Below are 55888 nucleotides of genomic sequence, written 5' to 3'. Positions count from 1 at the left end.
GATCGGGGTCACCGCGTCGCGGTAGCGGTCCAGGCTCGACTGCTCGGGCGAGGTCGGCCGGAAGAGCGGCCGGTAGCGGTAGGCCAGCCACGCGTTGAGCGCCACGACCAGCGCCATCAGGGCACCGAAGACCAGGAAGAGCCCGGTCCGGGTCCAGAAGAGCGTGGTGAAGACGGAGCCGAAGCCGACGCCGCGGTACCAGAGGCGGTCGGTGTAGAAGGCCGCGAACGTCGTGAGACCGAAGAAGGCCACGACGAGCACGACCGCGGTGATGACCAGCGCACGCGAACGGCGCGGCACCTCCCGCTCGGGCGGCGCGGTGTCCCGCGGGTCGTCGTCGAACAGGTCGCTCACGCGTGTTCCTCCGTCATGCCGTCCTCACCGCCGGGTCCGGCGGTGGTCTCCTCCAGCGTGGCCTGCAGCAGCCTCAGCAGACCGGGCACCAGGTCGGCGCCCCCGACGACCGACTGGTCGTCGTCGTGCGCGCGCAGCCGCAGCGCGCAGTACGTCGAGCCGTCCCGCGTGACGCCCGCGACGATGCGGACCTCCTGGCGGTCGGGGTGGTTCGAGGCGAACTGCTCGGCCTCGGCGGGGTCCTCGGGGACCTGGCCGTCCACGTCCGGCGGGAGCACCAGCCGCTCGACGACCGCGACGCAGCCCGTGACGCCGTGCGGCCACACGATGGTCTCGAGCACCTGCTCCAGCGGCACGTCGGGCGGGAGCTGGTCCTGCTCGACCGCGGTCAGCGACCCCTCCTCCGAGGAGGCGTCGAGCCCCATCTGCGCGGCCAGGACCGGCTCCTGGCGCACCAGCGCACCGGTGTCGACCAGCGCGTAGAGCCGGGCCGGCTGGTCCCAGCCGTCGCCGGCGAGGTGGGCCTCGACCTCGAGCACCGCCGTCGCCAGCGCGGGGTCGACGTCCAGGTCGTCGAGGAGCCCCTCGGGGGTGGGGGGCTCGTGGGGCACCTCGGTCACGCGACCTCCTCGCAGCTCGGCAGCTCGGCGCCCTCGGGGTCGTCGACCCAGGCCTCGATGGCCTCGACGGCGTCGTGCATGGTGTCGGCGCGGGCCAGCCGCATGTCGCCGTTCGGGGCGCCGAGGGCGTCGGCGCAGTTCTCCTGGGGCACCAGGAAGAGCCCGGCGCCGTCGTCGCGGGCCCCGACGATCTTCTGCTGGATGCCGCCGATCGGCCCGACGTTCCCCTCGACGTCGATGGTGCCCGTGCCGGCGACCGTGCCGCCACCGGTCAGCGAGCCCTCGGTCAGCGTGTCGTAGATGGCCAGGGAGAACATCAGCCCGGCGCTGGGGCCGCCGATCGAGTCGTCGATGTCCACCGAGACCTCGAACGGGAAGGTGTAGCCGGTGCCCAGCCGGATGCCGATCTGCGGCCCGCCGTCGACCTGCTCCGGCTCCACCTGCACCGTCCGGCGCTCACCGCCCCGGCGGACCGTGAACTCGACCGGCTCGCCGACCCCGGCCGCCTTGACCGCGTCGACCACGTCCTGCGCGCGCTCGACCGGCTCACCGCCCGCCTCCAGCAGCAGGTCGCGGGGCTCGAGCCGGCCGTCCGCCGGCGTCCCCTCGGTCACGAAGAGCACCTCGATGGCCGGCTCCACGTCGTAGCCGAGCTCGGTGAGGGCCACCGCGGTGGCGGCGTCCTGGGAGGAGACCATGTCGATGGCCCCCCTGGTCGCGCTCTCCTCGTTGGTGGTGCCGCGGTCGTAGACGGCGTCGTAGGGGTAGACCGCGTCCTCGTCGCTGATCCAGTCGGCCATGACCTCGAAGAGGTTGACCTCGGCCTTGGGGCGGGAGACGAAGACGGTCGTCATCCGCAGCTCGCCGCCGTCGCGGTAGGTCTGCTCGCCGTCGACCTGGACGATCTCCTGGCCACCGGTCTCACCGAGCACGTCGACCGTGAGACCGGGCTCGTAGGTGACGTACGGCAGCGGCGCCCGGGCGGCGGCCACGAGCAGGGCGACCACCAGCGGGAGCGCCACGAGGGCCGCGATCGTGCGCTGCGTCATGGCGCAACTGTCTCACCCGGCCACAAGGCGCGTGTGCGGGTGCCGTACCCGCTGGCGGCCTGCCCCAAAACACCGCACACACCACCGCGACACCCGGCGACACCGCCGGGCCGGTCGGCCGCCACGGAGGCCGGCTCAGGACGCGCGTCGCGAGGGGCGTACGGCGACGCCGGTGCTGCGGTCCTCCCGAGCGTCGCGGGCCGGCTTCGGCGGCCGGGGGACGACACCTCCCCGCGGCTCGCGCTCCAGCGCGGCGGCCAGACGCTGCACGGCGACGTCCCGGTCGACCTCTCCGCGCCGCTCGCGACCCGCCCAGCTGACCCAGCCCATCGCTGCGACCGTCACGACGGCCGGCGGCACGAGCCACAGCAGGATCTCCACGGAGCCAGGCTAGGACCGGCGAGCCGCCCTCGAGCGGAGCCACGCGGGCCGGCTGTCCGGTCAGGGCGATCCCACCCACTCCTCGGTGCCGTCGCCGAAGCGCTGGTGCTTCCAGATCGGCACCTCCGCCTTGAGGGTGTCGATGAGGTCGCGGGAGGCCTCGAACGCCGTTCCCCGGTGGGCGGAGGCGGTGGCCACCACCACGGCCGCGTCGCCGATCGCGAGGCTGCCGACCCGGTGCACCGCGGCCACGCCGTGCACGTCGTGCGCCTCGGCCACCCGCTCGCACACCGCCGTCAGCCGCTCCAGCGCCGTGGGGTGGGCGGAGTAGTCGAGGCCGGTCACGCCCTTGCCGCCGTCGTGGTCGCGCACCCGGCCGACGAAGAGGACCAGGCCGCCGGCGGCGTCGTCGTCCAGGGAGGCGAGCACCTCCTCGACGTCGAGAGGTACGTCGCGGAGTCCGACGAGCCTGACGGCGGGATGGGCCATGGAGCGACCCTAGACCGCAGCCGACCGGGCCGCCCACCAGCCCGCCCACCAGGCCGCCCACCGGCCCACAGGGGCTGGGGCGGCGGCGTACCGTGGGGGCCATGAGCGACGACCCGGCGGACCGCCCCGACGACGGCCAGAACCCGTTCCGCGGCACACCCTTCGAGGCGTTCTTCTCCGGGGGCGCCGGAGGCTTCCCGGCCGGGGTCCCCGGCATGCCCGACCTGAGCCAGCTGTTCGGCCAGATCCAGGCGATGATGCAGCCCTACGACGGCCCGCTCAACTGGGACCTGGCCCTCGACAACGCCCGCAAGGCCGTGGCGCAGCCCGACCCGAGCCCGACGCAGAAGCAGAAGGACGCCGTCGCCGACGCCCTCCGCCTCGCCGACCACTGGCTCGACGCCACCACCTCCTTCCCCTCCGGGGTCACCTCGACGACGGCGTGGAGTCGCGCCGAGTGGCTCGTCGGCACCGTCGACGTCTGGAAGGTGCTCGTCGAGCCGGTCGCGCTGCAGTCGACGCAGGGCATCGCCCAGGCGCTGCCGCCCGAGGCGCGGGCCCAGGCGGGGCCGATCATCGGCATGCTCGGCAAGGCCGTGGGCGCGATGCTCGGGACCCAGGTGGGCTCGGCGCTCGGCGCGCTCGCCGGCGAGGTGCTCAGCGTCTCCGACGTCGGTGTCCCGCTCGCCACGCCCGGACGGGCGGCACTGGTGCCCGCCAACATCGCCGGCTTCGCCGAGGGCCTCGACGTCACCGAGGACGACGTGCTGCTCTACCTCGCGCTGCGCGAGGCCGCGCACCAGCGCCTCTTCGCCCACGTCCCGTGGCTCCGCGAGCACGTGATCGGCGCGGTGACCGACTACGCGCGCGGCGTGGAGATCAACGCCGAGGGCATCCAGGCCCGCATCGAGGAGCAGATGCGCGGCGTCGACCCGACCAACCCCGAGTCGATGCAGCAGCTGCTCGAGGGCGGCCTCTTCGACATGCCGCGCTCGCCGCAGCAGGAGGCGGCGCTGCAGCGGCTCGAGACCGTGCTGGCGCTCGTCGAGGGCTGGGTCGACGAGGTCGTCGGCCAGGCCACGGCGGAGCGGATGCCGGCCGCCGCGAAGATGCAGGAGGCGGTCCGCCGCCGCCGCGCCGCGGGCGGACCCGCCGAGCAGACCTTCGCCTCGCTCGTCGGCCTCGAGCTGCGGCCCCGGCGCCTGCGGGACGCCTCCACCCTCTGGGGCTCGCTGCGCACGCGGCAGGGCGTCGAGGCCCGCGACGGCGTGTGGATGCACCCCGACCTGCTCCCCACGGCCGCCGACCTCGACGACCCGCTGGGCTTCCGCGAGGACGCCGCGGCACCCGAGGCGCTCACCGACGAGGACTTCGACGCCGAGCTGCGCAAGCTCCTCGACCCCGACGAGTGACGCTCCACGCGGACGCGACCGGCACGCTCGGTCGCTGGGTGGCCCCGACGCCGGACCAGGAGGCCCTTCGCGAGCGGTACGTCGCCCACCTGCGCGCCCACCCCGACGGCCTCGACCGGTCGTGCCGGCCCGACCACGTCACGGCCAGCACCCTGGTCGTCGACGCCAGCGCGGAGCACGTGCTGCTCACCCTGCACGGCAAGGCGCAGCGGTGGTTCCAACTCGGCGGCCACTGCGAGCCCGGTGACACCACGCTCGCCGGCGCGGCGCTGCGGGAGGCCACCGAGGAGTCCGGCATCGAGGGGCTCGTGGTCGACGACGCACCAGTCCACCTCTCCGAGCACGCCGTGCCGTTCTGCGGGACCACGGACGACGCAGACCGTCCCGTCCACCACCTCGACGTCCGGTTCCTGGCCGTGGCCCCCGCCGGCGCGGTGCACCAGGTGAGCGAGGAGTCGATCGACCTGCGGTGGTGGCCGGTGACCGGCCTGCCGGACCCGGAGCTCGCCGACCTGGTCGAGCTGGCCCTGGTCCGGCTCGCCGAGGGAGCCCTGGTCGCCGGGTCGCGGTCGGATCAGCCGGCGTCCGCGCTCGACGGCGGGTCCACCCGCGCCGCCGCGGACCAGCCCTCCAGGTAGCCCTTCGCCCGCTCGGTCTGCGGGTAACGCTCCACCCAGGCCCAGAACCGGGCGTCATGGCCGGCCTCGATGAGGTGCGCGAGCTCGTGGACGATCACGTAGTCGATCACCCACGCCGGCATGCCCTGCAGCCGCGCCGAGAGCCGGATCGCCCGGTCCCCCGGGCTGCAGGAGCCCCAGCGGGTGTGCTGGTTGGCGACCCAGCGCACCGACTCGGGCACCGCGATGCCGCCCAGGTAGCGGTCGTTGAGGACCAGGGCCCGGGCCATCAGCTCGTCGTCGGACGGGCGCAGCCGGCGCTCGGAGCGCTCGAGGCGGGCGACCATCTTCTCCACCCAGTCCTCCTCCTCCCGGCGGGAGAGGCTGGCAGGGACCAGGACGACGATCCGCTCCCCCTCGCGGTACGCCGAGACGGTCCGGCGCCGCCGCTTGGAGCGGCGCACCTCGACCGCCGCGTGATCCGCCATGTGAGGAAAACTACTTCCTCGCCCACTCCAGCAGGCGCTCCTTCGACCACGTGTTGACGATCCGGTCGGGTTCGATGCCGGCCTCGGCCGCCCGCTCCGCGCCGTACCAGAGGAAGTCCAGCTGGCCCGGCGCGTGCGCGTCGCTGTCGATGGAGAAGACGCACCCGAGGTCGCGGGCCAGCTCCAGCAGCTCGGTGGGCGGGTCGCGCCGCTCCGGGCGGGAGTTGATCTCCACCGCGACGTCGTGCTCGGCGCACGACTCGAAGACCGCGCGGGCGTCGAACTGCGACGGAGGCCGGGTGCCGCGGCCGCCGGTCACCAGGCGGCCGGTGCAGTGGCCCAGCACGTTCATGTGCCGGTTCCGGGTGGCGGCGACCATCCGCCGGGTCATCGCGGACGCCTCCATCCGCAGCTTGGAGTGCACGCTCGCCACCCGCACGTCGAGCCGGTCGAGCATCTCCTCGGTCTGGTCGAGCCCGCCGTCGTCGAGGATGTCCACCTCGATGCCCTTGAGCAGCGTGAAGGCCGCTCGGCCTGAGCCTGTCGAAGGGCCGAGGTGCTCGTTCACGGCGTCGACCACGCCGAGCTGCCGGGTCAGCCGCTCGGCGCTCAGCCCCCGGGCGACCTTGAGCCGTGGGGAGTGGTCGGTGAGCACGAGGTACTCGTGGCCGAGCTCCATCGCGGTCATCGCCATCTCCTCGATCGGCGAACCGCCGTCGGACCAGTCGGAGTGGGAGTGGAGGTCGCCGCGGAGGGCGGCACGGAGGTCGTGGCCGCTGTCGGTGAGCGGCCCGGCGTGCGCCGCCTCGAGCTCCGCGAGCCGTCGAGGCGTCTCGCCGCGCACCGCCTCCGCGATCACCCGGCCCGACGACGTGCCGACCCCGGGCAGGTCGGTCAGCGTGCCCTCCTCGACCATCCGCGTGACGTCCGCGGCCGGCAGGGGCAGGATCGCCGCGGCGGCCCCTCGGTAGGCCTTGACCTTGTAGGTGTCCTCCCGGGCCCGCTCGAGGAGGAAGGCGATGCGTCGGAGCGCGGCCACGGGTCCGGCGGTGTAGGGCTCCCCCGACGTCGGTGGCTCACCCACGGCGGCTCCTCCTCGCGATCGGATCTGGGCAATTGTTGTCCACAGGCGGTGGACAGACATCCCGGCTGGTCAGCGGCGACCTGCGGTGGTTCGACGACCGCTCCTCCACAGGCCCCTCCCCTCCGGGGGCCGGTCCATCCACCGTCCAGCGGCACTGTCCCCAGCGTCATCCACAGGGCCATCCACAGGCGTGGACCGCGTGCCGTTGACCGGTGTCCGTCCCGAACCTAGCGTGGGGGTCCGACGAGGCCCCCGGGCCGGCGCTCGACACACGCAAGGGGAAGGCGGGTGTCACCAGCGCCGGCCGGGGGCCTCGCCATCTGGCCGTCGTGCGGACGGCCCGGCGTCACTCGCCGACGAAGACCGGGCGCCGCTTCTCCTTGCTGGCGCGGATGCCCTCCTGCAGGTCGGCGGTGGCGAGGGTGATCGGCTGCGCCATCGCCTCCCACTGGACGCAGGACTCGAAGTCGCGGTGCCCGCCGTCCATCAGGGCGAGCTTCGTCAGCCGGCTCGCGATGGGCGCGGTGGCGGCGACCTCGCGGGCGGTCGCGAGCACCTCGTCGTGGAAGGCGTCCGGCTCGATCACGCGGGAGACCATGCCCATCGCCAGCGCCTCGTCGGCCTCGACGACGCGGCCGGTCAGCAGCAGGTCGCGGGCGTGCGCCTCGCCGACCACGTTGGGCAGCAGGTAGGTGCCGGCCATACCGGCGTGCATGCCGAGCTTGACGAACGGTGCCCCGAGCTTGGCGCCCCGCGCGGCGTAGCGGAGGTCGCAGGCCAGCGCCAGGCACAGGCCGGCACCGATGGCGGCGCCGTTGACGGCGGCGATGGTCGGGACCTCCAGCCTGCGGATGGAGAGCCAGGCGCGGTAGAAGGCCATCATCCGCGTCCGCAGGTAGTCCACCGAGGCCTCGGGCTCGCTGGCGATCCAGCCGGTGTTGCCACCGGAGCAGAACGCCGACCCCTCCCCCGTCACGACGACCACGCGCACCGATCGGTCGGCCGCGAGCTCGTCGATCGCCGCCGTCCAGGAGGCGGTCATCTCGTCCGACATCGCGTTGCGCATGTCGGGGTTGTCCAGGGTCAGCACGGCCACGCCGTCGTCGGTGCGGTCGAGGCGGAGGTGGGTGAGGTCAGCCATGGGCGCAGAGTACTGAGCCGCCGCCCGGCCCCGGCACGCCTCCCACGGCCGCGGCGCGCGGTGACGTAGTGTCGGAGCGGCCCGGTGGCGACCGCCCCCGGGCTCCGACGGGCCATCCGACGATCCCCGTCGCGACGACCGAAGTGAGAAGAAGCGAGGAGGCCGTCATGGCGGAGACCTGGAGCGGCGAGTTCTACTGCGTCAAGTGCAAGGAGAAGCGCGAGGCCGAGGGCGAGGTCAAGGTCAACGACAAGGGCACCCGCATGGCCAAGGCGACCTGCCCCGTCTGCAGCACCAACCTCAACCGGATCCTGGGCAAGGCCTGAGCTGACGCTCGAGTCGGCCCTCGAGTCGGCCTCGGATCACGCAGTCCCCGACTGACCGGCGGCGCCCCCTGAGGGGGCGCCGCCGGAGTCGTCTCCCAGGTCGTCGTGCGCGTCCGATGGCCCTGTGGAGAGCCCCGGCGGCTGGGGCCTCCTCGTGTGAGGCTGCGGGCATGCCCCGCTCGCTCCGCCCCGGCCTCGCCGTCGTACGACGCGACGACGGCCACCTGCAGGTCGGCATCGATCCACCGCTCCGCGTGGTGCTGGCCGACCACCCCGACGTACGCCGCGTGCTCGATGCCCTGAGCCGCGGCGAGGAGCCCGCTGCCGGCCCGGCGACGTCGCGGGTGATCCAAGCGCTGGCGGCCGCCGGCGCGCTCGTCGATCGCGGGAGGGCGGCCCCGCCGGCCGCGCCCGTCGCCACCGTCGAGGCGGCGTGGGCCGGCCACGGGGACGACGCTCCCCGTCGCTTGGCCGCCCGAGCAGCGGCCCGGGTCTCCTGGGACGCGCCGGCCGGTGTCGACGACCCGCTCCGCACGCTGCTGCGCGACGCCGGGCTCGGCACCGCCTCCACGGGCACGGGCGACGTCCACCTCGTGGTCGCCCACGGGGAGGTGGCCCGCGCTCGGGTCGACGCCTGCATGCGCGACGGCATGCCGCACCTGGTGGTCTCCGGACGAGGTGGCGGACGTGTCGTCGGGCCGTTCGTCGCGCCGGGCGCCTCGCCCTGCCTGCGGTGCGACGACGCGCACCTGGGCGAGCGCGACCCGCGACGGGCGCTCGTGGTCGAGCAGGCGGCGCGCGCCGCCGCGCCACCGCCGGACCCGGTCACGCTCACCCTGGCCCTGGCGTGGGCCGTCCGTGACCTGGTGGCCTGGGTCGACGGCGACCGACCCACGACGTGGGGCGCCTGCTTCGCCATCGGACCGACGGGCGTCCCCGAGCCGCGGTCGATCGCGCGTCACCCGCACTGCGGGTGCGGGTGGGCCGACTTCCTGCGCCAGGCGACCGGCTGAGCCGTCACCGGCGCTGCGGCCGGCCTCCCCGGCGGGTGCTCACCAGGAGTCGCTGTCCAGCTTCCCCTCCATCGCGCGCAGGTGCTCACGCGAGCAGGTGTCGCAGAAGGTCCGGGGTCGGTCGCGTTCGACCGCCGTCGTCCAGCTGAGGCTGCGGACGAGGTCGCTCTCCTGTCGCCCGCACCAGTCGCAGGTGCGGGGTCGCTGCTCCGGCTCGCTCATCCCCCCGACGGTAGCGCCGGTCCGGCCGGTCTCGGCGCAGGCACGGCGGAGCCCGGCGCGACGTCGGGTCGCGCCGGGCTCCGTACGGACCGGGCCAGCCGCTCAGCCCGGGACGGGCACCGGTGGCCGGTGCTGGCCCCGGCTCACAGCGCCCTGGCCAACGCGAGGCGCGCCTGGTGGGCGGCCTGCTCCGCACGACGCCCCAGGCGCGCGGGCCAGGTCCGCTCGGTGCTCGGACGGGACGGGTGCGCCTCTCCCAGGCGCCCGGGCATTTGTGCACGGGCCAGGGCTTCGTGGAGAGAACAGGTCTCGGTGCTCGGGTGGGTCAGGTCGGTGGGGGTCATCGAGGTGGTCATCTCTTCGGCTCCTTCGGGTGTCGGGTCGGTGGCCGGTCGGCCGCGGTGCTCAGAGCGTGCGCGCGATGGCGGTCCGGGCCTGCTGCGCGGCGGTCTCCGCCTTGCGGTGCAGTCGGACGGCCCGGGCCAGCTGCCGGGAGCGGCCGGCGCGCTGTGCGTCGCCCACCCGGGCGGTCATGTCCGCGCGGGCGAGCTCGGCATGGAGGTGGATCATGGCGAGTCCTTCGGGTGTCGTCGTGGTTGGTCGGTGGTGCGGGTGGGGCCGGTGGTGCGGGGGTGCTGGTGGTGCGGGTCGGTCAGGCGGCGTCGGTCTTGCGCGGCCGGCCCCGGGGGCGCTTGCGCGGGATCACCACGCCTTGCAGGAAGAGCTGTCCGCCCCAGACACCCCACGGCTCGCGCCGCTCCAGGGCGCCGTCCAGGCAGAGGGAGCGGACGGGGCAGCCCTGGCACAGGGCCTTGGCCTGCTCCACGTCGCTGGGCGACTCGGCGAACCAGAGCTCGGGGTTGTTCGCCCGGCAGGGCAGGAGCTCCTGGTCGACCTCGGCGGCCCGGTCGTGCAGCCGGCCGAGGCTCGGCTCGTCACCCGGCTCCTCGGCACTCGCCCCGTCGGCACGGGGTCGGTCGAGAACGCTGGCAGTCATGTGTTCACCTCCTTCCAGTCCTTCGTCGCGGGTGGTGCGGGTCGGTGGGTTCGTCCGCGGCCGGGGAAACGAAAAGGCCGCGGATCCCGGTTCTCGGGTTCCGCGGCCTGGAGGCTGCCGATGCTGCTGGTGGTCAGCAGATCGGTGGTCTCCAGGCACTGGTCCCCCGGATGCGCGCCGGAACGAGGCGCAGATCGCCCTTGGTCCACGCAGCAGCGGTCGCGGCGGCGGACAGCGAGCCCGTGACGGCCACCGTCACGACGGCCGAGGAGGCGGCCGTCGCGGAGGCGTGGCCGCGCGCGGGCAGGGCAAAGCCAGACGGGCACAGAGCCATCTGGTTCGTCGTCATGCTGTTCACGGGTCCACCTCCTCCGGTGTGCGGGCGCCGGTCGTGTCAGGACCGTGGTGCGCGTTGGGCTGGTGAAGGGAAGTTATCGCCCCGCGTCCGCGGGCGGCAAATGAATTACCGGGCATTTCCGAGAATTTTTTGCACCGGCTGCGGAGGCAACCGGGTGCCGCCTCCCCGCGTGGGGCGAGAAGCCGGTGCTGACCTGCAGGAACGGCTCAGCCGACCAGCGCCAGGACGTCCTCGCCGTACCGCTCGACCTTCGACCTGCCTATACCGCTGATCCGCAGGAGGGCCTCCGGCGTGCGGGGCTTCTGCTCGGCGATGAGCTGGAGCGTGGCGTCGGTGAAGACCACGAACGCCGGCACCGACTCGCTGTCGGCGCGCTCCTTGCGCCAGCCCCGGAGCCGCTCGTAGAGCTCCTCGTCGTACGACGCCGGGCAGTCGTGGCACCGGCCCCGCTTCTTCTCGACCGCGCTGGTCAGCGGCGCACCGCACTCCCGGCAGGTGGCGAGCTTGCGCCGCCGCGGCTGGTCCTGCGTCCGCGCGTCGTCGGGGAGCAGCGGCGTCAGGAACCGCGACGGCTTCCGCGCCGCCCGACCGCCCGGCTGGCGGGCCATCGCCCAGGAGAGGGCGAGGTCGACCCGCGCCCGGGTCATGCCGACGTAGAGCAGTCGGCGCTCCTCCTCCACCGCGGCCGGGGTGTCGGCGTAGGTGATGGGCAACGTGCCGTCCTGGAGCCCGCAGAGGAAGACCGAGTCCCACTCGAGGCCCTTGGCCGCGTGGAAGGTGGCCAGCGTGACGCCGTCCGCCACGGGGGCGTGCTGCTCGGCGGCCCGGCGGTCGAGATCGGCGACGAACGCCTCGAGCGTCCCCCCGCCGGCCTCGAACTCACCGGCCTGGTCGACCAGCGCCTGCCAGGACTCCCAGCGGTCGCGGGTCTGCCCACGGGCCGAGGGCGCCTCGGCGGTCCAGCCCATCCCGCCGAGGACACCGGTCACCGTGTCGACGACGCCCACGCCCTCGCCGGAGCGGGCGGCCCCACGGATGCGGGTGACGGCCTCGCGCACCTCGGCCCGGTCGAAGAAGCGGGCCGCGCCCCGGACGACGTACGGGATGCGGCGGGCGGCCAGCGCCTCCTCGAACGCCTCGGACTGGGCGTTGATGCGGAAGAGGATCGCGATCTCGCCCAACGGGCGGCCGGCCGACCGCAGGGCGAGGACGCGGGCGGCGACGTCCTCCGCCTCGGCCACCTCGTCGGGCCGCGCGGAGTAGGTGACCTGCGGCCCGGCGGGACGCTGCGCCCGCAGGTCGACCCCTTGGCTCGAGGTGCCGGCCAGCAAGGTGTTGGCCGCCTCCACGACCTGCGGCGTGGACCGGTAGTTGCGCACCAGCTCGACGGAGGTGGTGCCGGGGTGCTGGGCGGGGAACTCGCGGAGGTAGGCGGCGTCGGCCCCGGCGAAGGAGTAGATCGTCTGCGCGGGGTCGCCCACGACGCAGATCTCGTGGCGCCCGCCGAGCCACAGGTCGAGCAGCGCGGACTGGAGGGGCGAGACGTCCTGGAACTCGTCGACGACGAACCACTTGTACTGCCGGCGCACCTGCGCGGCGACCCGTTCGTCCTCGGCCAGCAGCCCGGCGTTGAGCAGCAGGACGTCCTCCATGTCCATCCGGCCGGCCTCGCGCTTGACGTCCTCGTAGCTGCCGAAGAGCCGGCCCACGGTCTCGGCGTCGAGGTTCGTGACGGTGCGGCCCCGCGCGGCCGCCACCCGGGCGTAGTCGTCGGGCTGGACGTTGCTCACCTTCGCCCACTCGACCTCCGAGGCGAGGTCGCGCAGCAGCGCCTGGTCGGCCTGGACCCGACGGCGCCGTGCCGCCGTCGCCAGCAGCCCGATCTTCGACTCCACCAGGGACGGGAGCTCGGTCCCGTGGACCTGCGGCCAGAAGTACCGCAGCTGGCGCAGGGCGGCCGAGTGGAACGTCCGCGCCTGCACCCCGCCGGCGCCGAGCGCCCGCAGCCGGCCGCGCATCTCGCCGGCGGCGCGGGTGGTGAAGGTGACCGCCAGGACCTCCGTGGGGGCGTAGACGCCGGTCGCCACGCCGTAGGCGATCCGGTGCGTGATCGCCCGGGTCTTCCCCGTGCCGGCACCGGCCAGCACCCGGACCGGTCCGCGCAGCGCCTCGGCGACCCGACGCTGCTCGGGGTCGAGGGCGGCGAGCAGGTCGTCGGCGCGGGTCATCGAGGAACAACTCCTGGGAACCGGTGGTTGGAGCGGACGGTTCCAGACCCTAGATGCCGGAGGCGACAGTCCAGATGAGCGGCCAGTTCACGATGTACACGACCCCGTGGTGCGGCTACTGCCACCGGCTCAAGAGCCAGCTCGACCGGGAGGGGATCTCCTTCGACATCGTCGACATCGAGCAGCAGCCCGACGCCGCGGCGATCGTCGAGTCGGCGAACAACGGCAACCAGACGGTGCCCACGCTGGTCTACTCCGACGGCAGCGCGATGACCAACCCGTCGCTGGCGCAGGTGAAGGAGAAGCTGGCCGCGCTGGCCTGAGGCGGGCCGCCCGGTCGGCAGGCCGACGCCGGCGGTCACCAGCGGCCGGGCAACGAGCCGCCGTACCAGTGCTCGATCAGCGAGCGGCTGATCGAGACTCCCCCCGGCAGGACCACCTCGCCCGACTCCGCCTGCGCGCGGAGCCCGGCGCGGGTGAACCACCGGGCGTCCTCGATCTCGTCCTCGTCGACGGTGATGGCCGTCGTGGTCGCGCGGCCGACGAAACCCAGCATCAGGCTGGCGGGGAACGGCCACGGCTGGTTGCCGAAGTACTCCACCGCGCCGACGGCCACGCCGGTCTCCTCGGCCACCTCGCGGCGGACGGCGTCCTCGAGCGTCTCCCCCGGCTCGCAGAAGCCGGCCAGCGTCGAGTAGCGCCCCTCCGGCCACACCGACTGCCGCCCGAGCAGGCACCGCTCGTCGTCGGAGCCCGGCTCCCCTGCGGTCACGAGCATGATGACCGCCGGGTCCATCCGCGGGAACTGCGACCGGCCGCAGTCGACGCAGACGAGCTCGTGCCCTGCGGCACGGGGGTCGAGCGAGCCACCGCAGCGCGGACAGTGGCGGGTGGCGGCGTGCCACTCCGCGACCCCGACGGCGTGCAGCAGCATCGGCGCGTCCGCCGGGTCGTCGTCGAGGACCGGCAACAGCCCGCGCAGCGGCAACCAGCCCTCCTCGCCGCGCGCCAGCGCCGAGCCGACGATCACGGCGAACCAGGTCCGGCCACCGCGTTGCCCGAGGAGCACCCGGGCGCCCTCCGGAGCGTCGGCGGGTGGCACCCACGGCACCCGTCCGCCTTCGACCCGCACGCGGGTCCCGGAGACGACGAGGACCCGGGTCTCCGGGTCGGCCCACTGCTCGGCAAGCCAGGCGTCGTCCTTGCGGAGCGCCCCTGCCCGGTCGTGCGGTTCCACGGTCAAGCGCTCGTGCACGAAGGTCACGGCGCCAGCCTAGACGCGCGATCCACGGCTCGCCGACCCATCGAGTTTGACAATCATTCTCACTACTGTCGAGAATCATTCTCATGCGAATCCGTGTCCTACTCCCCCTGCTCCTCGCCCCCGCTCTCGCCGCGTGCGGCCAGGACGCCCCGGCCGCTCCGCCCTCCTCGGAGTCCTCGACCGCTCCTGCTTCGTCCGGGTCCCCCAGCCAGCCGACGCCCTCAGCGGCGGAGGCGGCCGGCCCCGAACCTCGGCTCGCCGTCTCCTACGACGGCGGGGTGCTCGTGGTCGACGCGGAGTCGGGCGACGTCCTGCTCGACCAGCCGGTCGAGGGCTATGCGCGGCTCAATCCCGCGGGCGACGGCCGGCACGCCTTCGTCTCCGCCGCCGGGTCCTTCACGGCCCTCGACCTCGGCAGCTGGACCGAGGCGCACGGCGACCACGGCCACTCCTGGACCGCCGACCCGGCCCTGACGGACGTCACCGTGCCGGCCGAGGAACCCGGGCACGTCGTCGCCCACGACGGCCTGGCCACCCTCTTCGACGACGGCACCGGGACCATCACCGTGCTCGACCCGTTCCGCATCGCCGAGGGCGAGGACCCGCTGGTCGACACCGTCGAGCTGCCCGAGGCGCACCACGGCGTCGCGGCCCAGGAGGCCGACGGCACCCTGCTCCACACCGTCGGCGACGCCGACTCCCGCTCCGGCGTCCGGCTGGTCACCTCGACCGGTGCCGAGCTCGCCGCGAGCGACGACTGCCCGGGGGTCCACGGCGAGGCCTTCGCGGGCGACGTGGCCGTCGTGGGCTGCGAGGACGGGGTCCTCGTCATCGACGGCCGGCAGATCACGAAGGTGCCGAGCCCCGACGACTACGGCCGGATCGGCAACCAGGCCGGCCACGAGAGCTCGCCGTTCGTGCTCGGCGACTACAAGAGCGACCCCGACGCCGAGCTGGAGCGGCCGACGCGGGTGTCGGTGATCGACACCCGCGACGCCTCGTTGCGCCTGGTGGACCTGCCGACGAGCTACTCCTTCCGCTCGCTGGGCCGGATGCCGAACGGCGACGGGCTGGTCCTCGGCACCGACGGCGCCCTGCACGTGGTCGACGTCCGCAGTGCCGAGGTCAGCCGGTCGATCCCCGTCGTCGAGGCATGGCGCGAGCCGCTGGAGTGGCAGCAGCCCCGGCCGACGCTGCGCGTGGTCGACGGCACCGCGTACGTCACCGAGCCGGCCCACGACCGCCTGCACGTCGTGGACCTGCGCACCGGGGACATCACCGCCACGCACCAGCTGCCCCACACCCCCGACGAGGTCGTCGCCACCGCCGGCTGACGGACTAACCGGGGCCACCACCGCGTTGAGCCGTGCGTGAGCACACGCGACGCGCCGCTCGACGCGGTGGTGGTCGGGGCCGGGCAGGCCGGCCTGTCCACGTCGTACCACCTGCGCCGGCTGGGTCTCGACCACGTCGTCCTGGACGCCGACGAGGCACCGGGCGGGGCTTGGCAGCACCGCTGGGACTCCCTCACCATGCACGACGTCCACGGTGTGGCGGCGCTGCCGGACTCGGTCGCGCCGTCCGACGGGGCGGGGCGGGCGAACACGGTCGTGCCGGCGTACTTCGCCGCCTACGAGCGCGAGCACGAGCTGCCGGTGGTCCGGCCGGTCCTGGTCGACGCCGTCGAGGACGGGCCCGACGGCCTGCTCGTGGTGCGAGCCGGTGAGCGGTCGTGGACCACGCGCGCCCTGGTCAACGCCACCGGCACCTGGCGACGACCGTTCGTGCCGCACTACCCGGGCGTCGAGAGCTTCCACGGCGAGCACTGGCACACCGCGGGCTACCCCGGCGCCGAGCACTTCCGGGGCCGGCGCGTGGTCGTGGTCGGTGGCGGCGCCTCGGCCGTCCAGCACCTCGGTGAGCTGGCGCCGGTGACGGACACCCTCTGGGTCACGCGCCGCCCGCCGGTCTGGCGCACCGGCGACTTCACGCCCGAGGTCGGTCGGGAGGTGGTCGCGCTCGTCGAGGAGCGCGTGCGCCGCGGGCTGCCGCCGGCCAGCGTGGTCAGCGTGACCGGCCTGCTGCTGCGTCCGCAGGAGCGGGAGGCCGCCCGGCTCGGCGCCTACCAACGGCACCCGATGTTCACCGCGGTCGAGCCCGAGGGGGTGCGGATGCCCGACGGCTCGTTCGAGCCTGCCAACGCGATCCTGTGGGCAACCGGCTTCCGCCCGGCGATCGCCCACCTCGCGCCCCTCCACCTACGCTCACCGCTCGGCGGCATCGTGCTCGACGGCACCACCGCCGTGGACGACCCCCGGGTGCAGCTCGTCGGCTACGGCCCCTCGGCCAGCACGATCGGCGCGAACCGCGCAGGGCGCACGGCGGCGCGGTCGGTGCAGCGCCTGCTCGCCGCGGGCGCCGGCCGGCCTCAGACCCGCAGCAGCGCCGCCAGCTCCTGACGGCCCGGCAGGTCGGTCGGCTCCACGAGGCGTCCGCTGCGCACGAAGTAGAACGCCGCCCGCACCCGCGCCAGCGGCACGTCCTGCAGCTCCGCCCACGCCTGGCGGTAGATCGCCAGCTGCAGCGGGTCCGCCTCGCCGGAGCGGCCGGTCTTCCAGTCCACGACGAGGTAGCCCACCCCCTCCGGGGTGTCCTCCCGGTAGACCGCATCGATCCGCCCACGCACCACCTGCCCGTCGACCACGAGCGCGAACGACGGCTCGACCGCGTGCGGCACCCGCTCGGCGAACGGCCCCTCCTCGAACCGGGCGATCAGCTCCTGGAGGTCCGCGTCGTCGTCGATCTCGACGTCCGCGCGGCCCGGCAGCTCGTCGGGGTCGAGCAGCAGCTGCTGGCCGAACCGGGCCTCCACCCACGCGTGGAACCGGGTCCCGAAGCGGGCCGCCGACGACGGCCGGCGCGGCATCGGCCGAGCCAGGTCGCGAGCGAGCCCGTCGGGATCGTCGCGCAACCGTGCCAGCGAGGTCGCCGAGAGGCTGCTCGGCAGCTCGACGTCCACCCGCGGCGACCGGTCGCGGCGGGCCTCCTCGAGCAGCCGGGCGATCTCGTCGTCCCACTGCTGGACCCGCTCGAGCTCCAGGACGTCCTCGATGCCGTCCTCGATCCCGTCGGCCAGCTCGGCGTCGGTGACCGGCGCCGCCTCGCGCACCCGGCGGGCGGCCTCGATCCGGCGCTCGACCTCGGCGGTGTGGTGCGAGATCGGCCAGGGCCGGTCGGGTGAGCGGTCGGCGTACGGGCTCGTCTCGCCCTTCACCGCACACTCGGCCCACCGGTCGGGCACGGCGTCCCAGCTGGCCATCGCCTCCCGCGTCGCGCAGAGGTACGCCGACGGGCCCAGGCCGCTCTTGAGGTGCGGCGCCCACCGCCAGGCCGAGACCCACAGCTGGTGACGCGCACGGGTCCAGGCGACGTAACCCAGCCGGAGCTCCTCGAGCGCCTCGTGGGCCTTGACCGCCTCGCCCAGGGCCTTGAGGTCCTCGGGGGTGTGACCCGTCGGCTGCGGCAGGTCGCGGGCGTCGCCGCGCAGGGCGGTCGGCATCACGTGCGGCACGGTCAGCCAGCTGGACCGCGTGCGGTTGGTCGGGAACTTCCGTTCGGTGACGCCGACGAGGAAGACGGCGTCCCACTCCAGCCCCTTGGCGCGGTGGACCGTGAGCAGCTTGACCGAGTCGGCCTCCGATGGCGTGGCGACGTCGAGGCCCTGCCCGAACTCGTCCTCGGCCTCCAGCCAGGCCAGCAGCGCCGCCAGCGTCACCTGGCCGTCGACGGCCTGGAACTCCGCGACCGCCTGCACGAACAGGTCGAGGTTGTCGCGCCGGGCCGCGGCCGCCGGGCTGACCGAGGAGGCCAGCTCGACGTCGATGCCGGTCGTCTCCACGATCCGACGCACCAGGTCCAAGATGGGCTCGCCCAGCGCGGTCCGCAGGCGGCGCAGCTCGGCGGCCAGCAGCGCGAACCGCTCGCGGGCCTCGGGCGAGTACTCGAGGTCGCCCGGGTCCTCCAGCGCGTCGCAGAGCGAGGGGATCTCCGTGGGGTCGGCGCCCTCGACGGCCGCGGCCAGCTGGGCGCGGACGTCCTCGAAGGAGGAGGCGCCGGAGGTGTCCCCGGCCAGCTCGCGGGCGCGGCGGCCCAGCAGGGCGAGGTCGCGCGGGCCGATCGCCCACCGAGGACCCGCCAGCAGGGTCAGCAGCGCGGCGTTGGCGGTGACGTCCTGGACCAGCGTCAGCGTGGCCACGACCTCCGAGACCTCGGGCAGGCGCAGCAGGCCCTTGAGGCCGACGATCTCGACCGGCACCTCCCGGGCGCTCAGCGCGTCGAAGACGGCCGCCGCATGGGCGTTGTCCCGGGTGAGGACGCCGATCTCCCGCCAGCACGGGCCGTCCTTGGTCGCCGACAGGGCGGCGTGGGTCTCGAGCACCCGGTCCCCGAGCCAGGCCAGCTCGTCGTCCCAGGTCTCGTGGACCACGGCGCGCACCTCGCCGGGGGCGGCTCCCGGCTTGGCCTCGAGCGGCAGCAGGTCGGGCCGGCTGGCGTAGAGCTCCTCGGCGAGGTGGTTGGCGGTGGCGAGGATCCGCGCGTCGGAACGGCGGTTCACCGTCAGCGGGTACGTCGTGCCCGGGGCGCCGTCGACCGTCGGGAACTCGCGGGTGAACTCGAGAATGTTCGACACCGACGCCCCGCGCCACCCGTAGATCGCCTGGTTCGGGTCGCCGACCGCCATCACGGGGTGGCCGCGGCCGGTCCCCGGCTCGGCGCCGGAGAAGAGCCGGCGGAGCATGAGCGCCTGGGCCACCGAGGTGTCCTGGTACTCGTCGAGGAGGACGATCCGGTACTTCGCCCGCTCGGCCTCGCCGACCTCGGGGCACTCCTCGGCCAGCCGGGCGGCCAGCGCGATCTGGTCGGAGAAGTCCATCAGCCCGTGGTGGCGCTTCAGCGCGCGGTAGGCCTCGACCAGTCCGAGCAGCTCACCGCGCTTGTCGATCGCGGCGACCGCCTTCTCGTTGAGGGCGCGGTAGGTCTTGCGGTGCTCGGCCGCCATCCCCTCGACCAGCCTCGGGCGCAGCCGCTCGTCGTGGTCGCGGACCTCGGCGGGGCCCACGAGGTGCTCGCTCATCTCGCCGTCGAGGGCGAGGAGGTACTGCACGACGTGCCTCGGCGAGTCGGTGAGCTGCTCGACCGGCGCGGCGTAGCGCTGCACCGCGCGCGCGGCGAGCTGGTAGCGGCTGGCGTCGGCGATCAGCCGGGTGTCCGGCTCGTGGCCGATCCGCAGCCCGTGCTCGGTGAGCAGGGCCGAGGCGTAGGAGTGGTACGTCGCGACCGTCGGCTCCTCGACCTCCTGCTCCTCGCCGTCGGGGCCCGGCGCGCGGGTGCCGCGCTCGGGCAGCAGCCCTGCCTGGCGCAAGCTCTCCCGGATCCGCGTCTGCAGCTCGGCGGTCGCCTTGGTGGTGAAGGTGAGCCCCAGGATCTCGCCGGGCGCGACCCGACCGGTGGCGACCAGCCAGACCACGCGGGCCGCCATCACCGTGGTCTTGCCGGACCCGGCGCCGGCGATGACGACGGCCGGCTCCAGCGGAGCCGTGACCGCGGCGAACTGCTGGTCGCTGAAGGTCCAGTCGACGCCCATCAGCTCGCGCAGCTGCTCGGGGGTCGAGATCTCCCGGACCGGGGTCGGGGTCGGGGTCGGCATGGTCGAGGTCACGAGAGCACCGTCCCTGAGGCCTTGGTGGGGCAGATCGCCTGGAAGGCGCAGCGGTCGCAGTGGGAGCCGGGGCGCGCGACGAACTCCTCCGCGCGCAGGGCCGCCGCGGCGGCGGCCAGCTGCCCCTCCACCAGGCGGGGTCCGTCGTCGGTGGCCGGCGGCTGGTGCTGCACCTTGGGCAGCTCCTCCCCCAGCCGGAGCTGGACCAGCTCCGCGCCGCCGGACCGGCCGGGGCCGTCGATCCCGGCCTCGCGCAGGTGCTCGTCGGCGGCACCGTGGTCGACGGCGAGCTGGTAGAGCCCGAGCTGGGAGTGGCGCTGCACCTCGGGGCCGGTCGGGGCGTACTTCCCGGTCTTGAGGTCGACGACCACCACCCGGCCGTCCTCGTCGAGCTCCAGCCGGTCGGCGTAGCCGTGGAGCCGCACGAGCTGACCGTCCGGGAGCCGCACCTCGGCCCGGACCTTCGGCTCGACGGCGAGCACGGTGCGGGCGCCCGGGCGGCGGTGCCAGGTGAGGAACCGCTCCAGGGCCGCGGCGACCGCCTCGCGCTCGCGCGCGCGGGACCATGGCGTGCGGAACTCCATCCGCCCCCACACCTCGTCGACCAGCGGCATCAGGTCGCGCTCGACCTCGATGGCCTCGGCCGGCACCTCCAGCGAGCCGTTGGCGAGCCGCTCGGCGACCGCGTGGACGATCTTGCCGAAGCCCTGGCCGCTGGAGCTGACGACCTCGCCGCCCGCCTCCCGCTGCAGGAACCACTGCGCGGGGCAGGTGAGGAGGCCGTCGAGCGCGCTCGCCGAGAGGGTGAGCGGCTCCTCCGCCGGACGCACGGGTCGCTCCGAGCGGCTCGGCGCACGCAGGCCCCACCAGGTCGCGGGGTCCGCCTGCGGCGCCACCGGCCGCCCGTGGACGTCGAGCTCGGCCAGCGCGCGCAGCCGCCGTGCGGCGGCGCGGCGCAGCGACTCCGGCTCGCCGGGGTCGGCCACGGTGCGCCGCAGCTCGGAGACCAGGCCCGCCATCGACAACGGCCGGCGCGGCCGGCCGATCCGGTGCACCGGGTCGCGGCCCAGCTCGAAGAGGAACCGTGAGGGCTGCTCGCCCTCCTCGTCGGGCGACTTGACCGCGGTCACGACCAGGCGCTGCTTCGCGCGGGTGGCGGCGACGTAGAACAGGCGGCGCTCCTCGGCGAGCATCGCGCCACGGGTCAGCGGCGGGAGCAGGCCGTCCCGCCCGATCCGGTCGGCCTGCAGCAGCGAGTCGCGGCGGCGCAGGTCGGGCCAGGCGCCCTCCTGGACGTGGGCGACCACGACGAGCCGCCACTCCAGGCCCTTGGACCGGTGGGCGGTCAGGAGCCGGACCGACTCTCCTCGCACGCCGCGGTCGGCGAGGGTGTCCGCGGGGATCTCCTGGGCCCGCAGGGTGTCGAGGAAGCTGCGGACGCTCCGGTGGCCCTGCTGCTCCTCCGTGCGGGCGGCGACCTCGAAGAGCGCGCAGAGGGCGTCGAGGTCGCGGTGCGCCAGCCGGGCGGCGTGCCCGCCGACGGCCGTGGCCTGGCGCAGCCGGCGGCCCCAGTCGGTGCCGTCCCACAGCGCCCAGAGGACCTCCTCGGCCGTCGCGCCGTCGACCAGGGCCTGCCGGGCGCTCGCCACCAGGTCGGCCAGGCGGAGGGCGCGGCGGGCGGGCGCGCCGTCGAGACCCGTGAGCGCCTCCCGGTCGAGCACCGCCCGACGGACGAGGTCCCGGGCCGGCGTGCCCGGCGAGGCCACGCGCAACGCGCGGACCAGGGCCCGGACATCGGTGGCGTCGAGGCCCCCCAGTGGCGAGGTCAGCAGCGCCTCGGCCCGGTCGGCGCCCACGTAGTCCTCGTGCGTGGGGTCCTCGACGTCGGCGTCCACGACGACGGCGAGCGCGGAGAGCAGCGGCAGCACCGCCGGCTCGCGTACCAGCGGCGTCTCGTCGGCGGCCACCTCGACCGGGACCCCGGCGGCGGCGAGCGATCGGCGCAGGCCCGGGATCGAGGCCCGGCCCGAGCGCACGAGCACCGCCATCTCCGACCACGGGACGCCGTCCTCGAGGTGGGCGCGGCGCAGCAGGTCGGCGGTGTGCTCGGTCTCGGCGCGGTGGGTGTCGAAGGTGAGGACCTCGACGCTCCCGGGTCCGTGGGCGTTGTCGGCCGGCACCGGGTGCCGGAAGGCGGCGTACTGCTCGGCGGGGATGGAGCCGGTGACGCCGATCGATGCGGCGATCGAGCGGGACGCGCGCAGCAGCCGGGAGCCGAAGCGGCGGGTGGTGCCGAGCGCCACCACCGGTGCCGGGTCCCCGGCGAGGGTGCGGAACTCCGTGGGGAAGTCGAGGATCCCGCGGACGTCGGCGCCGCGGAAGCCGTAGATCGACTGGTCCGGGTCCCCCACGACCGTCAGGTCCCGCCCTTCGCCGGCGACCGCGCACAGCAACGCCACCTGGCTGGGGTCGGTGTCCTGGTACTCGTCGACGAAGACGTGCCGCAGCTGCGCGCGCAGCTCGTCGCGGTGCACCTGTGCCTCGATCACCGCACGGGCCACCAGGTCCGGGTAGTCGATCGCCGACTGGTCGCCCAGGACGTCGAGGTACTGCTCCAGGAAGAGCCCGGCGGCCTCCAGCTCCGGCACCCGCTCGGCACGGCCGAGCGCCGCCAGGTCCGCCGGGTCCAGCCCTCGCTCGCGGGCGCGGGCCAGCACGGCATGGACCTCCCGCGCGAAGCCTCGGGTCCCGACGGCGGCCCGCAGGTGGTCGGGCCAGCGCACCGACTCGGGGGCGTCGGTGAGCAGCTCCTGCAGCACCACGTCCTGCTCGGGGGCCGAGAGCAGCCGCAGTGGCGCGGCGTAGAGCTCGGCGGGCGCATAGCGCCGCACCAGCGCATAGGCGAAGGAGTGGAAGGTCGAGGAGAGCCCGGTCGCCATCGTGCGGCCCAGGCGGGCGGTGACCCGGTCGCGCAGCTGCTCGGCCGCCTTGCGCGAGAACGTCAGCGCCAGGACCTCGTCGGGGCGCGCACCCTCCTCGATCCGGCGCACGATCGCCTCGACCAGCGTCGTCGTCTTGCCGGTGCCGGGTCCGGCCAGCACGAGCAGCGGTCCGCCGGCGTGGTCGACCACCCGCTGCTGGTAGGGGTCGAGGGTCGGCACCTCCCCGGCCGCCGGTCGGCGCGCGAGACGGTACGTCGTACCCGGGCTCCTCGGGTCGGCGGTGACGGTCATGGACCCATCACAACACCGAGCGCCGACAACGCACGGGTGGACACGGCGACTGCGATCCGGGCCACTCGGCCCACCCTGCCTGCCACGATGGCCCGGTGAGCACGCGCACGGTGGCGATCCTGGCCTTCGACGACATGGAGGTCCTCGACTACGCCGGCCCCTACGAGGTCTTCAACGTCGCCGGCGAGCTCGGCAAGGGGCGGCCGTTCGAGGTCCGGTCGGTCGGGCTGACCGGCGCGCCGGTGGCCGGGCGCGGCGGCTTCAGCGTGCTCCCGACGTACTCGCTCGAGGAGTGCCCGCCGCCGGACGTCCTCGTGGTCCCGGGCGGCGCCGGGGTGCGGGCGCTCCTGGACGCGGAGGACCTCCACGCCTGGCTGCGCGAGCGGGCCGCCGAGGTCGACCTGCTGATGTCGGTGTGCACCGGCTCCCTGCTGCTGGCACGCGCCGGCCTGCTGGCCGGCCGGCGCGCGACGACCCACCACACGGCGTACGGCGAGCTCGCCGCGATCGACTCCACCCTCGTCGTCGAGCGGGGCCCGCGGTTCGTCCGCAGCGGCGAGCGGATGTGGACCTCGGCCGGCGTCTCCGCCGGCATCGACCTCGCCCTGAAGGTGGTCGAGGAGCTCGCCGGTGGCGCCACCCGCGACGTCACCGTCGCCGAGATGGAGTGGATGTGGCGGTCCTAGGTGTGCGATGCCCCGGACACCTAGGTTGAGATCCTGTGACGACACGGTGTGAGTCTTGGATGGTGGCCCATCGCTCGGTCGGCGCCGCTGCCGTCACACCGCATCCCAGGGACCGGTGAGTCCGCGAGCCAAGCGCAACATCGCTTACGCACAGGAGGCGGCCGCCCAGCAGGTCGCCTCCCGGTCGAAATCGCTCGTGCGACTCATCGAACGGTTCTCCCTAGTTGACGCGCTCGACGAAGGCGCCTCCGCGGGCGCGGTCACCTACCGGGGAAGCTCGCCGAAGTCCTCGAGGACGGTGTGCCGGGACACCCTCGCGCGCCGGTCCGCTCAGAACGTTCGACCGCTTGCCGGAGGGCGTTCTGACGACCGAAAGGCGGGCAGAGGGTGTCCGTGGAAGAACCTTCTCGTGCATGATGCATGAATGCAGCCACTCCTCCTGCTTGCACTGTTCGCTGTGGTGGTGGCCTCAACCGCGGCCGCGGTGTGCATCGGGCTGCTCGCCGGACGACTGGCGGGGTGCAACGTCGGTGTCGGACACGCCCCGTGCCGTCACGAAGATGCCTCGCCGGCGACAATTCGGACAGATCTGCGCGCTCGACCTCGACCTGGGCGGTGAAATCCTCGACGTGATGAAGGGGCTGGCCCGTTCGGGGATGACGATGAGCGTGGTAGCCCACGAGATCGGGTTCGCTCGCGAGGTCGCCGACTTGGTCCGCTTCATGGACGAGGGTGTCATCGTCGAGCAGGGCGCTCCCGACGACGTTCTGCTCCGGCCGCAGAACGAGCGCAGGCGATCGTTCCTGTCGAAGGTTCTGTGAACATGCTGACCCAGCTCATGTCCGCGATTCCGGCACGGAAACGACTCAGCGGAGGGTCCCCATGACGGGATTCTCGGCTGAGTCCGCTGGTGGACCACCCACCGGCGACTCCTCGGGCGCGCCCGGCGGCGACGTCAGCCGCACGACTGCCCGCACGACTGCCCGGGTTGGGGCGGCCTTGGCGTTGGCGTCGATCCTCTGCGTGAACCTTGGGCTTGCCGCCTCCTACGGATTGATCGAAAGCATCGGACCCACTGCCACGGCGGCGCTCCGCCTGGCCTGGGGAGGGCTGCTGTTCGTCGTCCTCGTCCGCCCTCGTTCGCGGTCGTTCCAGAAGAACACGAAGCTGGCTGTTGTCTTCCTCGGCTGCGCGACCGCTGCCATGACGCTGCTGTTCACAGGCGCGGTCGCGCGGATTCCGCTCGGGACGGCGAGTGCGCTGTTGTTCGTCGGCCCACTGACGGTGGCGGTGCTTACCGGCGCGAAACGGGCCGGGCTGGTCTGGCCGGCCATAGCGGCCTGCGGCGTGGTCGTCTTGACCGAGCCATGGCGCGGCGAGGCCGACGTGGTCGGGGTGGCTCTCGCTCTGGGTGCCGGCGCGAGCTGGGCCGCCTACATCGTCTTGACGCAACGGGTCGGAGACGTGGTCGTCGGGGTCCAATCGGTCGCTGCGTCCGTGGGCGTTGCAGCCCTGGTAGCCGTTGTTACCGCCGGCCACACGCTGGCGCCCGTGCTCACGTGGCGCATCGCGCTGCTGGGTCTCGCCCTTGCTGTCCTGTTCCCGCTGCTCGCCTTCCTCCTCGAGTTCCTAGCGCTACGACGGCTCACCACAGCCGCGTTCGGCACGATCATGAGCATCGAACCGGCGATCGCGGCAGTCGTCGGACTCCTCCTGCTCGGTCAGGTGCTGCACGTGACCCAGTTGTTCGGGATCGCCCTCGTCGTCTTCGCCGGTCTAGGCGTTCAGCGCGACGGCGCACGACCGTCAGTGCAACACATGTGAGGCGCCGACCAAACGGCCGCCCGTGGCGAACCCGGGCTGAATCCACACCACCCGACGAACGCTCATCCGACCCGGAGTCCGGAGCTCCGCCCCTCCGGCAGAGTGCACTCCGGTGCACCTTGCACGTCATCCCGCAGTTCAGTGCGCCTCCGCTCGTTGAGCGGAGCCGCAACGTCACCCTTGCAGGGCCCGCGCCCTACCTCCCGAGATGAACCTGATGGGGCGCCGGGCTGTTGTGCGTCGACCCAGCCCGCGTCTGGCCGACGGGCTTCTCACCCACCTCGAGCGTGTCCCGGTCGACGTGGACCTCGCTTACCAGCAGTGGCGCGGCTGAGTGGCCGCACTCCAGACTGCTCGCTGGTGAACCAGGCGTTGATCCGTCAAGCGGAGACGGTGACTTTCTCGCTGTCGGTCTCGTTCGCCGCAGTGCCGGGCACGACGTGGATGAGCTCACCGCACAGGCCAACGTTGACCTGGTCGCCGGGCCGGACGTCGGCGCCGGTCGCCGGCGCCGAGATGATCACCGGCGACTCCACGCCGGGGCAGCGCACAGTCAGGCGCCGCCGAGTGCCCTGAAAGACGGCGAGCTCGACGGTTCCCTCGACGGTGTCGTCACCGGCACGCTCGGTGACGGTGACGTCCTCAGGTCGCAGGACGCCGATGCCGGCACGCTGCGAGGTGGGCGCCTTGTGGCGGAACCCGATGACTTGACCGCCCGCGACGGGAAGCAGGTTCGCCTCGCCGAGGAACTCTGCGACGAAGAGGTCAGCTGGCCGGCGGTAGACATCTTCGGGGCGGCCGACCTGGGCGATCTTCCCGCGGTTCATGATCGCGACCAGATCAGCCATTGACATCGCCTCGACTTGGTCATGCGTCACGGCGATGGTTGTCGTGCCAGTTTCGACCTGGATGCGCTTGAGCTCGAGCTGCATGGCTTCACGCAACTGCTTGTCGAGCGCGGCCAGTGGCTCGTCGAGGAGCAGGAGGTTCGGCTTGAACACCAAGGCCCGCGCGAGCCCAATGCGTTGCTGCTGGCCGCCGGAGAGGGAGCGAATCGAGCGGTTCTCCATGTCAGGCAGCTGCACCAGGCGCAGCGCGTCGGACACCAGTTGCTTGCGCTCGGCGCCACCGATCTTGCGGGCCTGCAGCGGGAAGGCGATGTTTTCGCCGACCGTCATGTGTGGGAACAGCGCGTAGTTCTGGAACAGGAAGCCGATGTTCCGTGCGTGCGCGGGAAGGTCGTCGATGGCCTGACCGTCAACCTTGACGTGGCCGCCCGACCTGTCGACGAATCCGGCAAGAACGTTCAGCGTGGTTGTCTTGCCCGAGCCACTCGGGCCCAACAGGGTCACGAAGCTGCCTGCGGGGATGTGTAGGTCGACGCCGTCGAGGATCCGATTCCCGCCGAGGTCGACGGTCAGATGGTCGAAGTTGACGTTGACGCTCATGATGCTGCTCCTCGATTGTCGGGTCGAGATCGCAGCACGGCGACCACGGCCAGGAGTGTGATGGCCAGACAGATGACGAACGCGCTGGCTGCGGCGATGGTCGGCGAGGCGCTCTCGCTCGCCGATGTCCAGATTTTCACCGGCAGCGTCTGCGTAGCGGGCGGCGCGAGGAAGAAGGCGAGCACCGCTTCGTCGAAGCAGATGGCGAACGCTAGGATCCCACCGCTGATGACGCTCCGCCCCACCAGCGGCAGCTCGATCCGGCGCACGACCTGAGGCCAGCGGTAACCGAGACTCTGAGCGGCACGCGACAGGGCCGGGTCGACTCCAGCCAGCCCGGCGGAGACGGTCACGAACACCAACGGCATCGCCAACGTCGCCTGCCCGATGGTGAGCACGGTGAGGCTGGTGCCGCCCATGATGTTCCGGTACGTCAGGTAGAGGCCGAGCGCCAAGATCAACTGCGGCATGACCATCGGGGCGAGCAGCGTCGTGCGTGCAACCTGTCGACCGCGGCCGAGCCGGCGCACAGCCAAGGCTGCGCTTGTCCCAGCGATGGTCGCCAACAGTGCGCCGGCGGTCGCGACCCGAGCCGAGTTGAGCATCGACGCGGTCCAGCCTGGGTCGCTCAGGAGGTTGGAGAACCACTGGGTCGAGAACCCTTCGGGAGGGAAGACCAGGAAGCGGCTCTCGGTGAACGCCAGCGGCAGAATCGTCGCCAGTGGGGCGATCAGGAACAGGCCGATCAGGACACCGACCACGGTGAACCAGCCGCGGGTGCGGGGGAATGCTTCGCGTAGGGCTTCCATTAGGCGCGGTCCCACTGTTGAGAGATCTTGAACAACCGGTCGGCGACCACGTACATGCCCAGCACCGCCACCAGGAGCAGCGTCCCGAGCGCTGCGGTCAGCCCCAGGTTCTCCAAGCGTCCGAACTGGAGCCCGATGACCATGGCAAGAACCTGGGTGCCAGGCCCGCCGAGGAACGCCGGAGTGACGTAGAAGCCAAGAGAGAGGATGAACACGAGGAGGGCCCCAGCCCACGAGCCCGACTTCAACGACGGCAAGATGAGCTTGCGGAGGGTGAACAACTCCGAGCCGCCGAGGCTGCGGGCGGCGCGCACCTGTGCTGGGTCCAGCGACTGGATGGCCGCATAGATGGGCAGCACCATGTAGGGCAGCATCACGTGGACCATCGGCGGCAACAGGCCGGGCATCGTCTGGAAGAGCCCGAATCCTTCGTCGGTCAGACCGAGGCGTTGACCGATCACATCGAGCGCGCCGTTGGGTTGGAGAGTCAAGGCCCAGCCGTAGGTACGCACCAGAAGCGAGATCCAGAACGTCAGGAAGAGGATGCCGAACAGCGTCTTCCCCACGATCGGACGAGACATCGCAACGGCGAGGGTGAAGAGGACGGCACAGATCCAAGTGGCGACTGTGACGGCCAAGGACAGGTACAGCGTCTTCCAGATCGAGTCGAGGACCAGGTCGCTGCTCAACGGCTCAGTGACAACCCCGAGGGGGCCGTTCTCCTGGATGGCAACCACGACGGTCACCGCCACCGGACCCAGCAGACCCAGGAGGAGCAGCACGGCCGGCGGCAGCAGCAGCCACCCGCCGCCGCCGGGAGTGGCGAGCTTCTTCGCACGCTTCCGCCGACGGCGTTCGGGAGCTGAGGTGAGTGGAGGCGGCTCTAGGACCGCGGGGCCAGTGCTCACTGGCCCACCCAGGCGAAGAACCGCTCGACGTACTCAGCATCCTGCTGTGCGGCGGCAGTGGTGTCGACGACCGCGGCCTTGGCGAGGTTCTCCTCGGAGTTCGGCTGAAGGGCCAGCTCCTCCTCGGAAAGAAGCTCGAAGGCCTCCGAGACGGTAGGACCGAGGTAGAGCTTGCGGGCGACCTCAGCCTGCACCTCAGGAGTCGACATGGTGTCGATGAGGGCATTCGCAGCGTCCGAGTGCGGGGCGTTCCGCGGCATCGGGAATGCGCTCCACGGGTACAGCACGGCCTGGTCGTAGGTGAAGTCGCCTCGGCCGTCGCGGCGCAGCTGAATCATCCGGCTGTTCGCGGTGGCGATCATCGTGGCGCTGCCCTGGACCAGGAGCTGCTGCCCCTGGGCGTAGCTGTCGTAGAACACCATGTCGTTCTTCAGCTCGTCCAGCTTGGCGAACGCGCGGTCGAAGTCCAGCGGGTACAGGTCGTCCTCGGACACGCCGTCGGCCAAGAGCGCGATCTCCACGGTGCCGGCGTAGATCGACTTCGGGAAGGCGCGCTTGCCGGGGAACTGCTCAGTGTCGAAGAAGTCCGCCCATGAGCTGGGCGTGCCGTCGAGTTCGCTGGACCAACCCATGACGACGCTGTAGGCGTAGCCGCCTCCGGCGTACTCCTGGTAGTCGGCGTCGACCAGGTCGCATCGGCGCACCCAGTCGGCGAGTTTGGCAGGCGCCTGGTCGGCCTGGACGAGCCCGACAAGTGCGTAGCCGTCGAAGTCGATCATGTCCCACTCGGGGGCGGCGGCGGTGACCATGTTCAGGTACTTGCCGTAGTCCCAGGGGGCGTCGACGACCTCAGCGCCGCTGATGTCGCTGAAGGGCTCGAAGATCTGCGAGCGGCGCACCTCGTAGGTCTCGCCACCGAATCCGGCGAGCACGACCTGCTGTGAGGTGATGTCCGGCCAGTTGGCGTCGATGTCGCTGGGCATCGTGAACCCTCCGGCATTGCTTCCGCCGCTGGAGGTGGTAGTCGAAGCCGAGCACGCAGAAATCAGGCTGGGCATGGCCAACACAGCACCCCCCGAGAGTGCGAGCTTGAAGAAGGAGCGACGACTGGGGGTGTTGTGGTTCATCGGGATCTCCTGAGGAACGTAGTGACGCCGCCCACACTGGGCGACGCGAAGACGGTAACTTGGTCGACGCGGGGTTCGCAATGCTAATCGGGCGTTTTCTCCGCATCCGGCCGACGATCTGCTCGCTGAAACACTCCCGTTACTTGCCGGAGCGACGCTCGGGCACCACTGTTAGCAATAGATGACTGCCCGTCACCCCGTTTCGGTCACAATGGGGACACGAAAGGGGGGCCGCGCGGATGCAGCTCGATGACGTGGACCTTGCGCTACTGGAAGCGCTGCGCGCCGATGGGCGCGTCTCCTACGAGGGCCTGGGGACGCTTGTGGGGCTGTCTCGGACGGCTGCTCGGGCGCGTGTTCAGCGGATGTTGGAGCTCGGCATCGTCCGGGTGGAAGCGATCGTCCATCCCGTCGTGCGGGGCTACACCACCTTCGCTCACCTCTCGGTCCACACCGACGGGGCGTGCGTTCAGACCCTCGCGGCGCGCATTGCGAGCTTCGACAATGCGCCCTTCGTTTCTGTCGTGGCCGGCCGACCCTCCCTGATCGCCGAAGTGCGGACCGGGGACCTGGGTGAGATGGAGACCGCCATCGCGTCCGTGCGGGACCTGGACGGCGTGGTCGGGGTCGACACCCTGCTGTACACCGATGTCGTCAAGGACTCCCACCTTCCCCTCGGCGGTCCGCACGCCTTCGAGGAGTTCGACCTAGACGCCGTCGATCTGAAGCTGCTCGACCTGCTCCGTCAGGATGCGCGTACCCCTTACGCGGATCTAGCCGAAGGTGTCGGGCTCTCGCGTGCGGCGACCCGTGCTCGCATGCTCCGACTGCTGGCTGACAACGTCGTAGTGGTGAAGGGACTGGTGAGCCCGACCGCAGTCGGCATCGATCAGATGTGCGGCTTCCAGGTGCAGCTGGAGAGGCGGGGTGACGACGTCGCCGAGATCGTCGCGAAGCTCGAAACGGTCGACTTCATGGCGCGAACCATCGGGCGGTGCGACCTGGTCGGCACCATGATCTCGAGGAGTGCGGCCGAGATCTCCGGTGCGCTCGACGGAATCCGCATGCTCGACGGCGTGCGCTCGGTCGAGGCGTGGTGGCACCTCGCGCTGGTCAAGGAGCGGTACTCGCCTCCACTGACGAGGGCCTGACCACAGCGTGCAACGGGCAGCCCTGCTCGAGGACGGCAACGACGTTCGCGGCCGGGATGGCGGCGTAGCGGCGCAGCGAACTCTTGGACAGATAGGCGACGTGGGGGGTGACGAGCACCCCAGGCGTGGTGACGATCGGGTCCTGCGACTCCGGTGGCTCGTTGGTCAGCACGTCGCAGCCGGCGCCGAGGAGGTGCCCGCTGCCCAACGCTGCGCGCAGCGCCGTCTCGTCTACCAGTTCACCTCGCGCGACGTTCACGACCACCGCGTCGGCGGGCACCAGCGCCAACCGGCGCTCGTCGATGAGGTGTCGGGTGTCCTCGTTCAACGGTAGGTGCAGGCTGACGCAGTCACTGCGCTCGAGCAGCTCCTCGACGGTCGCCAGTCGCTCGACCCCGTCCGGCCACAACTCGTCCGGCAGTGTCGGGTCGTAGCCGATCACGCGCGCGAACACGCCGGCGCACAGCGACGTCATCGCCTGACCGATCCGGCCCATCCCCACGACGCCGACAACAAGCTCCTGGGGAACCCGCGGCATCCTCACCTCCGAGGCGGTCCAGTCGCCGTCTCGGACCGCTCGGTCGTAGGCAGGGAGCTGGCGCAGCAAGGCCAGTGCCATCGCCAGCGCGTGGACGGCTACCTCATCGGTGGCGCCCGCCGGCAAGTTCGCCAGCCACAGGTCGCGGGCCCGGACCGCGTCGACGTCGACCATGTCGACGCCGGCCGAGTGTGTGGCCAGGACGCGGAGATTAGGCAGCCTCTCGAGCAGGTCGGCGTCAACCGGGTCGTAGCCGACCATCAAAGCGACCGTGCGGGCCAGGTCGTCCTCGGTCAGGTCCGTGCTCAATTCGAGGATGTCGATGCCGTGCTGGCGGAGCAGGTCGTGACCGGGGGTGACGTCGAGCCCGTCCATCCCCATGTAGAGAGCGGCGGGGCAGCGGGACGCGGGGTTCTCCATGGCCGAATCATGCCGTATCGACGGCTACTATGGTGGATCTGCCAACTTTTCGGCTGAGTAAGCGAAGATTTGCTAACGGTAGGTGTTACGGGAGCGGCGTTTCGCTGCTACGTTCCTGCAATGGACGAAGGGAGTGTGTCGGTGGACGCCGTCAAGCAGTCAGCTCGGGAGTGGGTCGAGCGGCATCGTGAGGAGATCTCCGGGTGGCACCGGACGATCTGGGAGCTCGCTGAGCCTGCCTGGCGTGAGTACGAGTCAGCGGCGTGGTATGTGCACAAGCTGCGCTCGTTCGGTTTTGAGGTCGAGGAGGGCAGCGGCGGCATGCCGACTGCGTTCCACGCTACGTGGACCAGCCCCGCGGGAGCAGAAGGCGACGGTGCGCGCATCTTGGCCTACGCCGAGTACGACGCCGTACCTGGCAACTGTCAGGCCGCCACACCGGTGCGTGGTCCGCGCGAGGGTCTGTCTCCCCACGCGGCGGGTCATACCGACCCGCACTCGGCGCTCGGGATCTCGACACTGGCCGGGGTGCTGGCGGCTCAGCACGCGATGATTGAGCACTCGGTGCCGGGCACCATCGTCTACACCGGTGAGCCCGCCGAGAAGGTGCAGGGCTCGAAGATCGTCCACGGGCTCAAGGGCTACTACGACAACCTTGACGCGATCCTCAGCTTCCACCCCTTCTACATGCTGCCGCTGTGCAACACGGTGCGCTGGGACACTCACTGCGGGGCCTACTACAGCCGCGTCTACACCTTCGAGTGCGACGAGCCGCAGACCTGGGGCCTCGCTGACCCCGGCAGCCCGATCCCTGCCTCGCACTCCGCGGCCCGAGCGCCGGGCGCTGACGCCGCCTTGTTCACCATGTACTCGTTGACCAAGACGACGCAGGACTCGATGCTGCCTGCCGCCGGCGGCTGGTCGCTGAGCGAGGCGATCCTCACCGCAGGTCAGGCGACCGCGGACAACTTGCCGGCATCTCTGTCCCAGATTCAGTACTCCTGGCGCGTTCCGGACGTCGAGTCCGCCGAGGCGGTCCTCGCCGTTCTCGACGCGAACGCCGAGGCTGCCGCCCGCACCGCTCACTGCACCGTCACCGGTCGTTGGGTCGCACGCAACCGGCCCGGCCTGGCCAACCACGCCATGGCGGAGGTGACGTGGGCCAACGTCGCCGAGGCCGGCGCGCCGGTGCTCGACGACGACGCCTTGGACGTCGGCCGGCAACTGCAGCAGCAGCTCGGTCACGAGCCGACCGAGCAGCCGTTCCTGGCCGAGACCACTCAGACCATCGCGCCGTGGGACGCCGAGGCGCTTCTGCGTCGGCACCTGCCGCCCGAGCAGCGCAACTGGACCTCCGACGACTACGTCGAAATGACCTGGTACGCCCCCACTGCGCGGTTCTACATCGCCCGCCCCACGCTCGCGCCCGTTGAAGGCTCAGCTGGCCACCCGCCGTGGGTCATGAACGCGCTCGGCGGCATCCCGGCAACGATCGACCCGACGATCGTCACTGCGGCGACCGTCATCGCAGGTACGACCCTGGACCTGTTCCGCTCGCCCGAGACCTTGGAGAAGGCCGCGGCCGAGCACCGCGACCGCAAGGCCGCGGCCGGCGACATCCCCGCCCTTCTGCCCACCGACTTCGTCGCCCCGACGCAGCTGCGGTGGCCCGAGTACGTCACCACCGCGCGCGGACGCGAATGGTGGATTCCCACGACTCACGAGGAGACACGATGACGAGCGACGCGGTCATCTTCACCGGCGGACCGATCCGCCTGTTCGGACCCGACATGGAGGCCGAGGCACCGCCCGCGCTGCTGATCGAGGGCGGTCGCGTCCGCGCCGTCGGCACCGAAGCCGACGTGCGGTCCGCGGCACACTCGGCCCCGCGTGAGGTCGACCTCGACGGCCGCACGCTGATGCCCGGCTTCGTCGACGCCCACGCCCACACGATCCTGCACGGCTCGGGCCTGGACTGGGTCGACCTGTCCGATGCCAAGACGATCGGCGATCTCGTCGCGCTGCTCCAGCGCCGCGCCGAGGAGAACCCGGACGGCGCCATCCGCGGCTACGGCTACGACCAGTCCAAGCTCGCCGAGCGTCGTCACCCCAGCGCAGCCGACCTCGACGAGGTCTCTCGCACCCGGCCGGTACAGATCCAGCACGCCAGCGGCCACGGCTACGCGGTCAACACCGTCGTCCTCCAGGACTCCGGGATCACTGCCGGCACGCCGACTCCCGAGGGCGGACGGATCGACCGTGACAACGCCGGCAAGCCGGTCGGCGTCATCTTCGACTCCGCCTGCGACCTCCTCACCGGCGCTGAAGGTGTGAAGGTTGGCAACCACGGCCCGAACTTCCACCTGCCGATGGGCAACGACGAGATCGCACGACTTTTCGACCTCGGTCAGCAGTCGTTCCTCGCCGCTGGCATCACCACCATCTGCGACGCGCAGGTCACCGAGCTCGAGATGGCCGCCTACCTCGACGCCCGCGACAACGGCCGCCTCAAGGTGCGTGCGCACCTGATGTACCTGTCGAGCAAGATCGACCAGCTGCGCAACCTTGGTCTGGTCTCCCGCCTCGGCGACGACCGCCTCGAGCTGCACGGGGTGAAGCTGTACGCCGACGGTTCGGTCATCGCCCGCACCGCCTACATCGGCGACCACCACTGCTGTGGGAAGCCTTCCCCCAAGGGCTACCTGTACCACGAGCCCCGAGAGCTGGCTGACCTCATCACCACCGCACACGCAATGGGTCTGCGCACCGCCACCCACGCGCAGGGCGAAGAGCCGATCGGGATGGTGCTCGACGCGATCGAGGCAGCCCGCAAGACCAACCCCCGCTCGAACCTGCGTCACCGCATCGAGCACTGCGGGTTCCCCAGCGAGGACCAGATCGCGAAGATGAACCGCGTCGGCGTCGTGCCGGTGCCCCAGCCCATGCAGGTCCACCTCTACGGCGACTCGCTGCTCGAGGAGTACGGCGAGTACGGCGGCCGGTTCTACCCCTACGGCAGCTTCGAGCGCAACGGCGTCCCTGTCGTCGTCTCCTCGGACGCGCCGGTCACCATGCCGGCGCCGGTGCGAGCGGCCTGGGTCGCCATGACCCGCGCAACGCTTGCCGGAACCGCCGCCGGCGACACCCAGGGCGTCACCCGCGCCTCCGCGCTGACCGGCATCACCCGCACCCCCGCGCACCTCCTCGACCGGCCCGACCTCGGGTCCCTCGAGGTCGGCAGACGCGCGGACCTCGTCCTGCTCGACACCGATCCCGTCACCGCCCCGGTCGACGCACTCCCGACCGCCGCCGTCACCGAGACGTGGGTCGCCGGCGAGCGTGTGTGGAACCAGCAGGGAATCGCATGAGCGCCGCAACGGCCACCACCGGCGGCAACGCCGTAGTCCGCGCCCTGCGCGAATGCGGAGTCGACCTCGTCTTCGGCATTCCCGGCACCCACAACCTCGAGATCTACCGGGCGCTGCAGACCCACGGCATCCGCCACGTCGCGCCGCGGCACGAGCAGGGAGCCGGCTATGCCGCGGACGCCTACGCCCGGGTGGCGAACCGCCCCGGCGTCGTCGTCACCACCACCGGCCCCGGCCTCACCAACGCCACCACCGCGGCCGCCACCTCCTACGCCGACTCCATCCCGGTTCTCTACATCTCCCCGGGGATGCCCCGCGGAATGACTGGCCAGGACGTCGGCTGGTTGCACGAGATGAAGGACCAGAGTGCCCATCTGGACGCCGCGGTCGACCGCAGCATCCGCGTCGAGTCGGCCGAGGAGGCCTACACGGCCGTCCACGAGACCTTCGCCCGGTGGCAGACCACCCGACCGCGCCCCGTACACCTCGAGGTCCCTGTTGACATCCTCGACGGCGAGTACGACGACAGCGCCCTCACCCAGCCTGCGGCCAGCACCGAGGCGGTCGCTGTGCCCGAGCAGTCCGACCTGGCCGGCGCCGCGCAGGCCCTCGCGGAGGCTTCGTCGATCGTCATGGTGGTCGGCGGCGGGTCGCGCCGCGCGGCCACACAGGTGCAGGCGGTCGCCGAGCGCCTCAACGCGCCCGTGGTCACGACCGTCAACGGCAAGGGCATCCTTCGCGAGACCCACCCCCTGTCTCTGGGCGCCTCGATCCGGATGGCCGAGACCCATCGGATCCTGACCGAGGCCGACGCGCTCCTGGTCGTCGGGTCGGTCCTCGGTGATGACGAACTGTGGGGCAACGTCGTCAAGGCCTCCGGCGTCGTGGTCCGCATCGACATCGACGAGCGGCAGCTGAACAAGAACCTGACTGCCACCCACCCGCTTCACGGTGGCGCGGGGGAGACCCTGGAATTGCTCATGGCTGAGCTGCCCGACACGGTGCGGAACGGCTCGGGCGGACGTGTCGGCGAGTTGCGCGAGGCCGTGCGGGGCGAAGCGCTGCGCGACGGCGCGGCGTTCGTCGCGTTCCACGACGCGCTGCGGGAGGCGCTGCCGGAGACGACGATCTTCTCCGGTGACAGCGCCCAGGTGTCCTACTTCGGCACCGCGAGCTTGTGGCCGTCGCTGCGGTCAGGCCAGTTCGTCTACCCGGCCGGGTACGCCACCCTTGGGTACGGCATCCCCGGCGGCATTGGTGCCGCTCTCGGTGCACCCGAGACGCCGGTCGTCGTCCTCGCCGGCGACGGCGGAACGATGTTCACGATCCAGGAGTTCGCCACCGCGGTCGACCTCGGGCTCGGTCTGCCGGTCGTGGTGATGAACAACGGTGGCTTTCAGGAGATCCGCGAAGGCATGGAGCACAAGGGCATCAACCCGATGGCGGTCGACGTGCGCAGCCCAGACTTCCCGCTGCTGGGCAAGGCGTTCGGAGGCGAGGGCGTCCGCGTCCACACGCCCGAAGATCTCGCAAAGGCCGTGACTGAGGCGCTGGGCCGCTCCGTGCCCACCCTCATCGAAGTTCCCATCTGATCCCTCGGAGTTCGATTTCGACCCAGCGAAACCTCCATCGGGTCGGCGTCGGCGAGCTTGGCCTGTGCTGGGGATCGGCTGAAGAAGCCCGGGCACCCGAGGTCCTGAGGAGCGCTCCGCAGGTCGCGACCCCGTGCTCATCACGACCAACGGCGTTCCCCGGCATGGCGAACCGCGCCCAGCAGATCCAGGAGATGCTCCCGGCGGACGTGGTGAGCACGATGCGGCTCCCGCAGGACCTGCCGATGTCGCCGCCACTCGACGAACTGCTGGCGGTGGCCCGACAGTCGACCTCGCCGTAAGCGAGACGTCCTATCACCGTCGTGCCTCAACGGGCGGTCTTGAGGTCCCGAACCCGACTTGGTGCGACCATGGGCTCGCCGGAAGTGAGGCAGCGCCACAGGCAGCCCACCAGGCACACGACGCCGTGGCCCCACGCCGCGTCTCAGCTTCGGGCTGCGCGCTCGTGGTGGACGCCGGCCGGCTCCTGGCCGGTGAGTCCCTGGATCGCCGCCATCACCTCGTCGGTCAGCAGCCGGCGGGCGCGCCCGAGCGGCACGCCGTCGAACCGGCCGGCGACCTGCACCGGCTCGCCGAACGCGACCGTCACCGGCACCACCCGCGGGATCCGCGCGCCGACCGGCTGCAGCCGCTCGGTGCCGGTGAGACCGACCGGCACGATCGGCGCCCCCGCCGTGAGAGCGAGGTGGGCCACGCCGGTGTGACCGCGGTAGAGCCGTCCGTCGCGGGACCGGGTGCCCTCCGGGTAGATGCCGAAGGCCTCGCCCCGGCGCAGCACCTCGAGGGCGATGTCGAGGCTCGCGAGCGCCGACCGGGTGTCGTCCCGGTCGACGGGGAGCATGCCGAGCCCCTCGAACCACCAGCGCTGCAGCCGCCCGCGGGCGCCCGGCGCGGTGAAGTACTCCGACTTCGCGAGGAAGACCACCTTGCGCGGCACGACCACGGGGATGACGACCGAGTCGGCGAAGCTGAGGTGGTTGCTCGCGAGCACCACCGGACCGGTCGGCGGGACGTGCTCGAGGCCGGTCACCGTGGGCCGCCACACCGCCTTCGCCAACGGCGGCACGACCGCGTGGAGGACGCCGTACACGTCGGGGCGCAACATGGGTCCAGCATGCTGGTTACCGGTGGGTCCGCCTCTGTCCGTTCCGGACCGTTCCGCCTCTGTCCCGTTCCGGACCGTCCCCTCCACGCCTCTCTTACCGGCTCGCACGGCGCCGCGAGGCAGTTCTCGGGAGGTCCACGAGACCTCCACGGAACTCCACAACTAATGGGTGTTTCTCCCCAGGTTCTGCACAGGGTGGGGATAGTTCCCCACAACCAGGGAGGACGACGAGGCCACCTGGTCTAGTCCGCCCCGGCCCCGAGACCCGGCTTCGCCGAGCGACCCACCCGGTCCATGACGGGGGTGGCGAGCACCCCGTGGACGAAGACCGACAGCACGATCGTGAAGCCCACGGCCGACCACACCCAGGGTCTGCCGAGCGAGTCCGCCTCCCCCGCCGCGTAGGCCAGGTAGTAGATCGAGCCGATCCCCCGGACCCCGAAGAAGGCGACCACCCACTTCTCCCCGCGGGTCAGCGCACCCGGACGCGACCGGCGCCACGCGCCGAGCGCGAGCGCGCCCGCCAGCGGCCGGATGAGGAAGACCAGGGCGACCGCCACCGTGACGCCCCGCAGGTCGAGGTTCTCCAGCAGCCCCCGGGTCAGCGCGATGCCCAGGACCAGCAGGACGAAGAGGGTCAGCAGCCGCTCCAGCCGCTCGGCGACCTCGTGCATCGCCCGGTGGTAGTCGTGCGACCGCTCCGCGGAGCGGAACGTCAGCGCGCACACGAAGACGGCGAGGAACCCGTAGCCCTGCGCCACCTCGGCCGCACCGTAGGACGTCACCAGGGCCGCGACCGCGAGGAGCGACTCGCCCCGCTCCGCGACCCGCAGGGAGCGCGACCGCGACCGGAATGCCGCCACGGCCAGCACCCGCCCGACGACGTACCCGATGGCGACACCGAGCGCGACCTTGACCAGCAGGTAGAACCCGACCCACGTCGGCATCCACGTGAGGTCGGTGCCCTTGGTCGCGAGGAGGATCGCCAGGTAGACGAAGGGGAACGCGAGCCCGTCGTTGAGGCCGGCCTCGGAGGTGAGCGTGAAGCGGACCTCGTCCTCCTCGTCCACCTCGTGCTCCTCGCCGGTCTTCGGCCCGGCGACCTGGACGTCGGCCGCCAGGACCGGGTCGGTGGGCGCGAGGACGGCGCCGAGGAGGACGGCCGCGGCCAGCGGCGCCCCGACCGCCCACCCGAGCAGCGCGACGCCGGCGATGCAGAGGGGCATCGCGATGCCGAGCATCCGCCACGCGCCGCCCCAGGCCCGCCAGGACCTTCTGCGTCGCAGGCTCAGTGGCCGGTCGATCGCGAGGCCGACACCCATGAGCGCGACGATCACCACCAGCTCGGTCACGTGCTCGATGACGGCCTGGTTCTCCTGGGGGTCGAGCGGCAGTCCGTCGGGCAGCGGGGTGAGCCCCAGCAGCATCCCGACGCCGACCAGGACCATCGGCGAGGAGACCGCCCACCGGCTGAGCAGGCTGGGCAGCACGATGGCGAGCAGGAGCGCCAGGCCCGCGACGAGGTAGACAAGGTCGGAGGTCACGCCGACCTGTACCCGCTCAGGCGGACGCCGGCTGGTGGAAGGCGGCGACCATGTCGACCTTCCCCGAGGGCCGCAGCGGGGTGCCCTCGGCCAGGTGGTGCTCGTGGGCGGTGCCGCCGTGGCACGGCGGCGGCGACCCGTCGGCGCGCACCACTCGCCACCACGGCACACCGCCACCGTGCTCGGCCATGACGTTGCCGACCCGCCGAGGGCCGAACCGGCCCACCGCCTCGGCGATCGCGCCGTACGTCGTCACGCGACCAGGCGGGACCGCCTCGACACAGGCGAGCACCGACTCCACGTAGTCCTCGGGATGCCGCACGGGTCCGACGCTAGCCGGACCCGTGCGGCGGAGTCCCGGCCCCTCAGAGCAGCGGCGAGAAGGGCTCGGTGCCCCGGGTGAGCCGCAGGCCCGCGATGCCGGAGTGCTGCCGGGCGAAGGCGAGCTCCTTGGCGAGGTCGCCGATGTTGTTGGAGGCGGGCAGCGGGGCGAGGCCGAGCGTCGACAGGGTGCCGATCGCCTCCCCGTCGCCGTCGACGAAGGCCGAGCCCGAGTCACCGGGGACACCTGGGGTCAACGTGTAGAGCGGGTGGCTCCACCCGGCGTCGGCCGGCGCGTCGCCGAGGCTGATCCCGGTCTTCGGCGAGAGCAGCTCGACGCCGAGGCGGAGGCTGGAGTTGCCGTAGGAGTAGACCCGCTCACCAGCCGTGGTGCCGTCGGTGTCGATCCCCGTCGGACCGCCCCAGAAGGGGATCGAGGGGTTGACCTTGCCCTCGTCGGCCGCATCGACCTTGACCAGCGCGAAGTCGTTGTAGGCACAGGCGTTGGGATCCGTGGTGCCCACCCGGTCCATCGCCTCCCACGAGGAGTACACCAGCCGGCCGCCGCCGACCCGCGTGCCCTCGGAGAGCAGGCTGCCGCCCCGGTTGAACGTCACCCGGGTGCCGAGCGGCAACGAGTCGGCCAAGCAGCCGTCGGTGTCGGTCGCGGCGCCGGTCCCGGCGCAGTGCGCCGAGTAACCGACGTACACGGCGCCCGCGTTGTCGGTGAAGACGAAGTTGGCGGTGCACTGGGAGCCCTCGGTGTACATCTGCACGCCCGGGCGGATGGTCGCCTGGTCGGCGGGCGCCCAGGTGGCGACCCGGAGGCTCGCCTTCTGGCCGGAGGCCTTCTTGGCAGTGGCGGGTGCGGCGGTGGCGAGGGCGGCGGTGAGCGTGGTCGCGAGCACGGCGCTGGTCAGCGCGGCCAGGGCGGCGGTCGTGCGGCGGGCGGTCGTCCGGGGCATCGGGGGCAGGCCTTTCCGAGAGCAGTCGGCGGCGGTCGCCGACACGAGACCAACGTCACGACACCTCCGCGCGTTACGGGTCTCCCCCACCGAATCGCCGGCGGCCCGGGACCGAGGTCCCGGGCCGCCGGCCCTGCGCATGGTCCCGAGAGGTCAGTACGACGGCTGGCTCGGGTCGATCTGGTTCACCCAGGCCACCACGCCGCCGCCGACGTGCACGGCGTCGTCGTACCCCGCGCCCTTGACGATGGCCAGCGTCTCCGCCGACCGCACGCCGGACTTGCAGTGCATGACCACCTGCTTGCCGGCGTCGACCGGCGGCAGCTGCTCGAGTGCGGATCCGTTGAGGAAGTCGCCCTTGGGGATGAGCACCGAGCCGGGGATCCGGTTGATCTCGAACTCGTTGGGCTCGCGCACGTCGACGAGGACGAAGTCGCGGGTGCCCTCCTCGCGCTCCTTGAGCATGTGCTCCAGCTGGGTCACCGAGATCGTCGACCCCGCGGCGGCGTCGGCGGCCTCCTCGGAGATGGCGCCGCAGAACGCCTCGTAGTCGATGAGCTCCGTGACGGTCGGGTTCTCCCCGCACAGGGCGCAGTTGGGGTCCTTGCGGACCTTGAGCTTGCGCCACTCGAGCTCGAGGGCGTCGTAGATGACCAGGCGGCCGATGGCCGGGTCGCCGATGCCGGTGAGGACCTTGATCGCCTCGTTGACCTGGATCGAGCCGATCGCGGCGCACAGCACGCCGAGCACACCGCCCTCGGCACAGCTCGGGACCATGCCCGGCGGCGGCGGCTCCGGGTAGAGGCAGCGGTAGCACGGCGCGTCGTCGGCCATGGTCGGCGCGAAGACCGAGGCCTGGCCGTCGAAGCGGTAGATCGAGCCCCACACGTACGGGATCCCGAGGAAGTACGCCGCGTCGTTGACCATGTAGCGGGTCGCGAAGTTGTCGGTGCCGTCGACGATCAGGTCGTAGCCGCGGAAGACGTCCATGACGTTGTCGTTGTCGAGCCGCTCCTCGTGGAGGACCACCTCGACGTACGGGTTCGCCTCGGCGATCGACTCCTGCGCGGAGACGGCCTTGGACTTCCCGATGTCGGACTGCCCGTGGATGATCTGGCGCTGCAGGTTGGACTCGTCGACCTCGTCGAACTCGGCGATGCCGAGGGTGCCGACTCCGGCTGCGGCCAGGTAGAGCAGCGCAGGGCTGCCCAGGCCGCCGGCGCCGATGACGAGCACCTTGGCGTTCTTCAGCCGCTTCTGGCCGGTCATCCCGACGTCGGGGATGATCAGGTGGCGGCTGTAGCGCCGCACCTCGTCGATGCTCAGCTCGTCGGCCGGCTCGACCAGCGGGGGAAAGCTCACGTCACGCTCCTCACAGCGATCGCTTCGATCAGTTCCCGCTCAACACCGGGCACCGATTCCATGTTCCCCGCCGGCGAGTCGTCGGCCGCGCGGCGTCCCGTCATCTGGACCGAGGTGACGCACCGGTAGGCTCCGGCGCACCAGCGGCGGACCGGGAGGACAGCAGATCGTGAGCGCAGGGCAGTACGACGTCGACGGAGCGCGGCCCCGCGGCGGCCGGATGCCCCGCCGCGAGCGTCGTGCGCAGCTGCTCAGCTCCGCACTCGAGGTCTTCGTCGCCCACGGCTACCACGCCGCGGCGATGGACGACATCGCCGACCGGGCCGGCGTCTCCAAGCCGGTGCTCTACCAGCACTTCCCCGGCAAGCTGGACCTCTACCTCGCGCTGCTCGACCGGTCGTGCGACACCATCATCGACTCCTGCCGCGAGGCGCTCGCGTCGACGACCGACAACAAGCTGCGCGTCGCGGCCGCGGTCGACGCCTTCTACGAGTACGTCGCGCAGGAGTCCGGCGCGTTCCGGCTGGTCTTCGAGTCCGACCTCACCAGCGAGCCCGCCGTCCGCGAGCACGTCGACCGGGTCACCACGGAGTGCGCGACCATGATCGCCGAGGTCATCCAGCAGGACACCGGCCTGCCGGACGCCGCGGCGCGACTGCTCGCGGTGTCGCTGGTGGGAATGGCGCAGGTCAGCTCGCGGTTCTGGCTCACCGAGGGGGGCGGCATCAGCCGCGCCGACGCGGCGGCACTGGTCTCCGGCCTGGCCTGGCGCGGCATCGGCGGGTACCCGAAGGACCACTGAGGCCCGAGCACCACGGACCGAGCACCAGCCCCACCACCCCCAGCACGTCCGCAGCGCACGTTCCGCAGACAACTCGAAGGAGGACCTCGTGGAGGTCAAGATCGGCGTCCAGCACGCCCCCCGTGAGCTCGTCGTCGACACCGACGACTCGGCCGACCAGGTGCAGCAGCTCGTGGCCGAGGCGGTCAGCAACGCCACGGTGCTCACGCTGACCGACAGCAAGGGCCGCAAGCTCGTCGTGCCCGCGGCGAAGATCGCCTACGTCGAGATCGGCGGCGGCGTCGTCGGACAGGTCGGCTTCCGCAGCTGAGCGCGGTCACCCTCCTCTGGGCGCTCGTGGGTGGCGCCGCGGTCGGGCTGCTCGGGAAGCTGCTGGAGGCGCGGGCCCACAGCCCTGCCCACCGGCACGCCCAGGGGCGGGACCGGGCCCTCGACGAGGTCCCGCTGTGGCTCACCGTCGTCTCGGGCGTCGCGGGGGTGCTGCTCGGCGACTGGGGCTACACCCGGTTCTGGGACGCGTACACCCCCGGCCTCGACTGGTGGCGCCACGTCTGGCAGCTCGGCACCGCTGCCGGGCTGGTGCTCCTGGCAGCGACCGCCTGGTCCGGCCGCCGCCACCCTCGCTAGTTCCCCGTTAGCCCCCGCCGTTAGCCCCGCTGGGGTCCCGCGCCATCCCGGGCGCGCTCAGGAGGCGAGGCCGAGCTCCGCCATCCGCTCCGCGTGCCGCTCGGTGAGCCGGGTGAACATCCGGCCGATCGCCGCGAGGTCGAGGCCGGGACGGTCGACACCGCCCGCGAGGAGCGCTGCCATCGCGTCCCGCTCGGCGGCGACCCGCTGGGCCTGGGTGAGCGCCTCGCCCATCAGCCGGCGCCCCCAGAGCGCGAGCCGTCCGCCCAACCGGTGGTCGGCCGCGATCGCCGCACGGACTCGGTCGACGACGAAGGCCGAGTGGCCGGTGTCCTCCAGCGAGGTGACCACCAGGTCGCGGGTGTCCGCGTCGAGGTAGGCCGCGATCTCCCGGTAGAAGTCGTTGGCCAGCCCGTCGCCGACGAAGGCCTTGACCAGGCCCTCGTACCAGTCCGAGGGCGCGGTGTGCTCGTGGAACCGGTCGATGGCCGAGCGGAACGGCGCCATCGCCGCGAAGGGGTCGGCCCCCAGCTGGCGCAGCCGCGCGTGGATGCCGGCCACCTTGCCGAACTCCGCGCTGGCCATCCCGGCGATGGCCACCTTGTCCTCCAGCGACGGCGCCAGGCCGGCGTCCTCGGCGAGCCGCTCGAACGCGGAGATCTCGCCGTACGCGATGACCCCGAGGAGGTCGATGACCGCCTGGCGGTACTCGGGGTCCTGGAACGCGAGGGGGACGTCCTCGCCCGCCGCGCCGTCCGTCGATGCCGTCACGTGCGCACCCTACCGATAGGATGGTCCCGTACGAGGCTGCCTCCCGGCGCTCGACCCTGCTGGACCGAGCGCCTCCCCGGTGGCCCGCAGCATGTGCGCGGCAGAGCTCAGCGCGTCCCCTCGCGGGACCCTCGCGAGTCCGCCGCACTCGAACCTCTTCGGTCGAACCGGCTGAACTCACGAAAGCAGAAGACACTGACCACGACCTTCCGAGAGCTCGGGGTGCTTCCCGAGATCTGCGACGCCCTGGAACGCGCCGGCATCACCACCCCGTTCGCCATCCAGGAGATGACCCTCTCCGTCGCCCTGATGGGCACCGACCTGATCGGCCAGGCCCGCACCGGCACCGGCAAGACGCTCGCCTTCGGCATCCCGGTGCTGCAGCGCAGCATCGCGCCGCAGGACCCGGCGTACGCCGACCTCCCGCAGGGCAAGCCGCAGGCCCTCATCGTCGCCCCGACCCGCGAGCTCGCGCTCCAGGTCTCCAACGACCTCCACCTCGCCAGCAAGGACGTGGGGCTCCGCGTCCTGACCGTCTACGGCGGCGTCGGCTACGACACCCAGCTCGAGGCGCTCGAGGCGGGCGTCGACATCGTCGTCGGCACGCCGGGCCGCCTCATCGACCTGGCCAACCGCCGGGCCCTGGACCTCTCCCACGTGCACGCCCTGGTGCTCGACGAGGCCGACGAGATGCTCGACCTCGGCTTCCTGCCCGACGTCGAGCGCATCCTGCGGATGACCCCCGAGACCCGGCAGACGATGCTGTTCTCGGCCACGATGCCCTCGGCGATCGTCTCCCTGGCCCGGATGCACATGCGCCACCCGATGAACATCCGCGCCGAGTCGTCCTACGACACCACGATGGTGCCGGCGACCGCCCAGTTCATCTACCAGGCCCACGACCTCGACAAGCCGGAGATCATCGGCCGGATCCTCCAGGCGGAGGACGCCGAGAAGATCATCGTCTTCACCCGCACCAAGCGGCAGTCGCAGCGGGTGGCCGACGACCTGGCCGAGCGCGGCTTCAGCGCCAGCCCGCTGCACGGCGACATGGCGCAGGTGGCCCGCGAGAAGGCCCTGGCGAAGTTCCGCGAGGACAAGATCCGGGTCCTGGTCGCCACCGACGTCGCCGCCCGCGGCATCGACGTCCGCGGCGTCTCCCACGTCATCAACTACACCTGCCCGGAGGACGACAAGACCTACGTCCACCGCATCGGCCGCACCGGCCGCGCGGGCGCGACCGGCACCGCGATCACCTTCGTCGACTGGGCGGACCTGCACCGCTGGAAGATGATCAACAAGACGCTCGACCTGCCCTTCGACGAGCCGGTCGAGACCTACTCCACCTCCGAGCACCTCTTCCACGACCAGGGCATCGCCCCGGGCACCAAGGGCCGGATCGTCGAGCCCAAGCCGGTCGAGCGGAAGGAGCGGCCCGAGCGCGAGCGCGGCGAGCGCCCCGCCCGCAACCGGAACCGCAACCGGACCCGCACCCGTGGCGGGGAGAAGGTCGACGCCGGCTCCCCCGGCCGGGGCGCCGAGACCGCGAGCAGCGAGCCGGCCGCCGCGGGCGAGGGCGGCGCCAGCCGCAACCGGCGCCGCAGGCGCCGGGGCTCGGGCGGAGGCTCCTCCTCGTCCGAGCAGGCCGCGGCCGCCGGCGGCGGTTCCGAGGACTGACCTCCGTCGCCCGCAGCACGGACAGACGGCCGAGGGCCGCCCGGGAGATCCCGGGCGGCCCTCGTCGCGTCTCGTCGCGTCTCGTCGCGTCTCGTCGCGTCTCGTCGCGTCGTTTGGGGAGGAGGCCTACACCGGCACGCGGCCGCTCACGGCATGCTGCATCCTCACCTCGTGACCGGGGGCCACGCCGTGGGCGCGGTCCAGCTCCAGGACCGCCTCCAGCGCGGTGACCTCGACCCCGTCCAGGCCCGCCGCGCGCAGCACGTCGGCCGTCTCGTCGATCGAGCGGGCGGCGGCTAGGGGCAGCGCGGCGCGCACCTCCTCGTCGTACGCCGCGGCGAACGCCTCGCCCCCGGCGTCGAGGCCCTCGGGGAACCACGTGCTGTCGACGACCGCCACCACCCCGCCGGGGCGCAGCAGCGCCGCCCAGCGGCGCACCGCCGCGACCGGGTCGCGCAGGGTCCACATCACGTAGCGACCGGTGACGGCGTCGAAGGAGCCGTCGGGGAAGTCAGGGGCGACCGCGTCGCCGCGCAGGAACCGGGGCGGCCGCGCCAGCCCCGCTGCGTGCTCGCGGGCCCGGTCCAACATCCCCTCGGCGAGGTCGATGCCCGTGACGGTGTGGCCGAGGGAGGCCAGCAGGCAGGCGACGTGGCCGCTCCCGGTCCCGACGTCGAGCACGTCAGCGGGCGCGGCGGGGAGCACCGAGGACCAGACGTCGGCCCAGACGGCTCGGTCGAGCTCCCGGCGCTCGGGCCGCTGCTGGTGGTCGTCGTAGGCCGGGGCCCGGCCGGTCCAGTAGCGGTCGATGCGGTCCTGGACGGAGGTGTCGCTCATGCGGACTCCAGGGCGGGGAGGCGGTCGGCGGTGGGCTCGAAGAGCAGGTGGAGGCGGCCCTCGAGGTGGACCGGACGGACCCCGATGCCGTAGACCGGCTCGAGGAGGCGGGGCACGAGGACCTCCTCGGTCGGCCCGGCCGCGACCACGCCGCCACCGTGGGCGGGGCCGCCGAGCAGGACCAGGTCGTCGCAGTAGCGGGCGGCGAGGTTCAGGTCGTGGAGCACCACGACCGAGCACCGGGCCGAGCACCGGGCGAGGTCGGCGACCAGGCCCAGCACCTCGTGCTGGTAGCGGATGTCGAGGTGGTTGGTCGGCTCGTCGAGCAGCAGGTGCGTGGCCTCCTGCGCCAGCGCGCGGGCGATGAGGACCCGTTGCCGCTCGCCGCCGGACAGGTCGGCGAAGGCCCGCCCGGCCAGGTGCGCGACGCCCACCTTCTCGAGGCAGGAGGCGGCGACCGCGCGGTCGTGGTCGCCGGCGCGCTGAAAGGTGCCCAGCCGCGGGCTCCGCCCGAGCAGCACCATCTCGGCCACGGTGAGGACCGACTCCCCGGCGCCCTCCTGGACCACGACCGCCAGCCGGCGGGCGGCCTCCCGCGGCCGCAGGTCGCTCAGCGCGTCGCCGTCGACCCGGACGTCGCCGGTGGGGCTGCGCAGGGCCCCGTGGAGGAGCCGCAGGAGGGTCGTCTTGCCGCTGCCGTTGGGGCCGATCAGGCCCAGCACCCGGCCCGGCCGGGTCGCCAGGTGGACGCCGGCGACGACCGGCGTGGCGCCGTACTGCCAGGAGACGTCTGCGGCGGTGATCATGCGCCCAGCTCCTCGAGGCGGTCGACCAGGCGCTCGAGGCCGGTCACGGACAAGGGCGTGGGTGGTTCGGTGAAGTTGAACAGCTGCGTGATCACGCGCCCCTCGCGGACCGCGGCGAGTCGCTCGGCACCGGGCAGGTCGGTCACCGCCTGCTCGACCTCGGCCGGGTCGCCGTCGCTGTGCAGCAGCACGAGCACCTCGGGGTCGCGGCCGAGCAGCTCCTCGAGGGTGACCTCGAAGACCCGCTCGTCGACGTCGCCGAAGACGTTGACCAGCCCCGCCGCCTCGAGCTGCGGGTCGGCCATGCTCCGGTTGCCGTAGGCGTAGGTCGTGCCGCCGCCCACCGTCGGGTACAGCACGGCGGCGCGCAGGCCGGAGCCCTTCCCGACCCGCTCCTCGACGGCCCCTACCCGCTCCCGGAGCTCTGCGGCCGCTGCCCCCGCGGCCTCGGTGCGCCCGAAGACCCGCCCGTAGGTGATCATCTGGTCCTCCACGTCGTCGAAGCCCGGATCCGCCAGGCCCTCGGCGCAGAGGCCGGGTTCCTCGAGCAGCGGGATCCCGACCGACTCCAGCGAGGCACGCGAGAGGTTGTCGACCTCGCCCAGCACGAGGTCCGGCTCCTGCCCGATCACCGTCTCCCGGGAGATCTGGAGGTGCCCGCTGGTGTCGGTGCGGTCGGTGAGCAGCGGGATGCGCTCCAGCTCGGCCAGCGTCCCCTCGTCGTAGTAGCCGGCGGGGTACTGACCGGCGCGCGCGGTCACCCGGTCGAGCACGCCGAGCTCGTGGAGGAACGGCACCGAGGCGCTCTTGAGCAGGACGACGCGGTCGGGCGCCTCGGTGAAGGTCACCTCGGCGCCGCAGTTCTCGACGGTCACCGGGTACGCCCCGGCCCCCGCGTCGACCCCCGCGTCGACCCCGGCGCCGACCCCGGCCGCGGGGGCGGCGCCGGAGCCGGAGTCGCAGGCGGCGAGGAGCAGCGCGGCAGGGAGGAGGGCGGCAGGAAGGAGGGTGGCGGGCAGCAGTCGCGTCATGGGGTCCTCAGGCGGTGGCGTGGAGACGGCGGACGAGCAGGAGCAGGAACGGGGCGCCGACGAGGGAGGTGATGATCCCGATCGGGATCTCCTGCGGCTGGAGGAGCACGCGGGCCACGACGTCGGCCCACACGAGGAGCACCGCGCCCATGACGGCGGCGACCGGCACGACGCGCACGTGGCGGCCACCGACGACGCGGCGGGCGAGGTGGGGCACCACCAGCCCGACGAAGCCGATGCTGCCCGCGGCGGAGACGAGCACGCCGATGCAGAGGGCGACCACGACCAGCAGCAACGTGCGGAAGCGGTCCGGCGACGTGCCGAGCGCCTGGGCGGTCTCGTCACCCAGCGCCAGGACGTCCAGGCGCCGGCCCCAGGCCACGAGCAGCGCGGTGGTGGCCAGCACGACGACGGCGACGACGGCGAGCGGCGCGTCCCACTGGGCCAGCCCGAGCGAGCCGAGCAGCCAGAACATCACCGAGCGGGCGCCCTCGGCCGAGCCGGAGGCGAAGATGAGGAAGCTGGTCGTGGCGTAGAGGGCGTAGCCGACGGCGACACCGGCGAGGAGCAGGCGCACCGAGGTGACCCGCCCGGCGGACCTGGCGACGAGGAAGACCAGCGCCGAGGCCGCGAGCGCACCGAGGAAGGCGCTGACGGGGAGTGCGTGCTGGCCCAGGCCGGAGCCGAACCCGAAGAGGATGGCCGCCGCGGCACCGCTCGAGGCGCCGGAGTTGACCCCGAGCAGGTAGGGGTCGGCGAGCACGTTGCGCACCATCGCCTGCAGGGCGACGCCGCAGACGGCGAGCCCCGCGCCGACCAGCACGCCGAGGACCACGCGCGGGAGGCGGACCTGCCACACGATCGCGTCCTGCGGCAGGGACCAGGTGATCTCCCCCGGCACGCCGAGCAGGTGGTGCCCGAGGACCTGCGCCACCGTCGCGGGTGGCACGCCGACGGCGCCGGCACCGACGCCGGCGACGACGGTCGCGACCAGCAGCGCGACCAGGCCCAGGAGCCACAGCGCCGCGCGGCGGCCGCGGGCCCGCTCGTGCGCCAGGAGGCCGACGGGCGACGCGGCGTCCAGCGCCACCCCGCTCACCGCCCGACCTTGTTGCACATCACTTGCAACAACCTAGCGAGTGCGACAGGGCGGGTCACATCCGCCCGTGCACGGACGCCCCGACCGGGAGCGGTCGGGGCGTCCGTGGACCAGGCGCCGCGGGCGCCGTCGAGCGGTCTCAGCCCTGCGGGACCGCCGCGAAGGCGAACGAGCCGGCGCCGACCTCGAACTCCGCGAAGCCGGGCACCTCGCTCTCGACCTCCCGCGCACCGGCGGGCGCCTCCACACGCTGCCCCTCGGCCACCGGCACCCGCACCGTCGCGGTGGTGGCGCCGGGGACCTCGACGCTCAGCCGGAGCCCGCCGTCCACCCGGCTCCAGGAGCTGGAGATGCGTCCCCGCACCGAGTCGTACGCCGCCGACGCGGACCGGACGTCGCCGACCAGCGCCGGCTCGATCACGACCTCGCGCCATGCCACGGAGCCCGGGGCCTGGGTGATGCCGGCCACCCCGCTGGTGAACCAGGCGCCGGTCGCGCCGAGCATGTAGTGGTTCTGCGAGGCGTTCGCGCTGCTCCAGCTCTCCGGGAGCGACGTGGCGCCGCGGCGCAGGAACGACCCGTAGCTGTGGCCGTCCTCGCGCTGCACCCAGTCGTGCAGCACGTCGTCGAGCCGCTCACGCGACAGCAGCTCCACCGCGGCGTGGAGGCCGATCTCGCCGACCTCGAGGTGGTCGTCGGCGTCACGCACCATCTGCACGAACCGGTCGAGGACCTGCTGGCGCAGCTCCGCCGGCACCAGGTCCTCCTCGAGCGCGAGCGCCTGGCTGGCCTGGTCGCCGCGGCCGTACACGCCCGCCTCGGCGTCCCAGAACTCGCGGTGGAACGCCGACGCGACCTGCTCCTTGCGCGCGGAGTACTCCGCGACCGACGCCTCGTCCCCGAGCGCACGGGCGATGCGGACCATGTGGGCGAGGATCCGGTGGTAGGCCCAGGTCTGGGTCAGCGCGGGGGGCGTGGCGGGGCTGGCAGGAGTGATCCAGTCCCCCAGCCCGCCGGGCACGATCCCGTCGCTGGCGATCGAGGCCAGGAAGTCGGCGTACCGCACGATCTCGTCCCAGTGGGCGCGCATGGCGGAGTCGTCGCCGTACCACTCGTAGAGCTGCCAGGAGGAGACCGCGAGGGTGGCACCCCAGTTCGCGTCGTGGCGGAAGGCTCCGGCGAAGAGCGAGTCCTCCGGCGCGGTGGTGGGGATGAGGCCGTCGGCCTGCTGCGCGTCGACCACGTCCTGCAGCATCTTGCGGTAGTGCGCCTGGACGTCGTAGCCGAAGGCCACGGTGTCGAAGACCAGGTTCGTCTGGTCCAGCCAGCCGAGCTTCTCCCGGTGCGGACAGTCGGTGAAGACCGAGTACATGTTGCTCTGCACCGACCGGTCGATGATCCGGTGGATGTCGGTCATCATCGGGTCGCTGGTCTCGAAGGACCCGACCGCGCGGTTGGTGGCACGCAGCGACAGGCCGCGGACGTCGTCAGCGGTCGGCGCCTCGGCCAGGCCGGTGACCTGCAGGTAGCGGAAGCCGTGGTAGACGAAGCGCGGCCGGAACGTCTCCTCGCCCTCGCCGGCCAGGGTGAAGGTGTCGCGGATGTCGCCGCCGGCGCTGCGCTGGTCGACGGTGCCGTCGCCGTAGAGCTTCTCGCCCGGACGCATCGTGATCTTCGTGCCGGCCGGGCCGGAGGTCGTGAGCTCCTGCCAGCCGGCGAAGTTCACGCCGAGGTCGAAGACCCACGTCCCCGGCTTCGGCTGGGTCACCTCGACGGCGTCGAAGGTCTCCACCACCTGGATCGGCGGGCTCACCCGCGCGACCAGCTCGGTCCGCGGGGTCGGCGCAGGGACCTCCTCGGCCACCTCCCACCCGGTGCGGTCGGCGCCCGGCTCGTCCCAGGCCCCCAGGTCCCGGCGGGCGTCGTGGTCCTCGCCGCCGTACCAGTTGCTGAAGGTGACCTCGCCCAGCTCGGTGCGGAAGTCCTCGTCGGTCGCGACGACCTCACGGCTGCCGTCGGCGTAGGTGAGCTCCAGCTGGCCGATCGCCCGCGGGGCACCGTGGCCGGCCTTGGCCTTGATGTACCGGTTCGGGTCGTCGGGGGTGTTGAACACGTTGTAGATGCCGTTGCCGAGCGCCAGGCCCCAGGTGTTGGCACCGGGGCGGACCAGGTCGGTGACGTCGTAGGTGGCGTACGGCACGCGCACCCGGTGCTGGGTGTTGGCCGGCTCCAGGACGTCCTCGGAGACGGGCTCGCCGTTGACGGTGGCCTCGTGGACGCCGAGCCCGGAGACGTAGAGCCGGGCCGACTCGACCGGTCCGCGCGCTGTGAAGTCCCGCGCGAGGACGGGGAGCGCGTCGGGCGCCTCGTGACGGTTGGACACCGCCTCGAACTTCGCCTTCGACACCACGGTGCGGAAGGTCCCGCCGTCGTCGGAGAGCTCGACCTTCACCTCCCGCGGGAAGTTCGGCGTCATGCCGTAGCGGCCCGGGGAGTCCCACAGCGAGAAGATCCGCAAGGTGTCGAGGTCGCGGACCTCGCCCAGGTCGATCGTCATCACGATCGGCCGGTCCTGGACGTCGGTCTCCTCGTGGTAGTCGCTGCGGTAGCCGCGCGGCGCGTCGGCGGTGGTGACCTTGCCGTCGACGAGGAACTCCGGCTGCCAGACACCGGGCTCGCTGTTCTCCTCCGAGACGGTGACGGCCGCCCCCTCGGCGAGGTTGGCACCGTCGGGGCCGTCGGCGACCTCGATCTCGCCGACCTCCAGACGCGGCTTCCACGCCGGGTCGTCGAGCGGCTCCTCGGGCCGGCCGAGGTCGCGAACCGTCAGGCGCACGAAGCGTCCCCGCTGGTCGCCCAGCGCGACGTCCTGGTGGAGCGGCTCGGCCCACCGGGGATCGGTGATCCAGTCACCCTGCCAGTCGTGCTCGTCGAGCAGCCCGAGCTCGAAGCGCGCCGGCTCGCTCCAGGCGCTGGGACCGCCGCGCCCCGACCAGGTGCGGACCTGCCACACCGCGGCGTCGCGCGCCCCGAGCGGCTTGCCCGCGTACTCGACGGCCTGGGCGTCGTCCTGGATCCGCCCGGACTGCCACAGGTCGGCCCGGCCGGGTGAGTCGGCCGAGGAGACCCGCACCTGGAAGGCGGTCTGCTCGCCGCTGCCGGCGGCGGCGCGCCACTGGAAGTCCGGGGTGGTGTCGTCGATGCCGAGCGGGTCGACGGCCCCGCCGACCGCGAGGCCGACGGGAGCGCCCGGGACAGCCGGCGGAGCGGCCGACGCGAGGGCGGGATGGAGGGCGGTGGACGCGGCCACGGCCGCGACCGCGAGGGTCACGGCCGCAGCACGGCCCCGTGAGGGATGACGCACGATGAGCTCCTGGGGAGGGAGGGGAGGTGATCGCTGTGAAACGATTCACACCTTCGAACGCCGCCGACGCTAGTGGTGCTGGTCACACGAGCGCAAGGGTCCCGGGCACATCTGCGCGCGTGGGCGCGGGCCGCCCCGCGACCGTCTACGACCAGGGGGACGCGAGATTGAAGCGATCCAGGGGTCGCCCGACAGCGGTCACCGCCGGCGCGCCCGGCGCCCTCAGGCCGTGACGACGACCGTCGTGCCGATCGGCGCGAAACGCCACAGCGCACGGGCGTCGGCCCGTCGCTGCCGGATGCACCCGTGCGACAGCGGGGTGCCGAGCTGGGCCAGGGTCTGCACCTTCTCGCCGTCGTCCACGGGGATGTCGTGGAAGCCGATCGCGGCCCGCTCGCCCTGGGTGAACCGCACGAAGTACTTCATGGTGCCCGAGTCGTCGATGCCGTAGGCGTTCTCCGAACGCGAGTAGACGGCGTACGTCCCGGGGTCGAGGTTGTCGTACACGCTGCCGGAGACGAGGTAGGTGCGCACCACCTTCCGCCGCCCCTCGACCAGCCAGACGCGCTGCCGCCCCTCGCTGAAGACGACGCGCTTGCCGGTCCCCGAGCCGGGCGGCAGCGCCGTCTCCGCCGCGGGGTCCGGCCACGGGCCGTAGGAGGCGTCGCCCGGCTCGTCGGCGGGCTCGTCGGCGGGCTCGTCGGTGGGCTCGCCGGTGGGCTCGCCGGTGGGTCGGGAGTGGTCCGCGACCGGGTCCAGCGCCCGCTCGACCGGCTCGGCCGACGAGGGCGACCCCGGAAGGACGCCGGTGCCGCCGAGCACCGCGACGCCGGTCACCGCGAGGGCGGCGGCCAGGGTCGCCACCCGGCCCCACCGTGGCCGGACCGGCGTGGCGCGGTGGCGCGCCACCTCAGCCCTCGCTCTTCCGTGGCCGGGTCCCCGGCTTCCGCCGCGGGCGCGCGGCGCGCTGCACCAGGTTGGCCGCGACCTCGCGGTAGGCCTGCGCGCCCTTGCTGCTGCGGCTGGTGGCGAGGATGGAGCGGCCGGCCGCGGGCGCCTCCGCGAACTTGATCGTCTTGGGGATCGGCGGCTCGACCACGTCGAGCTGGTAGGTCTCTGCGATCGTCTCCAGCACCGTGCGCGAGTGGTTCGTGCGACCGTCGTACAGGGTCGGCAGGACGCCCCACACCTCCAGCCGCTTGTTGGTGAACCGCCGGACGTCGTGCACCGTGTCGAGCAGCTGGCCCACGCCGCGGTGCGAGAGCGTCTCGCACTGCAGGGGCACCAGCACGCCGTCGGCAGCGGTGAGCGCCGCGACCGTGAGCACGCCGAGGGACGGCGGACAGTCGAGCAGCACCCAGTCGTAGGCGCCGTCGAGGTCCTCCACGACGCCCTTCACCACGTGCTCGCGCCCGGTGCGGGTCAGCAGGTCCGCCTCGGCGCGGGCGAGCTCGATGGTGGCCGGGAGGAGGGCGACGCCGTCCTCCGTCTCGATCAGGACCTCGGTGGGGTCCAAGCCCCGGGTGAGGACCTGGTGGACCGACTGCTCGAGGTCCTCGGGATCGATGCCCAGGGAGAAGGTCAGGCAGGCCTGCGGGTCGAGGTCGACCAGGAGGACCGAGTGGCCCAGCTCGGCGAGCGCCGCACCGAGCGAGGCGACCGTCGTCGTCTTGGCGACGCCGCCCTTCTGGTTCGCGATCGCGAGTGTCGTGGTCATCGCCCTCCATCATGCCGGACCGGACGGCCGGCCGCCGGAGGCGGCGGGCTGTGTCGGGAGTCCCGTTCCGGCGCCGACCTGTTTGGATGACCGGCATGCCCCCTGGAACCGCAGTCGTCACCGGAGCCACCGCCGGGATCGGCCTCCGCTTCGCCCACCGCCTCGCCGAGCGGGGCCACGACCTGGTGCTCGTCGCCCGTGACGAGGCGCGCCTGGACGCGGTCGCCCAAGAGCTCCGTGCGGCGTACGGCGTGGCCGTCGAGGTGCTCCCCGCCGACCTCGCCGACCGCTCGGCGATGGCCACCGTCGAGGCGCGCCTGGCCGACCGGGACCGCCCTGTCGAGCTGCTGGTCAACAACGCCGGCTTCGGCCTCAAGGAGCGCTTCCTCGACAACAGTGCCGACGCCGAGACCGCGATGCTCGACGTGCTGGTCACCGCGGTGCTGCGGCTGAGCCACGCGGCGCTCGGGCCGATGGCCGAGCGCGGCGGCGGCGGGATCATCAACGTCTCCAGCGTCGCGGCGTTCCTGCCGCGCGGCACCTACTCGGCGGCGAAGGCGTGGGTGAACAGCTTCAGCGAGTGGGCCGCCCAGGAGTACCGCCCCCGAGGGGTGCGCGTGATGGCGCTGTGCCCCGGCTTCACCCGGACCGAGTTCCACGAGCGGATGGACGTCGGGCAGGACTCCGCGCCCGGCTTCCTCTGGCTGGACGCCGACGCGCTGGTCCGGGCCGCCCTCGACGACTACGACCGGGGGCGGGTCTACTCGATCCCGAGCGCCCGCTACAAGGCCATCGCGATGCTCGCCCGGGCCGTCCCGACCGGTGCGTTGCAGCGGTTCCAGTCCCTCGGGCGGAAGTGACGGCGCAGCACCGCCGCGTCGCCGGGGGCCAGGTCAGGGACGCACCACCGCGGGAGCGTCGCGGCCGGAAGCCGCCGCGGCAGCCGCGGCCGCCTCGAGCAGCCGGGCGTACT

55 protein-coding genes and 1 pseudogene (2 of these 56 cut by a window edge) are annotated in these 55888 nt (G+C 72.6%); 20 read left to right on the top strand and 36 right to left on the bottom strand.

The genetic code is table 11. The features are described 5' to 3' along the window. The 5 genes from ACSMHG_RS07255 to ACSMHG_RS07235 all read right to left on the bottom strand — a co-directional run. Positions 1-354: the 5' portion of a UPF0182 family membrane protein gene (locus ACSMHG_RS07255; RefSeq protein WP_435743187.1), read on the bottom strand. Its footprint begins 2673 nt before the window's first position; 354 of the gene's 3027 nt are visible here — the first part of the coding sequence; it begins with the start codon at positions 352-354; its stop codon lies beyond the left edge, outside the window. After that, complete coding sequence (locus tag ACSMHG_RS07250; protein WP_435743185.1) at positions 351-974, bottom strand: PPA1309 family protein; 624 nt, start codon at positions 972-974, stop codon at positions 351-353. The genes ACSMHG_RS07255 and ACSMHG_RS07250 overlap by 4 nt, the downstream gene beginning before the upstream one ends. Next, the gene (locus ACSMHG_RS07245) at positions 971-2023 is read right to left on the bottom strand and encodes a YlbL family protein (RefSeq protein WP_435743183.1); all 1053 of its coding nucleotides are present in this window, start codon (positions 2021-2023) and stop codon (positions 971-973) included. The genes ACSMHG_RS07250 and ACSMHG_RS07245 overlap by 4 nt, the downstream gene beginning before the upstream one ends. A 135-nt stretch (positions 2024-2158) precedes the next feature. Further along, positions 2159-2404: a hypothetical protein gene (locus tag ACSMHG_RS07240; protein ID WP_435743181.1), complete on the bottom strand. Its 246-nt coding sequence runs from the start codon at positions 2402-2404 to the stop codon at positions 2159-2161. A 60-nt stretch (positions 2405-2464) separates the two neighbouring features. Beyond that, positions 2465-2893: a molybdenum cofactor biosynthesis protein MoaE gene (locus ACSMHG_RS07235; RefSeq protein ID WP_435743179.1), complete on the bottom strand. Its 429-nt coding sequence runs from the start codon at positions 2891-2893 to the stop codon at positions 2465-2467. A gap of 101 nt (positions 2894-2994) precedes the next feature. Between ACSMHG_RS07235 and ACSMHG_RS07230 the strand changes: the two genes are divergently transcribed. Together ACSMHG_RS07230 and ACSMHG_RS07225 are read left to right on the top strand one after the other, a co-directional pair. After that, complete coding sequence (locus tag ACSMHG_RS07230; protein ID WP_435743177.1) at positions 2995-4305, top strand: zinc-dependent metalloprotease; 1311 nt, start codon at positions 2995-2997, stop codon at positions 4303-4305. Next, positions 4302-4943 carry an NUDIX hydrolase gene (locus ACSMHG_RS07225; protein ID WP_435743175.1) on the top strand — a complete coding sequence of 214 codons (642 nt, stop codon included), beginning with the start codon at positions 4302-4304 and terminating at the stop codon, positions 4941-4943. Before ACSMHG_RS07230 ends, ACSMHG_RS07225 begins: the two co-directional genes overlap by 4 nt. Here the strand turns inward: ACSMHG_RS07225 and ACSMHG_RS07220 are convergent. From ACSMHG_RS07220 to ACSMHG_RS07210, 3 genes are all read right to left on the bottom strand, one after another. After that, positions 4880-5410: a M48 metallopeptidase family protein gene (locus tag ACSMHG_RS07220; RefSeq protein WP_435743173.1), complete on the bottom strand. Its 531-nt coding sequence runs from the start codon at positions 5408-5410 to the stop codon at positions 4880-4882. The genes ACSMHG_RS07225 and ACSMHG_RS07220 overlap by 64 nt on opposite strands. A 10-nt stretch (positions 5411-5420) precedes the next feature. Further along, complete coding sequence (locus ACSMHG_RS07215; protein ID WP_435743171.1) at positions 5421-6494, bottom strand: PHP domain-containing protein; 1074 nt, start codon at positions 6492-6494, stop codon at positions 5421-5423. A gap of 346 nt (positions 6495-6840) precedes the next feature. Beyond that, entirely contained in the window at positions 6841-7635 is a 795-nt protein-coding gene (locus ACSMHG_RS07210) for an enoyl-CoA hydratase/isomerase family protein (RefSeq protein WP_435743169.1), read from the bottom strand. 167 nt (positions 7636-7802) lie between these two features. Here ACSMHG_RS07210 and ACSMHG_RS07205 point away from each other — a divergent pair, with 167 nt between their 5' ends. Together ACSMHG_RS07205 and ACSMHG_RS07200 are read left to right on the top strand one after the other, a co-directional pair. Continuing rightward, positions 7803-7961 carry a DUF5679 domain-containing protein gene (locus ACSMHG_RS07205; RefSeq protein WP_166133072.1) on the top strand — a complete coding sequence of 53 codons (159 nt, stop codon included), beginning with the start codon at positions 7803-7805 and terminating at the stop codon, positions 7959-7961. Positions 7962-8131: 170 nt separating this feature from the next. After that, positions 8132-8974 carry a hypothetical protein gene (locus tag ACSMHG_RS07200; protein ID WP_435743166.1) on the top strand — a complete coding sequence of 281 codons (843 nt, stop codon included), beginning with the start codon at positions 8132-8134 and terminating at the stop codon, positions 8972-8974. Between the two features lie 39 nt (positions 8975-9013). Here the strand turns inward: ACSMHG_RS07200 and ACSMHG_RS07195 are convergent, their stop codons facing one another. The 6 genes and pseudogenes from ACSMHG_RS07195 to ACSMHG_RS07170 all read right to left on the bottom strand — a co-directional run bounded on the left by ACSMHG_RS07195 (position 9014) and on the right by ACSMHG_RS07170 (position 12779). Further along, complete coding sequence (locus ACSMHG_RS07195; RefSeq protein WP_435743164.1) at positions 9014-9196, bottom strand: hypothetical protein; 183 nt, start codon at positions 9194-9196, stop codon at positions 9014-9016. A gap of 143 nt (positions 9197-9339) precedes the next feature. Continuing rightward, a pseudogene (locus ACSMHG_RS07190) lies at positions 9340-9567 on the bottom strand (putative WhiB-interacting protein); the annotation flags it as partial. Positions 9568-9601: 34 nt separating this feature from the next. After that, on the bottom strand, positions 9602-9766 hold the full coding sequence (locus tag ACSMHG_RS07185; RefSeq protein WP_435743160.1) for a hypothetical protein: 165 nt from the start codon (positions 9764-9766) through the stop codon (positions 9602-9604). 82 nt (positions 9767-9848) lie between these two features. After that, complete coding sequence (locus ACSMHG_RS07180; protein ID WP_435743158.1) at positions 9849-10193, bottom strand: WhiB family transcriptional regulator; 345 nt, start codon at positions 10191-10193, stop codon at positions 9849-9851. Positions 10194-10326: 133 nt separating this feature from the next. Beyond that, the gene (locus tag ACSMHG_RS07175) at positions 10327-10551 is read right to left on the bottom strand and encodes a hypothetical protein (protein WP_435743156.1); all 225 of its coding nucleotides are present in this window, start codon (positions 10549-10551) and stop codon (positions 10327-10329) included. Between the two features lie 206 nt (positions 10552-10757). Then, positions 10758-12779, bottom strand: coding sequence for an ATP-dependent DNA helicase UvrD2 (locus ACSMHG_RS07170; RefSeq protein ID WP_435743154.1), 2022 nt, complete (start codon positions 12777-12779; stop codon positions 10758-10760). Between the two features lie 74 nt (positions 12780-12853). Between ACSMHG_RS07170 and ACSMHG_RS07165 the strand changes: the two genes are divergently transcribed. Further along, a complete protein-coding gene (locus ACSMHG_RS07165; protein WP_435743152.1) occupies positions 12854-13102 on the top strand; it encodes a mycoredoxin in 249 nt (82 codons plus the stop codon). A 35-nt stretch (positions 13103-13137) separates the two neighbouring features. Here ACSMHG_RS07165 and nudC read toward each other — a convergent pair whose 3' ends face one another. After that, positions 13138-14043 carry an NAD(+) diphosphatase gene (nudC, locus tag ACSMHG_RS07160; RefSeq protein ID WP_435743150.1) on the bottom strand — a complete coding sequence of 302 codons (906 nt, stop codon included), beginning with the start codon at positions 14041-14043 and terminating at the stop codon, positions 13138-13140. A gap of 83 nt (positions 14044-14126) precedes the next feature. Here nudC and aztD point away from each other — a divergent pair, with 83 nt between their 5' ends. Both aztD and ACSMHG_RS07150 read left to right on the top strand, forming a co-directional pair. After that, entirely contained in the window at positions 14127-15377 is a 1251-nt protein-coding gene (gene aztD / locus ACSMHG_RS07155) for a zinc metallochaperone AztD (RefSeq protein WP_435743148.1), read from the top strand. Positions 15378-15413: 36 nt separating this feature from the next. After that, entirely contained in the window at positions 15414-16502 is a 1089-nt protein-coding gene (locus tag ACSMHG_RS07150) for an NAD(P)-binding domain-containing protein (protein ID WP_435743146.1), read from the top strand. Here ACSMHG_RS07150 and ACSMHG_RS07145 read toward each other — a convergent pair. Continuing rightward, on the bottom strand, positions 16472-19762 hold the full coding sequence (locus tag ACSMHG_RS07145) for an ATP-dependent helicase (RefSeq protein ID WP_435743144.1): 3291 nt from the start codon (positions 19760-19762) through the stop codon (positions 16472-16474). The two genes, ACSMHG_RS07150 and ACSMHG_RS07145, sit on opposite strands and share 31 nt — an antisense overlap. Beyond that, positions 19759-22995 (bottom strand): ATP-dependent helicase, encoded by a 3237-nt coding sequence (locus ACSMHG_RS07140; RefSeq protein ID WP_435743142.1) that lies wholly within the window; start codon positions 22993-22995, stop codon positions 19759-19761. Before ACSMHG_RS07140 ends, ACSMHG_RS07145 begins: the two co-directional genes overlap by 4 nt. Positions 22996-23090: 95 nt before the next feature. Here ACSMHG_RS07140 and ACSMHG_RS07135 point away from each other — a divergent pair, with 95 nt between their 5' ends. The 3 genes from ACSMHG_RS07135 (at position 23091) to ACSMHG_RS07125 (ending at position 25505) form a co-directional block, all read left to right on the top strand. Then, positions 23091-23681: a DJ-1/PfpI family protein gene (locus ACSMHG_RS07135; protein ID WP_435743140.1), complete on the top strand. Its 591-nt coding sequence runs from the start codon at positions 23091-23093 to the stop codon at positions 23679-23681. A 530-nt stretch (positions 23682-24211) separates the two neighbouring features. Then, positions 24212-24502 (top strand): ATP-binding cassette domain-containing protein, encoded by a 291-nt coding sequence (locus tag ACSMHG_RS07130; RefSeq protein WP_435743138.1) that lies wholly within the window; start codon positions 24212-24214, stop codon positions 24500-24502. Between the two features lie 61 nt (positions 24503-24563). Beyond that, complete coding sequence (locus tag ACSMHG_RS07125) at positions 24564-25505, top strand: EamA family transporter (protein ID WP_435743136.1); 942 nt, start codon at positions 24564-24566, stop codon at positions 25503-25505. A 380-nt stretch (positions 25506-25885) separates the two neighbouring features. On the opposite strand, the gene ACSMHG_RS07120 is transcribed toward ACSMHG_RS07125, so the two are convergent. From ACSMHG_RS07120 to ACSMHG_RS07105, 4 genes are all read right to left on the bottom strand, one after another. Beyond that, the gene (locus ACSMHG_RS07120; RefSeq protein ID WP_435743134.1) at positions 25886-26953 is read right to left on the bottom strand and encodes an ABC transporter ATP-binding protein; all 1068 of its coding nucleotides are present in this window, start codon (positions 26951-26953) and stop codon (positions 25886-25888) included. Beyond that, positions 26950-27762: an ABC transporter permease gene (locus ACSMHG_RS07115; RefSeq protein ID WP_435743132.1), complete on the bottom strand. Its 813-nt coding sequence runs from the start codon at positions 27760-27762 to the stop codon at positions 26950-26952. The genes ACSMHG_RS07120 and ACSMHG_RS07115 overlap by 4 nt, the downstream gene beginning before the upstream one ends. Beyond that, positions 27762-28544, bottom strand: coding sequence for an ABC transporter permease (locus tag ACSMHG_RS07110; protein WP_435743130.1), 783 nt, complete (start codon positions 28542-28544; stop codon positions 27762-27764). The genes ACSMHG_RS07115 and ACSMHG_RS07110 overlap by 1 nt, the downstream gene beginning before the upstream one ends. Positions 28545-28666: 122 nt before the next feature. Next, positions 28667-29653: an extracellular solute-binding protein gene (locus ACSMHG_RS07105; protein ID WP_435743128.1), complete on the bottom strand. Its 987-nt coding sequence runs from the start codon at positions 29651-29653 to the stop codon at positions 28667-28669. 383 nt (positions 29654-30036) lie between these two features. Here ACSMHG_RS07105 and ACSMHG_RS07100 point away from each other — a divergent pair, with 383 nt between their 5' ends. Beyond that, on the top strand, positions 30037-30948 hold the full coding sequence (locus ACSMHG_RS07100) for an Lrp/AsnC family transcriptional regulator (RefSeq protein WP_435743126.1): 912 nt from the start codon (positions 30037-30039) through the stop codon (positions 30946-30948). Here ACSMHG_RS07100 and ACSMHG_RS07095 read toward each other — a convergent pair. Continuing rightward, a complete protein-coding gene (locus tag ACSMHG_RS07095; RefSeq protein ID WP_435743124.1) occupies positions 30911-31906 on the bottom strand; it encodes a C-terminal binding protein in 996 nt (331 codons plus the stop codon). The two genes, ACSMHG_RS07100 and ACSMHG_RS07095, sit on opposite strands and share 38 nt — an antisense overlap. A 141-nt stretch (positions 31907-32047) precedes the next feature. Between ACSMHG_RS07095 and ACSMHG_RS07090 the strand changes: the two genes are divergently transcribed. The 4 genes from ACSMHG_RS07090 to ACSMHG_RS07075 all read left to right on the top strand — a co-directional run bounded on the left by ACSMHG_RS07090 (position 32048) and on the right by ACSMHG_RS07075 (position 37168). Then, positions 32048-33643: a zinc-binding metallopeptidase family protein gene (locus tag ACSMHG_RS07090; RefSeq protein WP_435743122.1), complete on the top strand. Its 1596-nt coding sequence runs from the start codon at positions 32048-32050 to the stop codon at positions 33641-33643. Beyond that, positions 33640-35274: an amidohydrolase gene (locus ACSMHG_RS07085; protein WP_435743120.1), complete on the top strand. Its 1635-nt coding sequence runs from the start codon at positions 33640-33642 to the stop codon at positions 35272-35274. Before ACSMHG_RS07090 ends, ACSMHG_RS07085 begins: the two co-directional genes overlap by 4 nt. Further along, positions 35271-36866 (top strand): thiamine pyrophosphate-binding protein, encoded by a 1596-nt coding sequence (locus ACSMHG_RS07080; RefSeq protein WP_435743118.1) that lies wholly within the window; start codon positions 35271-35273, stop codon positions 36864-36866. The genes ACSMHG_RS07085 and ACSMHG_RS07080 overlap by 4 nt, the downstream gene beginning before the upstream one ends. Positions 36867-37030: 164 nt before the next feature. Then, entirely contained in the window at positions 37031-37168 is a 138-nt protein-coding gene (locus ACSMHG_RS07075; protein WP_435743116.1) for a hypothetical protein, read from the top strand. A gap of 143 nt (positions 37169-37311) precedes the next feature. On the opposite strand, the gene ACSMHG_RS07070 is transcribed toward ACSMHG_RS07075, so the two are convergent. The 5 genes from ACSMHG_RS07070 to moeZ all read right to left on the bottom strand — a co-directional run bounded on the left by ACSMHG_RS07070 (position 37312) and on the right by moeZ (position 42184). Continuing rightward, complete coding sequence (locus tag ACSMHG_RS07070) at positions 37312-37992, bottom strand: lysophospholipid acyltransferase family protein (protein WP_435743114.1); 681 nt, start codon at positions 37990-37992, stop codon at positions 37312-37314. Positions 37993-38234: 242 nt separating this feature from the next. After that, positions 38235-39536 (bottom strand): cation:proton antiporter, encoded by a 1302-nt coding sequence (locus ACSMHG_RS07065; RefSeq protein WP_435743112.1) that lies wholly within the window; start codon positions 39534-39536, stop codon positions 38235-38237. Between the two features lie 16 nt (positions 39537-39552). Further along, positions 39553-39858 (bottom strand): MGMT family protein, encoded by a 306-nt coding sequence (locus ACSMHG_RS07060; protein WP_435743110.1) that lies wholly within the window; start codon positions 39856-39858, stop codon positions 39553-39555. A 43-nt stretch (positions 39859-39901) separates the two neighbouring features. Further along, positions 39902-40822, bottom strand: a complete 921-nt coding sequence (locus ACSMHG_RS07055; protein WP_435743108.1) for a hypothetical protein — start codon at positions 40820-40822, stop codon at positions 39902-39904. A gap of 153 nt (positions 40823-40975) precedes the next feature. Then, on the bottom strand, positions 40976-42184 hold the full coding sequence (gene moeZ, locus ACSMHG_RS07050) for an adenylyltransferase/sulfurtransferase MoeZ (RefSeq protein ID WP_435743106.1): 1209 nt from the start codon (positions 42182-42184) through the stop codon (positions 40976-40978). A 220-nt stretch (positions 42185-42404) separates the two neighbouring features. On the opposite strand from moeZ, the gene ACSMHG_RS07045 reads away from it, so the two are divergent. The 3 genes from ACSMHG_RS07045 to ACSMHG_RS07035 all read left to right on the top strand — a co-directional run bounded on the left by ACSMHG_RS07045 (position 42405) and on the right by ACSMHG_RS07035 (position 43613). After that, the gene (locus ACSMHG_RS07045) at positions 42405-42986 is read left to right on the top strand and encodes a TetR/AcrR family transcriptional regulator (RefSeq protein WP_435743222.1); all 582 of its coding nucleotides are present in this window, start codon (positions 42405-42407) and stop codon (positions 42984-42986) included. An 88-nt stretch (positions 42987-43074) separates the two neighbouring features. Continuing rightward, positions 43075-43296 (top strand): DUF3107 domain-containing protein, encoded by a 222-nt coding sequence (locus ACSMHG_RS07040; protein WP_435743104.1) that lies wholly within the window; start codon positions 43075-43077, stop codon positions 43294-43296. A 26-nt stretch (positions 43297-43322) separates the two neighbouring features. Then, positions 43323-43613 (top strand): hypothetical protein, encoded by a 291-nt coding sequence (locus tag ACSMHG_RS07035; RefSeq protein WP_435743102.1) that lies wholly within the window; start codon positions 43323-43325, stop codon positions 43611-43613. Between the two features lie 57 nt (positions 43614-43670). On the opposite strand, the gene ACSMHG_RS07030 is transcribed toward ACSMHG_RS07035, so the two are convergent. Next, positions 43671-44384, bottom strand: a complete 714-nt coding sequence (locus ACSMHG_RS07030; RefSeq protein ID WP_435743100.1) for a ferritin-like fold-containing protein — start codon at positions 44382-44384, stop codon at positions 43671-43673. 222 nt (positions 44385-44606) lie between these two features. On the opposite strand from ACSMHG_RS07030, the gene ACSMHG_RS07025 reads away from it, so the two are divergent. Continuing rightward, positions 44607-46061, top strand: a complete 1455-nt coding sequence (locus tag ACSMHG_RS07025; protein WP_435743098.1) for a DEAD/DEAH box helicase — start codon at positions 44607-44609, stop codon at positions 46059-46061. 126 nt (positions 46062-46187) lie between these two features. On the opposite strand, the gene ACSMHG_RS07020 is transcribed toward ACSMHG_RS07025, so the two are convergent. The 7 genes from ACSMHG_RS07020 to ACSMHG_RS06990 all read right to left on the bottom strand — a co-directional run bounded on the left by ACSMHG_RS07020 (position 46188) and on the right by ACSMHG_RS06990 (position 54915). After that, positions 46188-46898 carry a class I SAM-dependent methyltransferase gene (locus ACSMHG_RS07020; RefSeq protein ID WP_435743095.1) on the bottom strand — a complete coding sequence of 237 codons (711 nt, stop codon included), beginning with the start codon at positions 46896-46898 and terminating at the stop codon, positions 46188-46190. Further along, complete coding sequence (locus ACSMHG_RS07015; RefSeq protein ID WP_435743093.1) at positions 46895-47704, bottom strand: ABC transporter ATP-binding protein; 810 nt, start codon at positions 47702-47704, stop codon at positions 46895-46897. Before ACSMHG_RS07015 ends, ACSMHG_RS07020 begins: the two co-directional genes overlap by 4 nt. Then, positions 47701-48735, bottom strand: coding sequence for an ABC transporter substrate-binding protein (locus ACSMHG_RS07010; protein ID WP_435743091.1), 1035 nt, complete (start codon positions 48733-48735; stop codon positions 47701-47703). The genes ACSMHG_RS07015 and ACSMHG_RS07010 overlap by 4 nt, the downstream gene beginning before the upstream one ends. A 7-nt stretch (positions 48736-48742) precedes the next feature. Continuing rightward, entirely contained in the window at positions 48743-49834 is a 1092-nt protein-coding gene (locus ACSMHG_RS07005; RefSeq protein WP_435743089.1) for a FecCD family ABC transporter permease, read from the bottom strand. Between the two features lie 139 nt (positions 49835-49973). Further along, positions 49974-53198 carry a family 78 glycoside hydrolase catalytic domain gene (locus ACSMHG_RS07000; RefSeq protein ID WP_435743087.1) on the bottom strand — a complete coding sequence of 1075 codons (3225 nt, stop codon included), beginning with the start codon at positions 53196-53198 and terminating at the stop codon, positions 49974-49976. Positions 53199-53420: 222 nt separating this feature from the next. After that, on the bottom strand, positions 53421-54062 hold the full coding sequence (locus ACSMHG_RS06995; RefSeq protein WP_435743085.1) for a L,D-transpeptidase family protein: 642 nt from the start codon (positions 54060-54062) through the stop codon (positions 53421-53423). Positions 54063-54108: 46 nt separating this feature from the next. Next, a complete protein-coding gene (locus tag ACSMHG_RS06990) occupies positions 54109-54915 on the bottom strand; it encodes a ParA family protein (RefSeq protein WP_435743083.1) in 807 nt (268 codons plus the stop codon). Between the two features lie 95 nt (positions 54916-55010). Between ACSMHG_RS06990 and ACSMHG_RS06985 the strand changes: the two genes are divergently transcribed. Beyond that, positions 55011-55775, top strand: coding sequence for an SDR family NAD(P)-dependent oxidoreductase (locus tag ACSMHG_RS06985; RefSeq protein WP_435743081.1), 765 nt, complete (start codon positions 55011-55013; stop codon positions 55773-55775). A 33-nt stretch (positions 55776-55808) separates the two neighbouring features. On the opposite strand, the gene ACSMHG_RS06980 is transcribed toward ACSMHG_RS06985, so the two are convergent. Then, positions 55809-55888, bottom strand: partial view of a PHP domain-containing protein gene (locus ACSMHG_RS06980; RefSeq protein ID WP_435743079.1) — the 3' portion only. It continues 799 nt past the right edge of the window; the window shows 80 of its 879 coding nt (coding positions 800-879); the start codon falls outside the window, past its right edge; it ends in the stop codon at positions 55809-55811.

This window comes from Nocardioides ureilyticus, assembly GCF_051280745.1.
Classification (GTDB): domain Bacteria; phylum Actinomycetota; class Actinomycetes; order Propionibacteriales; family Nocardioidaceae; genus Nocardioides.
The sequence above is the reverse complement of the archived record's forward strand: the minus strand, read 5'-3'. Positions and strand labels throughout refer to the sequence as shown.

What these genes read in the sequence shown, in the direction of transcription:
- ACSMHG_RS07245 (WP_435743183.1), bottom strand. Translation starts at nt 2,023, where the DNA reads ATGACGCAGCGCACGATCGCGGCCCTCGTGGCGCTCCCGCTGGTGGTC.
- ACSMHG_RS07235 (WP_435743179.1), bottom strand. Translation starts at nt 2,893, where the DNA reads ATGGCCCATCCCGCCGTCAGGCTCGTCGGACTCCGCGACGTACCTCTC.
- ACSMHG_RS07230 (WP_435743177.1), top strand. Translation starts at nt 2,995, where the DNA reads ATGAGCGACGACCCGGCGGACCGCCCCGACGACGGCCAGAACCCGTTC.
- ACSMHG_RS07220 (WP_435743173.1), bottom strand. Translation starts at nt 5,410, where the DNA reads ATGGCGGATCACGCGGCGGTCGAGGTGCGCCGCTCCAAGCGGCGGCGC.
- ACSMHG_RS07210 (WP_435743169.1), bottom strand. Translation starts at nt 7,635, where the DNA reads ATGGCTGACCTCACCCACCTCCGCCTCGACCGCACCGACGACGGCGTG.
- ACSMHG_RS07205 (WP_166133072.1), top strand. Translation starts at nt 7,803, where the DNA reads ATGGCGGAGACCTGGAGCGGCGAGTTCTACTGCGTCAAGTGCAAGGAG.
- ACSMHG_RS07200 (WP_435743166.1), top strand. Translation starts at nt 8,132, where the DNA reads ATGCCCCGCTCGCTCCGCCCCGGCCTCGCCGTCGTACGACGCGACGAC.
- ACSMHG_RS07195 (WP_435743164.1), bottom strand. Translation starts at nt 9,196, where the DNA reads ATGAGCGAGCCGGAGCAGCGACCCCGCACCTGCGACTGGTGCGGGCGA.
- ACSMHG_RS07185 (WP_435743160.1), bottom strand. Translation starts at nt 9,766, where the DNA reads ATGATCCACCTCCATGCCGAGCTCGCCCGCGCGGACATGACCGCCCGG.
- ACSMHG_RS07180 (WP_435743158.1), bottom strand. Translation starts at nt 10,193, where the DNA reads ATGACTGCCAGCGTTCTCGACCGACCCCGTGCCGACGGGGCGAGTGCC.
- ACSMHG_RS07170 (WP_435743154.1), bottom strand. Translation starts at nt 12,779, where the DNA reads ATGACCCGCGCCGACGACCTGCTCGCCGCCCTCGACCCCGAGCAGCGT.
- ACSMHG_RS07165 (WP_435743152.1), top strand. Translation starts at nt 12,854, where the DNA reads ATGAGCGGCCAGTTCACGATGTACACGACCCCGTGGTGCGGCTACTGC.
- aztD (WP_435743148.1), top strand. Translation starts at nt 14,127, where the DNA reads ATGCGAATCCGTGTCCTACTCCCCCTGCTCCTCGCCCCCGCTCTCGCC.
- ACSMHG_RS07140 (WP_435743142.1), bottom strand. Translation starts at nt 22,995, where the DNA reads ATGACCGTCACCGCCGACCCGAGGAGCCCGGGTACGACGTACCGTCTC.
- ACSMHG_RS07125 (WP_435743136.1), top strand. Translation starts at nt 24,564, where the DNA reads ATGACGGGATTCTCGGCTGAGTCCGCTGGTGGACCACCCACCGGCGAC.
- ACSMHG_RS07120 (WP_435743134.1), bottom strand. Translation starts at nt 26,953, where the DNA reads ATGAGCGTCAACGTCAACTTCGACCATCTGACCGTCGACCTCGGCGGG.
- ACSMHG_RS07115 (WP_435743132.1), bottom strand. Translation starts at nt 27,762, where the DNA reads ATGGAAGCCCTACGCGAAGCATTCCCCCGCACCCGCGGCTGGTTCACC.
- ACSMHG_RS07105 (WP_435743128.1), bottom strand. Translation starts at nt 29,653, where the DNA reads ATGCCCAGCGACATCGACGCCAACTGGCCGGACATCACCTCACAGCAG.
- ACSMHG_RS07100 (WP_435743126.1), top strand. Translation starts at nt 30,037, where the DNA reads ATGCAGCTCGATGACGTGGACCTTGCGCTACTGGAAGCGCTGCGCGCC.
- ACSMHG_RS07095 (WP_435743124.1), bottom strand. Translation starts at nt 31,906, where the DNA reads ATGGAGAACCCCGCGTCCCGCTGCCCCGCCGCTCTCTACATGGGGATG.
- ACSMHG_RS07085 (WP_435743120.1), top strand. Translation starts at nt 33,640, where the DNA reads ATGACGAGCGACGCGGTCATCTTCACCGGCGGACCGATCCGCCTGTTC.
- ACSMHG_RS07080 (WP_435743118.1), top strand. Translation starts at nt 35,271, where the DNA reads ATGAGCGCCGCAACGGCCACCACCGGCGGCAACGCCGTAGTCCGCGCC.
- ACSMHG_RS07075 (WP_435743116.1), top strand. Translation starts at nt 37,031, where the DNA reads ATGGCGAACCGCGCCCAGCAGATCCAGGAGATGCTCCCGGCGGACGTG.
- ACSMHG_RS07070 (WP_435743114.1), bottom strand. Translation starts at nt 37,992, where the DNA reads ATGTTGCGCCCCGACGTGTACGGCGTCCTCCACGCGGTCGTGCCGCCG.
- ACSMHG_RS07055 (WP_435743108.1), bottom strand. Translation starts at nt 40,822, where the DNA reads ATGCCCCGGACGACCGCCCGCCGCACGACCGCCGCCCTGGCCGCGCTG.
- ACSMHG_RS07045 (WP_435743222.1), top strand. Translation starts at nt 42,405, where the DNA reads ATGCCCCGCCGCGAGCGTCGTGCGCAGCTGCTCAGCTCCGCACTCGAG.
- ACSMHG_RS07020 (WP_435743095.1), bottom strand. Translation starts at nt 46,898, where the DNA reads ATGAGCGACACCTCCGTCCAGGACCGCATCGACCGCTACTGGACCGGC.
- ACSMHG_RS07015 (WP_435743093.1), bottom strand. Translation starts at nt 47,704, where the DNA reads ATGATCACCGCCGCAGACGTCTCCTGGCAGTACGGCGCCACGCCGGTC.
- ACSMHG_RS07010 (WP_435743091.1), bottom strand. Translation starts at nt 48,735, where the DNA reads ATGACGCGACTGCTGCCCGCCACCCTCCTTCCTGCCGCCCTCCTCCCT.
- ACSMHG_RS06990 (WP_435743083.1), bottom strand. Translation starts at nt 54,915, where the DNA reads ATGACCACGACACTCGCGATCGCGAACCAGAAGGGCGGCGTCGCCAAG.
- ACSMHG_RS06985 (WP_435743081.1), top strand. Translation starts at nt 55,011, where the DNA reads ATGCCCCCTGGAACCGCAGTCGTCACCGGAGCCACCGCCGGGATCGGC.